At 63.4% G+C, this 55,520-nt stretch carries 49 protein-coding genes (1 of these 49 only partly in view); 24 read left to right on the forward strand and 25 right to left on the reverse strand.

Annotated features, from left to right (window positions below; all coding sequences use genetic code 11):
• Positions 1–49, reverse strand: the 5' end (the start) of a protein-coding gene (locus tag G473_RS0123075) for a TonB-dependent receptor (protein WP_029015049.1). It extends 2,213 nt beyond the left edge of the window; 49 of the gene's 2,262 nt are visible here — the first part of the coding sequence; it begins with the start codon at positions 47–49; the stop codon falls past the left edge of the window.
• Between the two features lie 248 nt (positions 50–297).
• Here G473_RS0123075 and G473_RS0123080 point away from each other — a divergent pair, with 248 nt between their 5' ends.
• Positions 298–1,899, forward strand: a complete 1,602-nt coding sequence (locus G473_RS0123080; RefSeq protein WP_029015050.1) for a tannase/feruloyl esterase family alpha/beta hydrolase — start codon at positions 298–300, stop codon at positions 1,897–1,899.
• Positions 1,900–2,037: 138 nt separating this feature from the next.
• Positions 2,038–2,454: a DUF1801 domain-containing protein gene (locus G473_RS0123085; RefSeq protein ID WP_245580292.1), complete on the forward strand. Its 417-nt coding sequence runs from the start codon at positions 2,038–2,040 to the stop codon at positions 2,452–2,454.
• A gap of 63 nt (positions 2,455–2,517) precedes the next feature.
• Here the strand turns inward: G473_RS0123085 and G473_RS0123090 are convergent, their stop codons facing one another.
• Entirely contained in the window at positions 2,518–3,339 is an 822-nt protein-coding gene (locus G473_RS0123090) for a TauD/TfdA dioxygenase family protein (protein WP_029015052.1), read from the reverse strand.
• Between the two features lie 232 nt (positions 3,340–3,571).
• On the opposite strand from G473_RS0123090, the gene G473_RS0123095 reads away from it, so the two are divergent.
• The 3 genes from G473_RS0123095 to G473_RS28515 all read left to right on the forward strand — a co-directional run bounded on the left by G473_RS0123095 (position 3,572) and on the right by G473_RS28515 (position 7,033).
• Positions 3,572–4,231 carry a GntR family transcriptional regulator gene (locus G473_RS0123095; RefSeq protein ID WP_051330631.1) on the forward strand — a complete coding sequence of 220 codons (660 nt, stop codon included), beginning with the start codon at positions 3,572–3,574 and terminating at the stop codon, positions 4,229–4,231.
• 414 nt (positions 4,232–4,645) lie between these two features.
• Positions 4,646–5,917 (forward strand): porin, encoded by a 1,272-nt coding sequence (locus G473_RS0123100; protein ID WP_029015054.1) that lies wholly within the window; start codon positions 4,646–4,648, stop codon positions 5,915–5,917.
• Between the two features lie 78 nt (positions 5,918–5,995).
• On the forward strand, positions 5,996–7,033 hold the full coding sequence (locus tag G473_RS28515) for an alpha/beta hydrolase (RefSeq protein ID WP_051330632.1): 1,038 nt from the start codon (positions 5,996–5,998) through the stop codon (positions 7,031–7,033).
• A gap of 22 nt (positions 7,034–7,055) precedes the next feature.
• Here the strand turns inward: G473_RS28515 and G473_RS0123110 are convergent, their stop codons facing one another.
• The 8 genes from G473_RS0123110 to ccoG form a co-directional block, all read right to left on the reverse strand.
• Positions 7,056–8,438: an FAD/NAD(P)-binding protein gene (locus G473_RS0123110; protein ID WP_029015055.1), complete on the reverse strand. Its 1,383-nt coding sequence runs from the start codon at positions 8,436–8,438 to the stop codon at positions 7,056–7,058.
• Positions 8,439–8,581: 143 nt separating this feature from the next.
• A complete protein-coding gene (gene cueR, locus G473_RS0123115) occupies positions 8,582–8,974 on the reverse strand; it encodes a Cu(I)-responsive transcriptional regulator (RefSeq protein WP_029015056.1) in 393 nt (130 codons plus the stop codon).
• A gap of 14 nt (positions 8,975–8,988) precedes the next feature.
• On the reverse strand, positions 8,989–11,256 hold the full coding sequence (locus G473_RS28520; protein WP_051330633.1) for a heavy metal translocating P-type ATPase: 2,268 nt from the start codon (positions 11,254–11,256) through the stop codon (positions 8,989–8,991).
• Between the two features lie 74 nt (positions 11,257–11,330).
• Positions 11,331–11,516, reverse strand: coding sequence for a hypothetical protein (locus G473_RS0123125; RefSeq protein ID WP_029015057.1), 186 nt, complete (start codon positions 11,514–11,516; stop codon positions 11,331–11,333).
• A gap of 1 nt (position 11,517) precedes the next feature.
• The gene (ccoS, locus tag G473_RS0123130; protein ID WP_029015058.1) at positions 11,518–11,709 is read right to left on the reverse strand and encodes a cbb3-type cytochrome oxidase assembly protein CcoS; all 192 of its coding nucleotides are present in this window, start codon (positions 11,707–11,709) and stop codon (positions 11,518–11,520) included.
• Positions 11,706–14,078 carry a heavy metal translocating P-type ATPase gene (locus G473_RS0123135; protein WP_029015059.1) on the reverse strand — a complete coding sequence of 791 codons (2,373 nt, stop codon included), beginning with the start codon at positions 14,076–14,078 and terminating at the stop codon, positions 11,706–11,708. The genes ccoS and G473_RS0123135 overlap by 4 nt, the downstream gene beginning before the upstream one ends.
• A complete protein-coding gene (locus G473_RS0123140; protein WP_051330634.1) occupies positions 14,075–14,551 on the reverse strand; it encodes a FixH family protein in 477 nt (158 codons plus the stop codon). Before G473_RS0123140 ends, G473_RS0123135 begins: the two co-directional genes overlap by 4 nt.
• A 6-nt stretch (positions 14,552–14,557) precedes the next feature.
• The gene (gene ccoG, locus G473_RS28525; RefSeq protein ID WP_084438573.1) at positions 14,558–16,093 is read right to left on the reverse strand and encodes a cytochrome c oxidase accessory protein CcoG; all 1,536 of its coding nucleotides are present in this window, start codon (positions 16,091–16,093) and stop codon (positions 14,558–14,560) included.
• A gap of 726 nt (positions 16,094–16,819) precedes the next feature.
• On the opposite strand from ccoG, the gene G473_RS0123155 reads away from it, so the two are divergent.
• Together G473_RS0123155 and G473_RS30545 are read left to right on the forward strand one after the other, a co-directional pair.
• The gene (locus G473_RS0123155; RefSeq protein WP_029015061.1) at positions 16,820–18,310 is read left to right on the forward strand and encodes a SulP family inorganic anion transporter; all 1,491 of its coding nucleotides are present in this window, start codon (positions 16,820–16,822) and stop codon (positions 18,308–18,310) included.
• 412 nt (positions 18,311–18,722) lie between these two features.
• Positions 18,723–19,127, forward strand: coding sequence for a hypothetical protein (locus G473_RS30545; RefSeq protein ID WP_154667544.1), 405 nt, complete (start codon positions 18,723–18,725; stop codon positions 19,125–19,127).
• A 757-nt stretch (positions 19,128–19,884) separates the two neighbouring features.
• Here the strand turns inward: G473_RS30545 and ccoP are convergent.
• The 5 genes from ccoP to G473_RS28535 form a co-directional block, all read right to left on the reverse strand.
• The gene (ccoP, locus tag G473_RS0123165; RefSeq protein WP_029015063.1) at positions 19,885–20,754 is read right to left on the reverse strand and encodes a cytochrome-c oxidase, cbb3-type subunit III; all 870 of its coding nucleotides are present in this window, start codon (positions 20,752–20,754) and stop codon (positions 19,885–19,887) included.
• Between the two features lie 12 nt (positions 20,755–20,766).
• Entirely contained in the window at positions 20,767–20,940 is a 174-nt protein-coding gene (locus G473_RS0123170) for a cbb3-type cytochrome oxidase subunit 3 (RefSeq protein ID WP_029015064.1), read from the reverse strand.
• A 10-nt stretch (positions 20,941–20,950) separates the two neighbouring features.
• Entirely contained in the window at positions 20,951–21,679 is a 729-nt protein-coding gene (ccoO, locus tag G473_RS0123175) for a cytochrome-c oxidase, cbb3-type subunit II (protein ID WP_029015065.1), read from the reverse strand.
• 14 nt (positions 21,680–21,693) lie between these two features.
• Positions 21,694–23,145: a cytochrome-c oxidase, cbb3-type subunit I gene (ccoN, locus tag G473_RS0123180; RefSeq protein WP_029015066.1), complete on the reverse strand. Its 1,452-nt coding sequence runs from the start codon at positions 23,143–23,145 to the stop codon at positions 21,694–21,696.
• A 159-nt stretch (positions 23,146–23,304) separates the two neighbouring features.
• Positions 23,305–24,081 carry a sulfite exporter TauE/SafE family protein gene (locus tag G473_RS28535; RefSeq protein ID WP_154667545.1) on the reverse strand — a complete coding sequence of 259 codons (777 nt, stop codon included), beginning with the start codon at positions 24,079–24,081 and terminating at the stop codon, positions 23,305–23,307.
• 171 nt (positions 24,082–24,252) lie between these two features.
• On the opposite strand from G473_RS28535, the gene G473_RS0123190 reads away from it, so the two are divergent.
• A complete protein-coding gene (locus tag G473_RS0123190; protein WP_245580297.1) occupies positions 24,253–24,603 on the forward strand; it encodes a BrnT family toxin in 351 nt (116 codons plus the stop codon).
• Positions 24,563–24,844, forward strand: a complete 282-nt coding sequence (locus tag G473_RS30070; protein WP_084438577.1) for a BrnA antitoxin family protein — start codon at positions 24,563–24,565, stop codon at positions 24,842–24,844. The genes G473_RS0123190 and G473_RS30070 overlap by 41 nt, the downstream gene beginning before the upstream one ends.
• Before the next feature lie 82 nt (positions 24,845–24,926).
• Here G473_RS30070 and G473_RS0123195 read toward each other — a convergent pair whose 3' ends face one another.
• Positions 24,927–26,225, reverse strand: a complete 1,299-nt coding sequence (locus G473_RS0123195; protein WP_154667546.1) for a tetratricopeptide repeat protein — start codon at positions 26,223–26,225, stop codon at positions 24,927–24,929.
• A gap of 93 nt (positions 26,226–26,318) precedes the next feature.
• A complete protein-coding gene (rhaT, locus tag G473_RS0123200) occupies positions 26,319–27,398 on the reverse strand; it encodes an L-rhamnose/proton symporter RhaT (protein ID WP_029015069.1) in 1,080 nt (359 codons plus the stop codon).
• A 523-nt stretch (positions 27,399–27,921) separates the two neighbouring features.
• Between rhaT and G473_RS0123205 the strand changes: the two genes are divergently transcribed.
• Positions 27,922–28,632 carry a hypothetical protein gene (locus tag G473_RS0123205; protein ID WP_029015070.1) on the forward strand — a complete coding sequence of 237 codons (711 nt, stop codon included), beginning with the start codon at positions 27,922–27,924 and terminating at the stop codon, positions 28,630–28,632.
• Between the two features lie 76 nt (positions 28,633–28,708).
• On the opposite strand, the gene G473_RS0123210 is transcribed toward G473_RS0123205, so the two are convergent.
• Both G473_RS0123210 and G473_RS0123215 read right to left on the reverse strand, forming a co-directional pair.
• Positions 28,709–29,308, reverse strand: a complete 600-nt coding sequence (locus G473_RS0123210; RefSeq protein ID WP_035709047.1) for an FMN-binding negative transcriptional regulator — start codon at positions 29,306–29,308, stop codon at positions 28,709–28,711.
• Positions 29,309–29,311: 3 nt separating this feature from the next.
• On the reverse strand, positions 29,312–30,271 hold the full coding sequence (locus tag G473_RS0123215; RefSeq protein ID WP_210163388.1) for an alpha/beta hydrolase: 960 nt from the start codon (positions 30,269–30,271) through the stop codon (positions 29,312–29,314).
• Between the two features lie 189 nt (positions 30,272–30,460).
• On the opposite strand from G473_RS0123215, the gene G473_RS0123220 reads away from it, so the two are divergent.
• Positions 30,461–31,219, forward strand: a complete 759-nt coding sequence (locus G473_RS0123220) for an AraC family transcriptional regulator (RefSeq protein WP_029015073.1) — start codon at positions 30,461–30,463, stop codon at positions 31,217–31,219.
• Positions 31,220–31,248: 29 nt separating this feature from the next.
• Here the strand turns inward: G473_RS0123220 and G473_RS0123225 are convergent, their stop codons facing one another.
• Positions 31,249–33,669, reverse strand: a complete 2,421-nt coding sequence (locus G473_RS0123225; RefSeq protein WP_051330636.1) for a glucan 1,4-alpha-glucosidase — start codon at positions 33,667–33,669, stop codon at positions 31,249–31,251.
• 230 nt (positions 33,670–33,899) lie between these two features.
• Between G473_RS0123225 and G473_RS0123230 the strand changes: the two genes are divergently transcribed.
• From G473_RS0123230 to G473_RS0123245, 4 genes are all read left to right on the forward strand, one after another.
• The gene (locus G473_RS0123230) at positions 33,900–35,525 is read left to right on the forward strand and encodes an alpha-amylase family glycosyl hydrolase (protein ID WP_051330637.1); all 1,626 of its coding nucleotides are present in this window, start codon (positions 33,900–33,902) and stop codon (positions 35,523–35,525) included.
• A 228-nt stretch (positions 35,526–35,753) separates the two neighbouring features.
• Positions 35,754–37,046 carry a sugar MFS transporter gene (locus G473_RS28540; RefSeq protein WP_210163389.1) on the forward strand — a complete coding sequence of 431 codons (1,293 nt, stop codon included), beginning with the start codon at positions 35,754–35,756 and terminating at the stop codon, positions 37,044–37,046.
• A gap of 131 nt (positions 37,047–37,177) precedes the next feature.
• Entirely contained in the window at positions 37,178–38,224 is a 1,047-nt protein-coding gene (locus G473_RS0123240) for a LacI family DNA-binding transcriptional regulator (protein ID WP_029015076.1), read from the forward strand.
• A gap of 47 nt (positions 38,225–38,271) precedes the next feature.
• Entirely contained in the window at positions 38,272–39,249 is a 978-nt protein-coding gene (locus G473_RS0123245; RefSeq protein ID WP_029015077.1) for a glucokinase, read from the forward strand.
• Between the two features lie 85 nt (positions 39,250–39,334).
• On the opposite strand, the gene G473_RS0123250 is transcribed toward G473_RS0123245, so the two are convergent.
• The gene (locus G473_RS0123250; RefSeq protein ID WP_029015078.1) at positions 39,335–39,754 is read right to left on the reverse strand and encodes an organic hydroperoxide resistance protein; all 420 of its coding nucleotides are present in this window, start codon (positions 39,752–39,754) and stop codon (positions 39,335–39,337) included.
• Between the two features lie 395 nt (positions 39,755–40,149).
• On the opposite strand from G473_RS0123250, the gene G473_RS28545 reads away from it, so the two are divergent.
• Together G473_RS28545 and pyk are read left to right on the forward strand one after the other, a co-directional pair.
• Positions 40,150–41,622 carry a DEAD/DEAH box helicase gene (locus tag G473_RS28545; protein ID WP_035709052.1) on the forward strand — a complete coding sequence of 491 codons (1,473 nt, stop codon included), beginning with the start codon at positions 40,150–40,152 and terminating at the stop codon, positions 41,620–41,622.
• Between the two features lie 222 nt (positions 41,623–41,844).
• A complete protein-coding gene (pyk, locus tag G473_RS0123260) occupies positions 41,845–43,257 on the forward strand; it encodes a pyruvate kinase (RefSeq protein WP_029015079.1) in 1,413 nt (470 codons plus the stop codon).
• Between the two features lie 87 nt (positions 43,258–43,344).
• Here pyk and G473_RS0123265 read toward each other — a convergent pair whose 3' ends face one another.
• Positions 43,345–45,738 carry a glycoside hydrolase family 2 TIM barrel-domain containing protein gene (locus tag G473_RS0123265; RefSeq protein ID WP_029015080.1) on the reverse strand — a complete coding sequence of 798 codons (2,394 nt, stop codon included), beginning with the start codon at positions 45,736–45,738 and terminating at the stop codon, positions 43,345–43,347.
• Positions 45,739–46,075: 337 nt separating this feature from the next.
• Between G473_RS0123265 and G473_RS29660 the strand changes: the two genes are divergently transcribed.
• A complete protein-coding gene (locus G473_RS29660) occupies positions 46,076–47,281 on the forward strand; it encodes a GGDEF domain-containing protein (RefSeq protein WP_084438578.1) in 1,206 nt (401 codons plus the stop codon).
• Positions 47,282–47,320: 39 nt separating this feature from the next.
• Here the strand turns inward: G473_RS29660 and G473_RS0123275 are convergent, their stop codons facing one another.
• From G473_RS0123275 to rhmD, 3 genes are read right to left on the reverse strand one after another with little or no spacing between them, the layout of a single operon-like run.
• Entirely contained in the window at positions 47,321–48,070 is a 750-nt protein-coding gene (locus G473_RS0123275; protein ID WP_029015081.1) for an SDR family NAD(P)-dependent oxidoreductase, read from the reverse strand.
• Complete coding sequence (locus G473_RS0123280; protein ID WP_029015082.1) at positions 48,067–48,930, reverse strand: 2,4-didehydro-3-deoxy-L-rhamnonate hydrolase; 864 nt, start codon at positions 48,928–48,930, stop codon at positions 48,067–48,069. Before G473_RS0123280 ends, G473_RS0123275 begins: the two co-directional genes overlap by 4 nt.
• An 18-nt stretch (positions 48,931–48,948) precedes the next feature.
• Positions 48,949–50,130 carry an L-rhamnonate dehydratase gene (gene rhmD / locus G473_RS0123285; protein ID WP_029015083.1) on the reverse strand — a complete coding sequence of 394 codons (1,182 nt, stop codon included), beginning with the start codon at positions 50,128–50,130 and terminating at the stop codon, positions 48,949–48,951.
• A gap of 220 nt (positions 50,131–50,350) precedes the next feature.
• On the opposite strand from rhmD, the gene lra1 reads away from it, so the two are divergent.
• The 6 genes from lra1 to G473_RS0123315 all read left to right on the forward strand — a co-directional run.
• Positions 50,351–51,115 carry an L-rhamnose 1-dehydrogenase Lra1 gene (lra1, locus tag G473_RS0123290; RefSeq protein ID WP_029015084.1) on the forward strand — a complete coding sequence of 255 codons (765 nt, stop codon included), beginning with the start codon at positions 50,351–50,353 and terminating at the stop codon, positions 51,113–51,115.
• Between the two features lie 129 nt (positions 51,116–51,244).
• A complete protein-coding gene (locus G473_RS0123295; protein ID WP_029015085.1) occupies positions 51,245–51,991 on the forward strand; it encodes a (Fe-S)-binding protein in 747 nt (248 codons plus the stop codon).
• Positions 51,988–53,409, forward strand: coding sequence for a lactate utilization protein B (locus G473_RS0123300; RefSeq protein ID WP_029015086.1), 1,422 nt, complete (start codon positions 51,988–51,990; stop codon positions 53,407–53,409). The genes G473_RS0123295 and G473_RS0123300 overlap by 4 nt, the downstream gene beginning before the upstream one ends.
• On the forward strand, positions 53,406–54,074 hold the full coding sequence (locus G473_RS0123305) for a LutC/YkgG family protein (protein ID WP_029015087.1): 669 nt from the start codon (positions 53,406–53,408) through the stop codon (positions 54,072–54,074). The genes G473_RS0123300 and G473_RS0123305 overlap by 4 nt, the downstream gene beginning before the upstream one ends.
• Positions 54,075–54,077: 3 nt before the next feature.
• Entirely contained in the window at positions 54,078–54,923 is an 846-nt protein-coding gene (kduI, locus tag G473_RS0123310) for a 5-dehydro-4-deoxy-D-glucuronate isomerase (RefSeq protein ID WP_029015088.1), read from the forward strand.
• Positions 54,924–55,158: 235 nt separating this feature from the next.
• A partial coding sequence (locus G473_RS0123315; protein WP_029015089.1) for an SDR family NAD(P)-dependent oxidoreductase occupies positions 55,159–55,520 on the forward strand: 362 nt, incomplete at its 3' end.

A 55,520-nucleotide genomic window follows, 5' to 3' on the forward strand; every position in this document is an offset into this window, starting at 1 on the left:
TCTTCAAACGGGGCCGCCGGCTGGCATTTTGCGCCAGAAATTTGCTCATACCCGAGTCTCCTTGACTGTAAGCCTCTGTTTTCCCTGGTGGTTTTATTTGTTTTGTTTGCATACTGTGTTCAGTATGCAGCATTCGCTCGCCTCGTCAATCTGTATGATGTATGACAAAGTAAGTTGCCGCAAGCACTGTTGCGCCGCGGCATCGTCGGGCAGGGGAAATGGCTGTAAAAAGCAGCCGGCACGGGTATGCCGGGGCAAGGCCCGACCGACCTTGGACAGCATGAACAGGGAAACGGAATGCAAGCCTTCACACGCAAAATCGCGCTGGCCGCCGCCCTTCTGGCGGCAGGCAGCTCAATCGGGTCGGCACAGGCACAGGTACCGGCGGCCCCCATTGCCAAGGCGGGGGGCAGTCACGCTGCCGCCACGGCCTGCCAGGACATGGCGAAGGCCGATTTCACACGCTTGGCCGACTTCCCCACCGCCATCCTGTCGGCCAGTCTGGTTCCGGCCAAGGATGGCGTGGCGGAACATTGCGCCATTACCGGCACCATCCAGCCGCAAATCCAGTTTGAAATCCGCCTGCCGATGCAGGGCTGGAACGGTCGCTATTTCCAGGTCGGCTGCGGCGGTTTCTGCGGCGTGATCAATATCCAGAACTGCGCTGACGCCCAGGCCGCCAATTTCGTCGTCGCCGCCCATAATATGGGCCATGTCGGCATGGTGACGAAGGACCCGGTCTGGGGCGCGGATCAGGACCTTCGGACTGATTTCGCGGGCCGCTCCACCCATGCCATGGCCGTGGTGGGCAAGGCGATTGCCACCCGCTTCTATGGCGCCCAGCCGGAATACGCCTATTTCCGGGGCTGTTCTACGGGCGGGCGTGAGGGATTGACGCTCGCCCAGCGCTATCCGGATGATTTCGACGGCATCATCGCCGGCGATCCCGCCTTCGCCGGTCGGCTGGGGGCCATTGCCAATAATTGGGATGCACACCATCTGCTGCGCGCCGACGGGTCGGAAGTATTCACCCGGCCGAAGCTGAAGGTGCTGGCAGACGCCGTGATGGCCGCCTGTGATGAAAAGGACGGGCTGAAGGACGGGATCATCACCGACCCGCGCGCCTGCCATTTCGACCCCACAACGCTGGCCTGCCCCGAGGGACAGGAGGGTGATGCCTGTCTGACGCCAGAACAGGTGAAGACCGCCATCGCTTTGTATGATGGCCCCCGCAACAGCCGGGGTCGGGCCTTGATGCCGGGCGCCACGCCGCTGGGCAGCGAATTATCCTGGAGCGGTGCCGGCCGCCGGGCGCTGGCCGAGGGCTACCTGCGCTATCTCGCCTTCGCGGAAAACCCGCCGGCCGACTATGATTATCGCAGCTTCGATTTCAACAAGGACATCGCGGCGGTGGAAGCCCAGGCCGCGCTTTACGATCCCGTGGCCCCCTATCAGGCACCCGACCTCTCTGGCTTTGCCGCAACGGGCGGCAAGCTGATTGTCTATCATGGCTGGGCCGATGCCGGCGTCTCCCCCTATGCGCTGCTGGACTATCACGCCCATGTCGTGGCGCGCGCCGGCGGGCCGGAAAAGGCCCAGGACTGGATGCGGGTCTTCATGGTGCCCGGCATGTTCCATTGCCGCGGCGGCGACGCGCCCAACAGTTTCGACATGTTGCCGGCCATGGTGGAATGGGTGGAACAGAACAGGGCGCCAGACAGCATCCTGGCTACCCAGCGCGAAGGGGACCGTATCGTGCGCACCCGCCCGCTCTATCCCTATCCGGCGGTAGCCACCTATAAGGGCCACGGTGATGTGAATGATGCCGCCAACTGGAAGCCGGTTTCGCCCAAACATTATCCCGACGACCGGATCGATTGGATCTGGGCACCGAAGTAAACGCCCGTTGAGGGAGGGGAGATGGAACAGCCTTCGGGTCTGTTCCATCTTGCCTTGAAGTCGACCTGGGCCGATCATCCCCTTTCCATTGCATGAAATCCGGGGGGTGACACGCCAATGGGAGATGGGAACGGGGAAATGGAATCAAAGCCGGTTAAATTACTTTCGGGCGGCAATCCGCAAATTCCGAAGGGTGATGGCGATATACCGGTGCAGCGCTATATCGCCGCCATGCCGGGTTGGAAGAGCGATCTGGGCCGACGCCTGGACATGCTTATCGTCCAGACGGTGCCAGACGTGCGCAAGGCGGTAAAATGGAACTCACCCTTCTATGGCATGGAGGGTCGGGGCTGGTTCCTGTCGTTCCATGTCCTGACACGCTATGTGAAGGTTACCTTCTTCAACGGCATAGCTCTGCATCCGCTCCCGCCCGGCGGTACGGAACGCAGCAAGGAAGCGCGCTGGATCGACATCCACGAGGATGAAACGCTGGATGAAGCGCTGATGGCAGACTGGATCCGGCAGGCAGCCGCACTGCCCGGCTGGACGCCCTGATCCCCTCCACCCGAACCCAATGGCGAAGGGGGCCGCCTTGAATATAGGCGCCCCCTTCCCGGATCATTCCGCAGCGGCCGCCACTTCAACCGGCGTATCTTCCACCTGGACGCGGAAACCGGAACGGACCTGCGGGTAATAATCCCAGATCGCCAGATGCTGGGTGCAGCGGTTGTCCCAGAAGGCAACCGAATGCGGTTCCCAGCGGAAGCGGACCTGGAAGTAATTATCCTCGCAGTGCCGATAGAGGAACTGGAGGATGGCTTCGCTCTCCGGCTTTGCCAACTCATTGATATGAGAGGTAAAGCCGCGATTGACGAAAATGACCTTGCGCCCCGTCACCGGATGGGTGCGGATCACCGGATGCACCGCCACGGGGAATGTGCCGGTCGGGTCGAAGCGGCCGAAGGCCAGTTTGCCGTCATGGGTGGCCGTCAACCCTTCCAGATAGGCCTTCATCCGGTCCGACAGCGCATCATAGGCGGCATACATGCTGGCAAACACGGTGTCCCCGCCCAGCGTCGGCAGCGTGTGCATGTAAAGGATGCTGCCCATGGGCGGCACGGTGGCGCAGGTCATGTCCGTATGCCACTCCTCCCCCGCCACATGCTTGGAATTTTCATCCGCGTGCAATTTACGCACTTCGGGATGGTCGGGCAGGCCCTTCAACGCATGAGCCTGCAGCGGCCCGAAATGACGGCCCAGCCGCTTCAATGACGCCGGGTCCAGCCGCTGGTCACGGAAGAAGATAACCTGATGGTCGGCCAGCGCCTGCTTCAGGTCGGCGACCTGCTGATCGGTCAGCGATTGGGACAGGTCGATGCCGGAAATCACCGCGCCGATTCGCGGCGTCAGGGGAGCGGCGGTGATCGTTTCATAAGCCAAGGCTATTCTCCTTGCGGGCTGGGATTTTGTCTTACATGCGGGGACCTGCGCCACACCTTGGCAAACAAGCCCGGTTTGGTGCGGCTTCCGAACAGATATTATTGCATACGGTATACAATGAAAAGCACCTTATCGCGCTGAAGCCGGGACGTTTTTCGGACAAGGGGATACGGGCGCCGATCGGGCGGTCTATAAAGGCGCAGCAAAGATCAGCAGGGTTAGTGGGGGAAGCATGGTCCGTGGCAGCCGCATCATCGGCCAGGGCACACGGTTGCGCGATCAGGTCTATCAGCAGATCCGGGAGGAGTTGCAGAACGAGCAGCTCAAGGCCGGGCAACGGCTGGTAGAGATGGATCTGGCCGCCCGCTATGGCGTATCGCGCACCCCGATCCGCGAGGCGCTGCTGCAATTATCGCGGGAGGGGCTGCTGGCCCCGCATGATCGCGGCTATATCGTGCCGCTGGATACGCAGAAAGATGTGGTCGACCGGCTGGAGGTGCGCCGCCTGCTGGATTGCCGTCTGGTCCGCCATGCCGCCACCGATGCGACGGAAGAAGAGGTGAAGGCGCTGGCCCGCATCTTCAACCGCGCCCGCACAGCGCACGAGACAGGTCGCGCCAAAAGCTTCATCGAGGCGCACAACCAGTTCCGCGCCAGCCTGCGTGCCATGTGCCGCAATGTGCTGTTGAGCCGGTGCGCGGGCATGGTGGATGACGTGTTCCAGATGATGCGCAACCAGATCCACCAGTCGCCGGAAAACCGCGCCATGACGCTGGGATGCGATGAGCGACTGCTTGCCGCAATCCAAAAGCGCGACCCGGACGCAGCGGAAGCGGCGATGGGCGAATTCCTGGATGCGCTGAACGCCTATTTCAGCGCAGGACAGGGCTGAAGCCACCCCCGGAAAACTTGCGTCTGTACGACCCGGCCTGCCCCAGGATGGCGGGCCGGGCACCGCCCCTTTTTGATGATGCGAATAAAACATGACGTTCATGTTGTAATAAAACTTAAACCCCATTGACGATGTGGGGAATTTGCGCCAACGTCGATGGTGAAGGTTGTGGAACCTTCCGCGGGCATTTGAATCGGGCTCAGCTTGACGCCGCGTCACCAAAGGCTAAAGCGACACGACGGTTCGTGGTGTCGATCAGGGAAGAAGGACACAACGTCATGGCCCATTGTCGCCAGATCGCCTAACGGCCGAACCAAACCAACCATAAGCCGGACACCCCCATTCCCACCGATCTTGGGAAAGGGAGAACCGTGTGCCGGCTGTAAAACAAATAATCTGAAGGGGTCGATAAGAATGAAGAAGGTCAACCTGACCGCCCTGCTGCTGGCAGGCGCGGCACTGACGATCACCGCCCTGCCCGCACAGGCGCAGAATGCGGATGAGGTTTCTGCCCTGCGTGCCCAGGTGCAGGAATTGCTGGCCCGGATTGAAAAGCTGGAAAAGGCCCCAGCCGCCGTGTCCGGCGCCGCCACCGGCCAAGCCACGCCGCCGGTTATCAAGGATGTGCCCCTGGTCGCAGCCGATGCCTATAAGGCACCGCAGGTGACCCAGAGCGGCAATTCCAAGGTCAAGCTGACCCTGTCCGGGCAGATCGGTCGTTCCGTCCTGTTCGTCGATGATGGCTTCGATACCGATACGCTGCACGGCGACAATGCCACCGCTTCCTCCCGCATCCGTCTGGCCGGCCAGGCCAAGCTGGATGATAACTGGACGGCCGGCACGGATATCGAGCTGGAAGCCAGCTCCGCCTCCACCCGCAATATCGGGATCGGCAATGATGGCGGCAGCAATTTCAGTATGAACGAACGCAAGATCGAATTCTGGGTGCAGCACAAGGCCATCGGCCGCCTGTGGGTGGGCCAGGGCGACACGGCAACCAATACCTCGTCCGAAAGCGATCTGTCCGGCACCGGCACCCTGCTGGGCTATAGTGATATCGGCCAGTCCTTCGGTGGCGTTGCCTTCCGCAATCGTTTGACCCGTGCCAATGGCCCGACGGTCAATAACGCCTTCAACAATTTCGACGGCCTGCACCGCGAAGACCGCGTGCGCTATGACACACCGAGCTTTGGCGGCGGCTTCCAGCTTTCCACCAGCGTCACCCAGGGCGGTGCGGCTGATGGCGCTGTCCGCTATAATGGCAAGGTCGGTGATACAGAGATCGCAGCCGCCGTCGGCTATGCCGACAATAAGAGCCGTACCGGCTTCGATACCCAGACCAACGGCTCGGTCTCGGTGAAGTTCGCCAGCGGCTTCAACGTCACGGGCGCCGCCGGTACGCGCGACCTGGGCCCCCGCAACAGCGATTTCTGGTACAGCAAGCTGGGCTACATCGCCAAGCTGACCAGCCTGGGCAACAGCGCCTTCGCGGTGGATTACTACAAGCAGGAAGATTTCGCCGTCGCCGGTGCCGACAGCAAGGCGTGGGGCCTGTCCTACGTCCAGACGGTCGATGCCTTCGCCGCCGACTTCTATCTCGGCTTCCGCAATCATGAATACAACACGCCGACGGCCGATTTCCGTGACGTGTATGGCTTCATCAGCGGGGCGCGCGTGCGCTTCTGATGATGCAGCCTATCCCGGCGGGCAACCGCCCGCCGGGACATTTTGGTTCCCGTACCCCGTCCGATCAGGAGAAAGAGCATGAATGTGACCGCACAATCGCCTGCCCCTGCCGCACGGGGAAACGGTCTGTGTCTTGTGCCACCGGCGCCCAATTTTACGGTCGCGCCGGACCTGTCGCCGGAGGTCGCCTCCGTCGTCAGCCTGATTGCTGGCAGCGCAACCGGCACCGATCTGGGCGAAGAGCGTAAAATCTTCACCCGCGTGCGCCGGGCCCTGGGACCGGCAGTGCCGGATATCGCCTCCATAAGGGAGGAAACCATTGCAACCCCGGCTGGACCGCTGGCGCTGCGGCTTTACCGCCCCTCCTTCGGGTTCCGGCCCCTGCCGGCGCTGCTGTTCTTCCATGGCGGCGGCTGGACATTGGGCGATCTGGACAGCCATGACACGCTGTGCCGCCAACTGGCCATCGCCACCGGCCATGTCATTGTCGCCGTGGATTACCGGCTGGCGCCGGAACATCCCTGGCCGGCAGCCCTGGATGATGGCTGGGCCGCGCTGCGCTGGCTGTCCGCCTATGCGCCGTTGCTCGCCATCGACCCGCTGGCCATCGGCGTTGCCGGTGATAGTGCTGGCGGCAATATCGCTGCCGTTCTGGCCCTGAAGGCCCGCAATGAAGGCGGGCCGGCCCTGAAGGCACAGGTGCTGATTTATCCATGCACCGACCTTTCCGCCAGCCTGCCGTCCCATTTCACCCGTGCCGACGGCTATCTGCTGACGCGAAAGACCTATCTGGCCTATGTCAGCAATTATCTCGCCGGGCGGAATATTGAGGGCGACTGGCAGGTATCCCCGCTCCGGGCCGACCGGTTCGACGGCTTGCCCCCAGCCGTGATCATCACTGCCGGCTTGGACCCGCTGCTGGACGAGGGGCGGGCCTATGCCGGGCGGCTGGCGGCAGCGGGCGTGCCCGTGCTGCACCGCTCCTATCCCGACATGGTGCATGGTTTCATCACCATGGGCGGCCGCCTGCCCGCCGCCAACCGGGCCATCACCGATATCGGCCGGGCGCTCGCCTCCTACGATATCTATGCGTTCAGCGATGGCGGGGGGATCTGACCCCCCGCCACTTCCTGGCTTCTCACCCCAGGTCGCGGCAGATGGCTGCTGCGACCTGACGGGCCTGGACCCGGATATCGGGAATGGCCGTCACCTCCCAGAACGCGCCGCGTGACGCAGGGCCCAGGGCATAAAAACGTCCGGCACAGCCATCCGCCGCGATCAGCCGGCCATCGCCATCCAGATCAAGGCCAAGATGCAGCGCATCGGGCCGGGCCAGCCCGGCCGCCAGCAGCGACTGGATAATGGCCGGGCCCGCCTTGGACAGATCACCACCAGGGCCGGTGCAGTTCACCACATGCTGGACCCGCATCACCGCATCCTGCGCCGTACCGCGGGGGCACCAGCGCACGGCAACAAGTTCCTGCGCGCCCACCCCCTCCACAGCGAAAGCCCGCAGCCGGCCCGATTGCAGGGAGAGTTCGCCCCGCGCCAGCATCCCATCCAGCCGGTCGGCCACCATGGGGGCCAGCCGGTGGCGATGCACATCCCACCATGGCCGCAGATGGCGGAGGAACCGCCGCCGCGCCGCTGTATCCAGTGACTGCCAGAAAGGCCGGGTGATCGGGCGCAAGGCATCAATCACGGCCCGCCAGTCGGCCCCATCCCCCGCAGCGGCCTGATACTGGCGCAGATGGGTACGGATCAGGCGCAGCGCCTGGGACAGAAGCGGCGGGATAGGCGGCAGCGGCGGCGGGGCCATAGTGGCAGGGGCCGCATGGCGACGCGGCAGCAATCCCCGACGCGACATGGCCAGCTTTGGCCCCACATGCCCGGCCGCCCTCAAGCTCAACGCAACATCCACCATGGTCAGGCCGGTGCCCAGCAGCAGAACGCTATCCTCCGGCGCGACATGGGCGAAGGCATCCGGCGCCCAGGGGTCGCCGATATAGCGCCGTGACCGCGCCAGCCCGCCATCGGGAACATGCGGTGGTTCCGGCGCGCCATTGCCGGTGGCCAGCACCAGGGCATCGACCAGCAATTCCCGCCCCACGGCCAGCCGCACACGCGGCCGCCCCTGGCCGGTGATGATGGTCACCGCCTCATCATTCACCAGCATCAGCCGCCCGGTGGCATTGTCACTCATCGCCGCGGCGCGGAGAAGACCGGCCAGATAGGTGCCATAAACGCGCCGGGGCACGAAACCGGCGGCCAGCAGGTCCGGATGCCGGTCCCGCAGCCAGTTGGCGAAATGATCCGGCTGGTCGGGAAACGCACTCATGTTTCCGGCGCGGACATTCAGCAGATGATCGGCATTGCCGGTGGAATAGGCGACGCCGACACCAAAACCTGTACGTTTCTCAATCAGGAAAATCCGGGGACCGTCCGGATCGGACAGGAGATGCAGCGCCGTCAGCGCACCGCTGGCCCCCGCCCCGATAATGGCAACCGCGGGCCGGCTCAAAACCGCACCCGGCGCAGGGGGAGAAAGAGAAGGGACATGAAGGCTCCTGTCGTCAAGGGGCGGCAGCGGGCATTTCCTACTTCTGGAATAGGATTAATGCGCGACAGGAACCACTTGTCAATGGAACAGAAAAGAGGCGCCCCTCAGGCTTCCGGGTCCAAGGCGGCCAGGATGGCGCATTCCGCCCGGTCATCCCCGTGGCAACGGGCCACCAGCCCACGCAATGTGCTGCGCATTGCCTCCAGTTCCGCGATGCGCGCGTCCAGATCGCGGATATGGGCCAGCGCCAGCGCCTTCACGTCCGCGCTGGCGCGGTCGCCATCCTGCCATAACCCCAGAAGGGCCGGCAGTTCGGCCAGGGAAAAACCCAGCCGGCGGGCCTGGCGGATGAAGCGCAGGGTCCGCACCTCTGCCGGGCCATAGGTGCGATAGCCGGCATCGGTGCGGGTCGCCGGCGGGATCAGGCCGATCTCCTCATAATGGCGGACCATTTTGGCGGAGAGGCCGGCGGCCTTGGCCGCTTCACCGATATTCATGGCGCATCCCCCGTTCAAGTCCGCGACCGGGGCCGCCAGCGGCGCAGCAACAGCGCATTGGACACGACGCTGACACTGGAAAAGGCCATGGCCGCGCCCGCCACCGCCGGGCTGAGCAGGCCCAACGCCGCCAGCGGAATACCCACCACATTATAAGCAAAGGCCCAGAACAGGTTCTGCCGGATCTTGGCCCAGGTGCGGCGGGAAATGGCGATGGCATCGGCCACCAGCAGCGGATCGCCGCGCATCAATGTGATGCCCGCCGTGTGCATGGCAACCTGGGTGCCGGTCGCCATGGCAAAACCGACATCCGCCGCCGCCAGGGCCGGCGCATCATTGATACCGTCACCCACCATGGCGACCGATGCACCCGCCCGCTTCAACTGCGCCACATGCGCGGCCTTGTCCTGCGGCAGCAGATGGGCGATGGCCTGATCCAGGCCCAGTTCCGCAGCCACCTTGTCGGCCGCACCCTGATTGTCGCCCGTCAGCATCAGGGTGCGCAGCCCCGCCGCTTTCAACGCCGCCACCGCAGCCCGCGCGGACGGCTTCACCGGATCGCCAAAGGCCAGCAGACCCAGCAGATGCGGGGAGGGCCCGGCTTCCGCCAGCCAGCTTACCGTGCGACCAGCAGCCGCTTCCGCCGCCGCGACGGAAGCCAGCGCATCCATGGCAACGCCATGGTCACGCATCAACCGGTCATTGCCCAAGAGCAGCGGGCGTCCCGCAACCGTCGCCACAAGCCCCAGCCCGGCCAGGGCCTGCTGATCGAGCGTCGGTTCCGCTGTCTGCCCTTCGTCACGCGCAGCGGTCAGCACAGCCGTCGCCAGCGGATGCTCACTGCCGGCCTGGAGACTGGCGGCCAGCCGCAGCAATTCCGCCCTGTCTTGGCCTTCCGCCGGATGCAGGGCCGCCAGGGTGGGGCGCCCTTCCGTCAGGGTGCCCGTCTTGTCAAAAATGATGGTATCAGCGCGGTGCGCCTGTTCCAGGGCAGCGGCATCCTTGATCAGGATACCCGCCTGGGCCGCCACGCCGGTCCCGGCCATCAGCGCCGTCGGCGTTGCCAGCCCCAGGGCACAGGGACAGGCAATGACCAGCACCGACACGGCATTGATCAGCGATGCCTCCATCCCCGCCCCCGCCAGCAGCCAGCCGGCAAGGGTCAAGATCGCCAGCCCCAGCACCACGGGCACGAAGATGGCGGAGACCCGGTCGGCCAGCCGCTGGATCGGCGCCTTGGCCATCTGCGCGCCTTCCACCAGCTTGATGATGCGCGACAGGGTGCTGTCCGCCCCCACCGCGCGGGTGCGCACCAGCAAGGTGCCGGCACCATTGACCGATCCGCCGGTAACCGGGTCGCCCTCCCGGCGGGTGACCGGCAGGCTTTCCCCCGTGATCATGGATTCATCAATGTCGGAGATGCCTTCCAGTACCGTGCCATCCACCGGCACCAGCGCACCGGGCAGGACAACAACCATGTCCCCCACCCGGACCTGTCCCACGGGCACATCAACATCACCGCCCGGCAGACGCAGCCGGGCGGTACGCGGGCGCAGGGCGCCCAGCGCGTCGATGGCCGCCATGGCCTGCGACAGGGCGCGCGCCTCCAGCCATCGCCCCAGCAACAGCAGAGTGATGATAACAGCCGCGGCTTCGAAATAGAGATGCGGTTCATGGCCGGCGGGGGCCGCCAGCCACAGGTAAAGTGACAGGCCCCAGGCCGCCAGCGTGCCGAGGGAAACCAGACTGTCCATGGAACCATGGCCGGCCCGTGCCGCCCGCACCGCACCGGCATGGAACTGCCAGCCCAGCCAGAACAGGACCGGGCTGGCCAGCGCCAGTTGCACCCAGCCGGGCAGCATGATGTGCAGCCCCACCAGCGGGGCCATCATGGGCAGCAGTAGCGGCAGGGTCAGTGCCGCCGCCAGCAGCACGCGCCACCCGCCCTGCCCCGCCGCCCCATGCCCGGCATGGTCGTGACCATGATGGGCGTGGGGATCGGCTGTGCCGGCATCGGCGTCGCCCGTCCCGTCCGGAACCAGGATATCGGCGCCATAACCGCTGGCGGAAACGGCATCGACCAGGGCCGGGTCAGCGGTGCCGACGGCCCGCACATGGGCGCGCTTGGTCGCCAGATTGATATCGGCACTGACCACACCCGGCACCTGCCGCAATGCCTTTTCCACCCGCCCGACGCAGCCGGCGCAGCGCACGCCGGTCAACGCCAGATCGATTTCGCGGATGGTTTCCGGCTGGTCGTGCCGGGATGCGGTTGTGCCCATGACATCACCTTGCAAACGGGGTCCGCCCCTTATCTGGGGCTTCCCCCAGGGGTAAGGTCAAGGGGCGTATCCCGTCACAGGGACGGGTTCGCCAACTCGTCCCGGTCATCCTGGGCAATCAGCCAGAAATTGACCAGCACGCCGAACAGCGAGAACAGCATGCCGCCAAGGAACATGCCATCATCGCGCGCCTGGGAGGCGAGATAGAGACCCAGCAGGGCCAGCACGATGCAGAAGGTGGCGAAAATACGCTTGCCCATGTCATTTCTCCTTAGGGACTTCATGGTTTGCAGGTTTGGCGGGCGGCAAAGGCCGCCCGTCGTCGAAAAGGATGCGGGTCGCCGATCCATCCAGATCGTCGAACTGCCCGCTCCGCACCGACCACATGAAGGCGACCAGACCGGCCAGCCCCAGCAGCAGCGCGATAGGGATGAGGAAAAGCAGTGCCGTCATGCTGTCGGCCCTTCCTTCTTGCGCGAGAGGCGCAGCGCATTGCCCAAAACCACCAGCGAAGAAGACGACATGGCAATGGCGGCGATCAGCGGCGTGGCATGGCCCAGCATGGCAATCGGCACAGCGCACAGGTTATAGAGCAACGAGAAACCCAGATTTTGCGCCACCAGCCTTTCGGCCTTGCGCGACACGTCCAGCAACTCCACCACCGGCGTCAATGCCTCACCTTGGAAGATGGCGTCTGCCGCTGTCTGGGCGACATCCACCGCACTGCTTGGCGACAGGGAGACATCAGCCGCCGCCAGTGCCGCCGCATCATTCAGCCCATCGCCCACCATCAGCACATGCCGACCTTCCGCCCGCATGGCGGCAAGGGCAGCGGCCTTGCCGGCCGGATCGACGCCACCGCGCCAATCCTGGATGCCCATCCGGTCGGCCATGGCCGACACCACCTCCGTCCGGTCACCGGATAACAGGGCGATGGCATAGCCGCGCTGGCGCAGGGCCGCCAGCACCGTCACCGCATCCGCCCGGGGCGCATCATCGAAGCGGAACAGCAGCGGCGGGCGGCCCGGCCGGGCCAGCCACAATTCCGGCCCTTCCGCCACAGCGGCGGGTGCCGGCACGGGGCCGACAAAGCCGCGACGTCCCAGCCGGACCAGTCCTTCCGGCCCATCCCATTCCAGCCCCGCACCGGGTATTTCCCGCACCCCTTCCGCCACCGGCCCAGGGCCGGCTGCCCGGGCCAGGGCACGGGACAGGGGGTGGCGGCTGGCCCGCGCCAGACTGGCCGCCAGGACCAGATCAGCCGGGGCACAGGTGGCATCGGGACGCAGTTCCGGCCTTCCCAGGGTCAATGTGCCTGTCTTGTCAAAAACGATCGTATCGACCTTGGCCAGCCGTTCCAGCGCCGTGGGGGATTTCAGCAGCACGCCACCGCGCAGCAGCCGGCCCGATGCCACCACCTGCACCGCCGGTACAGCCAGCGCCAGCGCACAGGGGCAGGTGATGATCAGCACCGACACGGCGATGAACAAAGCCTGTTGCCATTCAAGGCCAGCCAGAAAAACCCAGGTCAGGAACGTGCCCAAGGCAGCCAGATGCACCACGGGCGTATAGTTGCGCGCCACCCGGTCGGCCAGGGCGACGAAGCGGGCACGGCCTTGTTCGGATGCTTCCATCAGGCGGACGATTTCCGCCAGCAGCGTATCCTCGCCCCGCGCCGTCACGGTCAGGCGCAAAGGCGCGCTGAGATTGACCATGCCGGCGAAAACCCGGTCGCCCACCGTTGCCGGCTGCGGATTGCTTTCCCCCGTCACCACGGCGGTGTCGATATCGGATGTGCCCTGGCTGACCACACCGTCAATGCCGATCCGCTCCCCCGCCGCAACCAGCACCTGGGCGCCCACCGCAACCTGGGCCGGCGGCATGGGCGCGGCATGGCCATCCTCGCCCAGCACCATCACCGGGGTGCGGCCCAGCGCCAGCAAATGTTCTGCTGCCGACCGCGCCCGGCCCCGCGCACGCGCATCCAGGAACCGGCCGATCAGCAGGAAAAACAGCAGCATGACCGCGCCATCGAAATAGGCGTGCTGGCCATGGCGCATCGTCTCCCACAGGCTGACCACCGTGGCCAGCGTGACGCCGAGGGAGATCGGCACATCCATATTGGTGCGCCCGGCCCGCAGCGCCGTGATGGCGGAACGGAAGAAGGGGCGCCCGGCATAGGCCACGGTCGGAATGGCGATCAGGGCCGACAGCCAATGCATCAGGGTGCGCGTCGCCTCCCCCATGCTGCCAGCATGGCCGGACCAGACGGAGACGGAAAGCAGCATGATATTCATGGCAGAAAAGCCGGCCAGCGCCATGCAGCGCACCAGTTCCCGCTCAGACCGGGCCTGGGGCGCATCCGCCCCTTCTGCCCCCGGCACAGCGGGACGGTAACCCAGACGGCGCAGGATGGCCGCGAACTGGTTGGCCCGGTCCGCATCACCATGCCAGCGCAGCGACAGCCGGCGGGTGGTCAGGTTGACGCGCGCATCCAGCACATCGCCTTCCCGGCGCAGCGCGCTCTCGATCAGCCAGACGCAGGCGCCGCAGGTCAACCCATCGACCACCAGCCGCATCTGGCAATCCCCGCCCGGCAGCGCCTGGGTGGCGTTGGCCAGATCCAGGATTGCGGAATCCTCCGCCGTGGTCGCTGGCGGGGCTGCCGCCTCGCGCCGTGCATAATAGGCGTCCAGGCCCATTTCATGGATCAGGGCATGGGCGCCGGCACAACCGGTGCAGCAGAACTCCTCACCGTCAGCGGCGGGCAGGCCGCAATGGCGGCAGGTGGCCGGTGCCGCCTGGGCGGGAACAGTGGTCATGGGACGAAAACCCTTTCCACCAGCAGATATTGCGCATCACCCTGGGCCAGCCGGGCCCGTACATCCCATTGGCCGGGCAGCGGCAGATCAGCCAGCGAGGCCACATAGCGGCCGTCACCGGCGGGCATGAAGGACAGGGTCACTGCCTGCGCCCCGCCAACGGGCCGTTCCAGCTCCCCTTCCAGCATCAGCCCGTCCAGCGGCTGATCATCGCGGCCAATCACCCGCACCTCCAGCCCGCGGTCACGCACGACCGTTTTCACCTGCCAGCCCAGCGCATCCTGGCGATGCTGCTGGGCCAGCACCTGATTGTAATTCACCCCCCGCTCATACGGCTTGGGCACGGCCAGGCCGGAGAAGGAGCTGAGTGCGTAGCTGACCATCACCGCGTTGACCGCGACGACAACCGCCATGGCACCAACGAAGACCCAGGGAATCCAGGCGCTTTTGCGGGGAGTTTCCATCATGGTCATGATCTGTCACCGGTTGCTGGAATGGGGGCCGACGAAGACGGCGTGGTAATTGTCGCCTTCCCCGCGCGCGGGATTGGTCAGGATGAAGTCGAACTCGGTATTCTCCTCCCGCACGGTGCCGCGCGGCAGGGTGACGAAGACACGGTATGTGGCCACCTTGTCGGGTTTGGCCGGCAGGATCACCTTTTCCCCATCACGGGCCTGGCCGATATCCTGCACCGTCAGCAGCGCGCCCGCCGGCAGACCTTGCAGCGCCAGGGTGAAATCCACCGCTTCCCGCCGCTTGTTCAGCACCTTCAGCGTATAGCCGTTTCGGATGTCGCCATCGGACAGGGTGACAAACAGAGGCGCACGGTCGCGCAGCACATTGACGGATACTGTGGTGCGCATCGCCAGACCGGCCAGCATGATGCCACCGACCAGGACCAGCAGGGTGGCATAGATCACCACGCGCGGCCGCACGATCTTCCATTTCGCCACCGTGCCCTTTGCACGCGCCTGCTGGCGGGTTTCAGTATCAAAGGTGATCAGGTTACGGGGGCGGCCCACCTTGTCCATGATCTCGTTGCAGCTATCAATACACAGGCCGCAGCCGATACATTCAAGCTGGATACCATCGCGGATATCGATGCCGGTGGGGCAGACCGCGATGCACTGGCCGCAATCAATGCAGTCACCCCGGCCTTCCCAGCTTGTCCCAGCCTTATGGGGCCCGCGCTTTTCCCCGCGCCAGCTCTCATAGGTCACCACCATGGACTGGTCATCCAGCATGGCGGCCTGGAAACGCGGCCACGGGCACATATAGGTGCAGACCTGTTCGCGCGCCCAACCGGCCAGCAGATATGTCGTGCCCGTGAACAGGCCGACGAAGAAATACTGCTTCAGCGTGGCATTGCCGGTGAAGAAATCGACCACGAAGGTCGGCGCGTCATTGAAATAAAGCGCCCAGGCACCGCCCGTCGCCACCGCAATGGCCAGCCATACGGTATGCTTGGCCAGCTTGCGCCAGATCTTGTTCAACGACCAGGGAGATTTGTCCAACCGGATGCGAGCGCCGCGATCCCCTTCGATCCAGCGTTCCACCAGCATGAAAAGGTCGGTCCATACTGTCTGCGGACAGGCATAGCCGCACCAGAGCCGGCCAAACAGCGACGTGACCAGAAACAGGGCCAACGCGCCCAGCACCAGCAGGCCGGTGATGAAATAGACTTCCTGCGGCCATATCTCGATATTGAACAGATAGGCGCGGGGCGCGCCCATATCGACCAGCAAAGCCTGATTGGGGGCATCCGGTCCCCGATCCCAGCGCAGCCAGGGCGCCAGATAATAGACCGTCAGACAAAAGATCAGCACGGCCCATTTGATATTGCGGTAACGGCCCTTCACCGCCTTGGGATAGACTTTCACATGGTCGGCATAGAGCGAGTTGCTATTGCCGGGAGGAGCACCGCCACCGGCCTTGCCTTTGGCTGCGCGCGCATGGGCCGCCTGCGCCGCATCAGCGGCGGCCGCCTTTTCCAGCAATGTCGATTGGCCGTTCATGGGGGTCTCGGGGGTTCGGGCGACAAAATAGTTCGGGCGGCAAATCCACCCTGTGGCCCAACCTTATGCCTGCCGCCTTCTCCCCGCTTTGCGATAGATCAAATCCCGCCGGGGCAATCATGTTCTGTCCAACATGTCGCGGCTTGGCCGGACAATACCATCATATGCTTCTTGCGGGCTGCGCTGGTCCGCCTCGCGCTGCCAACATTGTGAAGGAACCACATGCCCTCAGTCTCGTTTCCCAACGGACACAAGACAAGGAGGACATTATGCGCGGTATTCTTCTCTGGGCCATCGGTATTCCGATCCCCGTCATCATTCTGCTTTACCTGTTCGTATTTTAAGCGGTTTACCGCCCCGTCACCTCCCGCCGCCGAATGCCGGGTTGTGACGGGGTGAACCACTGACGCATCGCGCCCCCAACAATCCTGCATTTGCCGCACTGCAAAAACCCAGGTTAGAAGAAACCCGATACTGGCGCGGTCCCACGCGCTGGCCCTTCAAGCCTGTGCGGGCACCAATGTAACGATCCCACGCAAAACGCCATCCTTGACCCCTGCCCCGGCCTGTCCGGTGGCTGGCGATGGCGCGTGGTTGATCCTTGGCCCGTTTACACGGGCTGCATAATACCGATCCCCCGCATCGACGCCTGCCGAGCCTTCGCGTGATTAACCCACGCCCCAAGGGCCGGGCTGCTTTTCAATTCCCCCGCGTTTGGAGTTTTCCTTGTCCTCCTTTTCCCCTGCCCGCTTGAAGGCGGAATGGTTCGGCAATATCCGGGGCGATGTGCTGTCCGGCCTGGTTGTGGCGCTGGCGCTGATCCCGGAAGCCATCGCCTTTTCCATCATCGCCGGTGTCGATCCCAAGGTCGGGCTCTACGCTTCCTTTTCCATCGCCGTCATCATCGCTATTACCGGTGGCCGACCGGGCATGATCTCCGCCGCGACGGCGGCCACGGCTGTGCTGATGGGCACGCTGGTGAAGGAACATGGGCTGCAATATCTGCTGGCCGCCACTGTGCTGGCCGGCATCCTGCAGATCGGCGCCGGGTTTTTGAAACTGGCCTCGGTCATGCGCTTTGTCTCCCGGTCGGTCATGACCGGCTTCGTCAATGCCCTGGCGATCCTGATCTTCATGGCGCAATTACCGGAACTGACCAATGTCGGCTGGCTGACCTATGCCATGGTCGCGGGCGGGCTCGGCATCATCTATCTGTTCCCACGCCTGACGAAGGCAATCCCCTCGCCGCTGGTCTGCATCATCGTACTGACGGCGCTGACCCTTTCCCTGGGGTGGGAGGTGCGGACCGTGGGCGACATGGGCGCCCTGCCCGATGCGCTGCCCATGCTGCTGTTCCCCGATGTGCCGCTGACCTGGGAAACCTTCATGATCGTGCTGCCCTATTCCGCCGGCGTCGCGGCGGTCGGTCTGCTGGAAAGCCTGATGACCGCTTCCATCGTTGATGAGATGACAGACACGGGCAGCGACAAGCACCGCGAATGTGTGGGCCAGGGCATCGCCAATATCGCAACCGGCTTCATCGGCGGCATGGCGGGCTGCGCCATGATCGGCCAGTCGGTGATCAATGTGAAATCCGGCGGGCGGGGGCGGCTTTCCACCTTCTGCGCCGGTATCTTCCTGTTGATCCTGGTGGTCGGCCTGGGCGATCTGGTGGCACGCATCCCGATGCCGGCCTTGGTCGCCATCATGATCATGGTGTCGGTCGGCACCTTCAACTGGCGCTCCCTGAAAAATCTGGTCACCCATCCCCGGTCGTCCAGCCTGGTGATGGTGGCAACGGTGGCCGGCGTGGTCTTCACCCATAATCTGGCCATCGGCGTACTGATCGGGGTGCTGCTGTCCGGCATCTTCTTTGCCCGCAAGGTGGCGAAAATTTTCCGCGTCACCAGCGACCTGTCGGCGGATGGAACCCACCGCACGTACCGGGTGGAAGGGCAAATCTTCTTCGCCTCGGCAGAGGATTTCGTGGCCGCCTTCGACGTGAAGGAAGGCTTGCCGCGCGTGACGATTGACGTCACCCAGGCCCATATCTGGGATATTTCCAGTGTGGCCGCCTTGGACCGGGTGATCCTGAAATTCCGCCAGACCGGCACCATGGTGGATGTGATCGGCATGAACGAGGCCAGCGCCACCATCGTGGACAAGCTGGCCATCCATGACAAGCCGGGTGCCGCCACCCAGCCTGCCGGGCACTGATAGCAGCCAAAGAAAAAGCCCGTCGGACCATGCGCCGGCGGGCCTTTTAGTTTTCAGGACAGAGAGGGTCCAGGGGAACACGCCCTCCCCTGCGGGCATTCCTACGCGGGGCCAAGCCCCGGAAGATAAGAGAGACAAGCCCGAACCGATCATCGTCCGGTCTCAATGTCTTGAGAATAGGCGCGCGGATGAATTGGCGCTTTGCGCTAGATCAAGAAAAAGAAAATTTCTGATAAGGTCCAGACTTAAACAGGTCCAGCATGCCACGATGGTTGCAATTGCGAGAGTGGCTATGAGCTTTCTGACGTTTTTGTCGTATCTGGTGGCGACGCGGCGGAAGATCTTGAGGCGGCAGCCGCTTTCGGTGACACGAATTTAGGCTATTACTATATCTCGTTATGGAGTTAAAATAGTGGAAAACCGTCACATAATGGCAGAAAAGCCAGTTTCTACTCTTCTATCTCTTTGGTGCGGTTCACTGGCCCTACCGAGAATTTGGGCAACGGTGTTTGGAATGGCTCCGGCCATGGAAGGGTATAGTATTATGGTGTTATGGATTTTTTTGGTTTTTATATCAACCATTTCAGGTACATTCACACTGCACTTGATAGCAAGAAGAATAATTTATGCAGATATAAATATCTATATCGTATTTTGCGTTGCAATAGATGTAATTATTTTACTTTTGGTTTCCATTTTTTGGGATTCAATTTCTTCACTCGCAATAATTATAGCTATGGCGCTTTTTTCTGTTACATCATGCGCGGTTTTTATAATTTTATTTCTTATTTTCTCTCCTGAAAAAAACAAATACTAAGAGGTTGTTTGAGAATCAGGGATGAGCTTCTAACGGAGTAGATTGCCGCCCAGAGCGACGGGCCCCTCCCTATAGAAAGTTATCCATGGGATTGGCTCTTTATTAAAAGTGGAGACCTCTGATTGTTGTGGTCAAGAAAATGGCATAATTGGCATTTTTCAGAGGGAGACAAACAGGAATTTCCTGAGAAGCAATTTTTCTTTGATTTTTTATGTATACGGTAGGATTAATAATTATCAATTAGCCCACTCAAAAAAACTCCTAGGAGACAATAAGTAAAAAAGAAACCATCAAAAATATTCGTATTTTTCTTAATTTTCTGTTTTTCATATCTATCTCTTCTGGGTTTATAATTTTTTTATTGTCCTTTTCGCCAGAAATGGAACCCCAACGAAGTTCATACTTATCCTATTTAGGGGGAGTAATTAGCTCCACAGCCCTCTTGATTGAAAGATTTTTTTCCTTTTTATTGAAAAAAATGGAATAGGCCATATCAACCCAACCTGCACGGGAGATAACCAGGCCGCCACTTTTGAGCATGATCGTGCCAGCCAGATTGTGAAGCGATCCGCGGCGAAGGAGCGCTATACCGCCCCACCTCGCAAGGCCATCTGGTGCAGAACCATCAGACGGACGCCCAGAACCGGATCGCGCGGTAATATAAACCGTCCAGAAAATCCTCAAATTATACATATCAACAAAAAGGGCGGCCCGGTGGGACCGCCCTTTGTACTGCGCTTTCAGAAGAGAACGCTGCTTACTGACCGCCGCCGAGGGCATGAACGTAGGTCGCCAGCACCTTGACCGTGGCCGGGTCCAGACGTTCGATCCAGGCCGGCATGTTGCCGCGACGGGCATAGGTGATGGTCTCGATCACCGTCTTGCGGTCGCCGCCATAGAGCCAGATCGCATCCGACAGGCGGGGTGCGCCCATCTCGTGCATCCCCTCGCCCTTTTCACCATGGCAGGCGGCGCAATTCTCGGCATAGATCACGCCACCGCGTTCCAGCACAGCGGCATCAGCCTGGGTGCCGGACAGGGACAGGACATAATCGGCCACGTCGGCGATCTGTTCCTTGGTCAGCATCCCGTCAGCGCCGAAGCGCGGCATGTCCGAGATGCGGCTGTTTTCGTTATTATTGCGGATACCATAGGTGATGGTCTGCAGGATCTGCTCCGGCTCGCCACCCCAGATCCAGTCATCATCGGCCAGGGTGGGGAAGCCCACGGCCCCCGCACCACCGGCGCCATGGCAACCAGCGCAGTTATCGGCAAAGGCCACGCGGCCCGCCGCCTGGACATAGCCCATCAGGGCCGGGTCCTTGCGGATATCCGCGATGGACATTTCCACGATCTTGGCCCGCGTGTCGGCCTGGCCGGCCTTCTGCGCCGCCAGCGTTTCTGCCAATTCGCCGCGCCGGGTCCAGCCGCTGGTGCCACCGAAATGGCTGCTCAGCGTCGGCCAGGAGGGAAGCAGGACCGTGTAGATCACGCCCCAGACAATGCAGGCATAGAAGGTGTAGAGCCACCATTTCGGCAGCGGTGTGTTCAGTTCCTTGATGCCGTCCCACTCATGGCCGGTCGTATCCGTGCCCGTGGCGGCGTCCTTTTCGATCTTGGTCGGCATGATGGATCACCTTTAACGGCGGGGCTGGCGGGGCAAGGGCCCCGGCGCATCATCCAGGGGAATGCGGCTCTGCTGTTCAAACCGGGACCGTGCGCCGGGCCGGAAGGCCCAGACGCAGATACCGACGAAAAGCAGCATGAACCAGACCAGCCAAAGCTGTTTCAGAAGGGGGAGGAGTTGTTCCATGACATCCCCCTTACTGCTTCAGGTCGTCAGGACTGATGCGCGTGAAGTCAACCAGCGTGCCCAGCATCTGGAGATAGGCCACCAGGGCATCCATCTCCGTCACTTCGGCCGGTTTGCCGTCGAAATCACCGACATGGGCCTTGGGATAGCGGGCCAGCAGCGCCTCGGTATCCTCGTCCGGCAGGGCGCCGGCCTGGAGACGCACATCACGCACGGCCTCGGCCACCATTTCGTCCGTGTAAGGCACGCCGGCGATGCGCAGGGCCTTCAGATGGTCAGCCATGTCGTCGAAGGACAGCGGCCGGTTCAGGAAGGCATAGGCCGGCATGATCGATTCCGGCACCAGCGCCTGCGGATGGTTCAGGTGGGCCACATGCCAGTCGTTGGAATATTTGCCACCCACCCGCGCCAGGTCCGGACCGGTGCGCTTGGAACCCCACTGGAACGGATGGTCATACATGCTTTCCGCCGCCAGGGAGTAATGACCGTACCGCTCCACCTCATCCTTGAAGGTGCGGATCTGCTGGCTATGGCAGTTATAGCAGCCTTCGCGGATATAGATGTTGCGACCGGCCAGCTCCAGCGGGGTGTAGGGGCGCATCCCCTCCACCCGCTCGATCGTGGTTTCGATCGTGAACAGCGGCACGATCTGCACCAGACCACCGATCGACACGGTGATCAGCGACAGCACCGCCAGCAGCAGGACGTTCTTTTCGATAATGGCGTGAGAGAACTTCATGATAGGCCCCCTCCTTATTCGGCGGCCACGGAAGCAACGGCCGCTTGCGGCTCGATGCTTTCTGCGCTGCGGATGGTGCGGAACAGGTTGTAGGCCATGAACAGCGCACCGGTCAGGAACAGCAGGCCGCCCGTGCCACGGATGACATAGTAGGGGTGCATGGCTGCGACCGTTTCCACGAACGAGTATTGCAGGAAGCCGTACTCGTCATAGGCGCGCCACATCAGACCCTGCATGATGCCGCTGACCCACATGGCGGTGATGTAAAGGACGATGCCCAGCGTCGCGGTCCAGAAGTGCCATTCGACCAGAGCCTTGGAATACAGACCCTTTTTCCGCCACAGCACCGGGACGATGTAATACATCATGCCGAAGCAGATGAAGGCGACCCAGCCCAGCGCACCGGAATGCACATGGCCGATGGTCCAGTCGGTATAGTGCGACAGGCCGTTGACCGCCTTGACCGACATGACCGGCCCTTCAAAGGTGCTCATGCCATAGAAGCCGACGGCGGTGACGGAGAAGCGCAGACCCGGATCGGTGCGCAGCTTATCCCAGGCACCCGACAGGGTCATGATGCCGTTGATCATGCCGCCCCAGCTCGGCATCCACAGCACGACCGACATCACCATGCCCAGCGTCTGCGTCCAGTCCGGCAGGGCCGTATAGTGCAGATGGTGCGGGCCCGCCCAGATATAGAGGAAGATCAGCGCCCAGAAGTGAACGATGGACAGGCGGTAGCTGTAGACCGGACGTTCAGCAGCCTTGGGGATGAAGTAGTACATCATGCCCAGGAAGCCGGCGGTCAGGAAGAAGCCCACCGCATTGTGGCCATACCACCACTGGATCATCGCGTCCTGCACGCCGGCCCAGGCAATATAGCTCTTGGTGCCGGTGAAGCTGACCGGAATGGTCACATTATTCACGATATGCAGCATGGCAATCGTGATGATGAAGGCCAGATAGAACCAGTTGGCCACATAGATATGCGGCTCCCGGCGCTTGAACAGCGTACCGGCAAAGGCGATCAGATAGGCCACCCAGACGATGGTCAGCCACAGATCGACATACCATTCCGGCTCAGCATATTCCTTGCCCTGGGTGATGCCCAGCAGATAGCCGGTCGCGGCCATCACGATGAACAGCTGGTAGCCCAGGAACACGAACCAGCCGAGATAACGGCCGCCGAACAGCGGGGCCCGGCAGGTGCGCTGCACAACATAAAGCGAAGAGCCGATCAGCGCGCTGCCCCCGAACGCGAAGATGGCGGCCGATGTGTGCAACGGCCGCAGACGGCCGAACGTGGTCCATTCCAGCCCCATATTCAGGGCGGGAAAAGCCAATTGGAATGCGATGAGTACACCAACGGCGAATGCCGCAATGCCCCAGAACATGGCAGCGACGATAAAGGCGCGGACCACATCCTCGTAATAGGTTTCCGTGGTCACGGGCCTTGCGGCGACCATCCCCTGCGCCCCGATGGCGCTTGCTACAGCCATGACGACCCCCGGTGTCGACAAGTGATTGATTCGGGTGCGGACAGGACATTGTCCGCAATGCTGCCTTCATGCACCTGGATGGGGTAACGCGCATTGACATGTATCAACGCACATTCCCCCGTTTCCTCAGCCGCCCCACAGATGGGCGGCCATCCGGGCAACCATGAAAGCGTTGAAAAACATCAGCGGTGGCATCAGCAGGCGGGCCAGACGCCGCCATTGCTGCGATGCGGTCTGGCCGATAATGCCAATCAGCCAGAGGGCCGGCAGGGTGCCCGCCCCGAAGCCGGCCATCATGGCGATTCCTGCCACCGGATCGCCGATTCCCATGGCCGAAGCCAGGGCCGCATAAAGCAGCCCGCATGGCAGGAAACCCAGCGCCATGCCCAGCGCCAGACCATTGATCCCGGTCGGTTGCGCGAAAAGCGGGCGCAAGGGGGCCGCCAATGCCGCCCCCAGTCTGGCGCCCACACCGCCGGCGCGGCCCTCACCGCCCCCGCCGGTCAACCGGCGCAGCAGCGGCCAAAATTCCCCCAGACCCATCAGGCCCTGGCGCAGGAACAGCAATGTTGCCAGCCCCAAAGCCAGAATCAGCAGCCAGTGGAAACCCGTGGCCCGCACGGCGGTGCCGCCGGTTGCCGCCGCCATCCCGCCGAGAAAGGCATAGGTGGTGATCCGGCCCAGATGATAGGGCAGCAGCATGGCCCCACGCAGGCGGGCCAGCATCACGGGCGGCCCGCCCATGGCCAGTGCCCCGCCATCTGGCACGTTGGGGGCCACGGCCCCCCGCGCGCTGACCTGGGCCAGCACGAAAGGGCCGCACATGCCGGCACAATGCGACATCCCCCCCAGCAGACCGGTGGTGAACATCGCCGTCGCCAACGGCCAGATCGTCGCATCCATGGATAAAATCACCCCGACAATCGGCACGGGCCCGCCGCAGGAAGCGGCAAACCGACCAATCAATGCCTTATCGCATGGGAACCGGACGGGCTGCTTTGACAGGGATCAATTCGTCGGGCACATCATTTTTAAAAGCGGGATGCGGGGGGAGGGGTATGGTGACGGGTTCTCGTGCATGCCGCCACCCATTGTTTTTGTATCTACAAAAACACATTGACCGGGACCGTTATTGTAGATACAAAAATACGTGTGAACATAACCTTCGATCCCACCAAGCGTGATCGCACCCTGGCCGAACGGGGCTTGGACTTTGCCGATGCTGCGCAAGTCTTTGCCGGCCTGACCTTCACCATGAAGGATGACCGGTTCGATTACCGTGAGGAGAGGTTCATCTCAGCCGGCATGCTGGCGGATCGAATGGTCGTGATTGTGTGGACACCGACCGAGGACGGACGGCGCATTATCAGCATGAGGAAGGCCAATGAACGCGAACAGCAGCGGTTCCGGGCGGCCCTGGGTTGACTCCGACGACGCTCCCGAACTGACCGATGAATTTTTTGAACAGGCGGAGGTCGCTACTGCCGGCACCGTCACCCGTCCCGCTGCCGCCACGATGAAGCGTACCGGCCGGCCTAAATCGGCATCTCCAAAGGTCGCGCTTAACTTGCGCCTAGACCCTGACGTCGTTGAACATTTCCGTGCCACCGGTCCCGGCTGGCAAAGCCGGATCAATGAAACGTTACGGAAAGTGGCGGGGCTTTAACAAGCCGCATTGTCCCGCCCCCGCCCTTGACCAGATCATCGTACCGGCAAAGCGTCGTGCAGCCGGCGAATATGCGGGGGCGTCACTTCTTCCCAGCATAAAGCAATGACCAGAGACCGCCCAGCCGTGCCTCGTCGCTGTCGGCGGGCAGGGTTGCCAGGGTCTGCTGTGCCGGCTTGGCCTGTCTGGCCCCATATTGCGCCATGGCAAGGCGCAGCCGCACGGGGTTGGGCTGACGCAATTTCCCCCGTAAGGCCTGCTGCATCAGAGCGATGCCCTTATCGGCCTGCCCCTGCGTCACCCGCGCCATGCCGATCTTGGCCAGGCTTTCCGCGTCCTTGTCGGCAATGGCCTGGCGTTCACGCTCATCCAAAGCGGCAAGTTGTGCGGCGCGCTGTTCCTGGGCATAGGCGCGCATCCGTTCCTGGCGGGGGGCTTTCGGCCCGGTGCCCAGGATACCGCCAGCCCAGCCCTTTTCCAGGATGGACAGGGCCTCTCCCGGCAGGTCGCTGACCAGGGCAAGCTGGGCCATTTCCGTGTAGGAATCAGGGTTCTCATAGGCGTCAGCCGCCAGCTTCAGGCGCGCCCAATCCAGGTCCAGCCGGTCGGGCACCTTCTGGGTCCGTTCCATCGTATCGAACAGGCGCTGCCAGTTGGCGCGGCTGGGATCGGTCAGCAATTGCTGGCGCAGGGTGCGGATATAGCCGGCACTGTCACCGGAGGCGAATTCCGATGCCGCCAGGAATTGCAGCAGATCGGGCGATGGGGTCTTGCCGGCCTTGCGCTGTTCGGTCACCAGCGCCTGGGCGATCCGCGCCGCTTCCACCGGCTTTTTGGCGCGGTAATAGGCTTCCGCCACCATCTGGCGAAAGGCATCGCTGCGCCGGCCGGCGGCAATCGCCTTTTCGCCAAACTGAATGGATTTCTCATAATCCCCGGCCCGATACCAGAGTTGGGACAGGGTTTCCAGCACGCCCCCTTGGTCCGCGTCACTCAGCGGCACCAGCTTGGCCGCCGCCTCGAACGCATTTGCCGCCAGATCGAAACGGCCCTGCGCCTTGTAGATCGCGGCGCGCATCTGCTCGATGGCCCATTTTTCCTGCGCCGTCACCTTCGGCGCGGCGGACGCACGCTCCACCTCTTTCAACGCATTGGCATATTGCTTTTTCTCCAATGCTGTCCGGGCGGCCTGCAAGGGCTGCCCCACCGCTGGACTGACCGCGATTTCAGCCGCCGCCGGCACGGCCAGGGCAAAGGGCGCGGCAAGGGACGCCAGCAAGGCGGCGGGCAGGAAAAGGCGCTTGAAGGCCTGGAAGGGGGCGTGGCGCATCGCCGTCTCCGATAAGGCGGACAGGTCGGGACTGGCGGCAGGGACTGCCACCTCCTTCTGGTTTGCGTGCTTTGGGACAGGGTTTCAAGGGGTTGGAGGGCAAAAATATGCAAGCCCCCCAACACCCCTTACATCCGGCCAGGATCAGTGGGCGGCCACATTACCGGCCAGGGCATTGCCCAGGCCGATGATGATGGTGGAGCCGACCAGGGTGGCGATACCGGCCCAGACACGGCGCCGTGTGCCCGCGCTGGCGCCCGCCCATTCCTTCAGCGCGAAGCCCCACAGGGTGGAGAACAGGATGATGGAGGCCATGTGCAGCGTCCAGGAGGAGAAGCCATAGGCCCCCATCTGGCTTTCGCCCATCGTGTAGAAGAAGAACTGGAAGTACCAGAGCGTCCCACCCAGCGCCGCCAGCAGATAATTATACAGCAGCGGCGGGCGCTCCCCCTTGGCGGCGGGACCGGGACGACCGATGAATTCACCGGCGCTGCCATTGCGGATGATGAGATAGCCGCACCAGATCAGGTTTGTCGTCAGGCCACCCAGCAGCACGACGCACAGGACCGGCAGCCCCTGCCAGAGCGGGCTGGTGCCAGCGGCCAGGGTCAGGTCGCGAATGGGCTGGCCCGCCGCCAGACCGAAGGCGAAGCAACTGGACATCACGCCGCAGAACAGCGCGACCATCAGCCCCTTTTTCAGGTCGAATTCCGCGATGCTGGTATCAGCACCGCCGCCGATCATCTCCGCTTCCTTGGCGCTGCCGGCCCGGGCGACCAGCACGATGCCGACCACCGCCACCGCGATCCCGGCCAGGGTGGTGCCGCCGCTGACCGTCATGGCCAGATCAATCAGCGTGCCGTTGAAGATGGGCGGCCCCAGCGTGCCGACCACGGTGGTCAGGCCCAGCGCCACCGCCATGCCCAGCGACAGGCCCAGATAGCGCATGGTCAGCCCGAAGGTCAGCCCGCCCGTACCCCAAAGCAGACCCCAGAACCAGCACCAGAACAAGGTGTCAGACGGGGTTGCCGCCAGCACGGCCAGCAGATCATTGGTCTGCAGCCCGGCGCCGATCCAGGGCGCAATGGCCCAGGAGAAGATGCCGCCGGCCAGCCAGAAAATTTCCCACGACCAGCGCCGGATACCCTTATAGGGCACGTAGAAGCTGGCCGAGGCCAGCCCCCCCAGCCAATGGAGGAACAGGCCAAGCAAGGGATTGGGCATTCGGGATTTCCTTCCTGAAGGGCGCTTCGTTCTTAAAGGATCAGGATCTGTCGCCCCATCAGGGAACCGAGCACATCATTATCCCATATTATGGTTGCGCATTCTATTTAATGGAAATATTCCCGTCAATCGCCGGTTTCCGGCGCATAGCCCCCGTTCCGGCGGGCAGATCACAGCCCCTCTACGCATGACGGGAAAACCTTTTATGATACACGCCTGATTTGCCGCCATCGGGATCGGGGAGAGACTATCAATGTCGGGAAAGCAAAACGCCTTTTCCCCCCGCCATGCGCCCCCACCAGTATCTTGGCCGGGCAAAAGCGGTTCACCCGCCCAGGCCAAACACGCATCCCCAGGCCAGGGCCAGAGGCCGGGATTGGCCCCGCCGCCGGTCCACTGGCCCGGCGGGCGCGCCCCTGGCGCCCCCGTCCCGGTACAATGCAAACCCGCCGTCCGAGCGACCGCGACCGCCCCCATGGCATTGGCTCCGCCGCCACCACCCATACGCTTTCACGCAACCTGCATGGCGGCGACAACGGGTGTCGCCCAGCCTGCGCGGAAAAGGAAAGACCCGCCCAAAAAAGCACCGAAGAAGCGGAAGTCACTTTTCGGCCGGCCCGATACGGATGAGGATGACAGTGATGCGGACGATGAAGATTCATCGGACGAAGATCATCCCGACCCGTCGCTCAAACGCCGTAAAACCCGACCGGCGACCATGAACAGCGCGTTAAAAGAACGGGTGATCCGGGGCACCGCCCATCAGAAACGCAGCAACCTCAATAAACGTCGTTATCGCAATGTCTGGACATGTCCCGTCTGTCGCCGGCCGCTGGCTTATGAAGACAATGGCGGCGCGTTCCACATGACCAAATATTCATACATCAGTAAAAAGAACCGGCATCACAAGACGCAGGTGGCAACAGAGCCCGATCACCATCCACCTTGGAAAGTCCGGGCGGCCAAACTTGAAAAACGCGGGGCCACGCGCGACGAAATCCGCGAGGATTATCTGGACGAAAGCCAGTTACGGGCGCTGTGCCGCATCTGTAACGGCTCCCACCGCTACGAGGGCAAAAAAATCAAAGATTACGATTCCGACGATAGTACCGGCGATCCCGGCACGCCGGATGATGAGCCGGAGAATAAAGGACGCTGGAGCTTCTTCCACGATCGCCCTGGGGGAGGCGGTGGCGCCGCCATGGGGGGGGCCGGTGCCGTCCGGGTCAGATAGTCAGACAGACCAGCGAAGGCCTGTCTGACACCATACATGGGACACAGGGGGGCACGGGCACAGGATGGAGAGCGGCTCAGATATCGCGATTGCGCCGCATCCAGCCTGCCAGCTCATCATCAGGGCCCAGCGCGTCCAGGATGTTGGCGAAAATCTCCGGCCTTTCATCCTGGCCCAGCTTGAACCGGGCATCGAGGCGGGTCACCTTTGCCTCGAATGCCACAATATATTGCACCAGCTTCTCGTAACGCGGCCCCATCTCCGCCACCTTCCAGGGCTGGTGATGGTTTTGTTCAACCGCATTCACCAGCCGTTCCAGGGCATGATCGTTCAGATCAGGCCGCAGTTGGATCTCCGCCTCGATCGTGATGACGGCATAGTTCCAGGTGGGGCCCCAGGTCCGCTCTCCTGCCCAGTTGGGGGAGATATAGGATTGTGGACCCTGGAACAGGATCAGGGCGCGGGGATCGGCTTCCAGCGCGGCAACCAGGGGATTGGTCCTGGCCATATGGCCCAAAAGCGTCACCACCCGGCCTTGCCCATCCACATCCGCCAGCAGCGGCAAAGGGGACGCGGCGGCCGGGGTCGCGCCGCGCGCCGTCACCCAGGCCAGGGGATATTGGCGGATCAGGTCGGCAATCTGCGCATCTTCGCGCGGACGGAACAGGTCGGACATGGCTTAATTTCCCCGCAATTGCTGCGACAGCCAGGCCGCCGATTCCGTGAAGGCCTGATCGGCCAGGGAAGAAATGGATACCGCTTCCAGGAAGCTGTGGCTGGCACCGGCATAGACCCGCTCCACCACCGGCACGCCGGCATCCCGCAGGCGGGCCGCCATCTGGCGGTTTTCATCCAGCAGGATGTCACATTCAGCAATGGCCAGGAAGGCGGGCGGCATGCCGGTCAGGTCGGCCCGCAGGGGCACCGCCAGCGGGTTTTCATATTCTGCCGGCTCCGACAGATATGCGGCCCAGAATTCCACCATCTCCGCGCTGTTCAGCATATAGCCGGGATCGCCATAACGTTCATGGCTGGGGGTGACGCGATGGTCAAAAGCCCCATAATTCAGCAGCATGGCCTGCGTCACCGGCAGGCCGCGCTGACGCAGGCGCAGATTGGTGGCAACCGACATGTTGCCGCCCACACTGTCACCGGCCACGGCGATGCGGCTGCCATCCAGCCCCAGATCGGCAGCATGGGCGCGCAGCCAGGTGATGACATCGACGGTCTCGTCCAGGGCGCGGGGGAATTTCGCTTCCGGGGAGCGGGTATAATCTACCCCCACCACGGCAACATTGGCCCGACCGGCATATTCACGCATCAACCGGTCATGGGTATCCAGGCTGAACAGCACCCAGCCGCCGCCATGGATATAGACCAGGATGGGCAGGCCCGGTTCCAGGCTGGGACGATGGATGCGGATGCGCACATCCAGATCACCCACGCGCATTTCCTCTGTCCGGGCCATCACGGGGCCGCCCTTGGTCCAGGGGGCACGGACAATCTCCGCGATGCGACGGCTATCCTCCACCCCATGGTCAGGGCCACGCGGGTGGCTGGCATAGCCACTATTGATCGCGAGGTGAAACCGCTGGATATCGGGATCAAGGTCGGCGGCAGGGGTTACGTCAATGGTCACCGGTGGCGCTCGCAGCTTATATTTATGTGCAGGGCAAAGCCTACTTGGCTGCCGGGCGGGCGGGCTTGCCGCGACGGGTCATTCTCTGACGCAAATGGGCCGAAGCCAGCCAGGGCGCTTGACCCGGTCCCGCGCACGGGCCTTCAATCACTTTAACCGGGCCAACGTTTGACAAGGGACCGACAGGCGATGAAGCGCAGCACCGATTATCCCCTGGAACAGCGCCCCGTCGTGGCCCTGCAGGATGAATATCCGCCCGGCTTTGTCGATCCCACCCACAGCCACCAGCGCACGCAATTGCTCTACGCCTCGTCCGGCGTCATGTCGGTGGTGACAGAAGGCACCTCCTTTGTGCTGCCGCCGCAGCGGGCGCTCTGGCTGCCGGCCGGAACAGCGCACGAGGTTTCCTGCCGCGGGCCGGTATCACTGCGTACGCTCTATATCGACCCCGCGATCGACAAATATCCCGGCCAGTGCCGGGTGATCGAGGTGTCGGAGTTCCTGCGCGCCCTGATCCTGGAAGTGGTGAAATTCGGCGCCGATTATGATCTGGACGGGCGGGAGGGGCGGATTGTCCGCCTGCTGCTGGACGAGATCGAGCGGATGCCCAACGCCCCCTATCAGGCCCGGATGCCGATGGATGAAAGGCTGGTGCGGGTCTGCCGCGCCATCATCGCGGACCCCGCCGACGGGCGCGATCTGGATGATCTGGCCAAGCTGGCAGGGATGAGCCGGCGCACCTTCACCCGCCTGTTCAAGCAGGAAACCGGCATGGGTGTCGCGGTCTGGCGCCAGCAGGTGCGGTTGATGGAAGCCTTGTCGCTGCTCTCCTCCGGCCGGCCCGTGACGATGGTGGCCTATGATGTGGGCTATGACAGCCCCAGCGCCTTCACCGCCATGTTCCACCGCACCTTCGGCGTCCCGCCCAGCCAGTATCAGGTGCGGTAGGCTGCCCCCCTGCCGCACCTGAACCGATATTACTTCCCGCCAGCGTAGCGCGCCGCCACCGGGCCATAGAGATCCCAGACCCGGCGGTCATGCAGGGACCGAAGCAGCTTCACATATTCCGCATGGCTCCAGGCCAGGGGCGTGGCGGAATTGGTGCCTTCACCCGGTTTGTAGTTATGCGCCGTGGCGGCCCCCACCCCGTCCCAGACCTGTTCCGGGATCATCAGCCCTTCATTGGCGAACAGTTCCATCCCGCGCACATAGGTGCCCCGGATGGCGTCGATATCCGCCGGCTGGGCGCCGCCCGGCTTCAGGGCCGCGGCGGCAAGCGCGTAATGGCCACGCTCCCCGGTGAAGATCGGCCAGACCCGGCCACGCTGGCCGGCTCCCATGCCGCCTTCCAGTTCCCCCACCCCGTAATTGGCGCCGTTGCGCACATCCTCGCCATAGCCGTCATTGCCATAGCGACGCCAGCCCGGATAGGTGCCCGGCTGCCCTTCAAAGGTGAAGAGATACTTCACCCGCACATTGTCCGGCAGGCCGGTATCATCCAGTTCCGGCAGACTGTCCAGAATGGACGGGGCATCCGCCCGGCGCACGCCATAGCGCACCAGTTCCAGGAAGCCCGCATCCAGATAAATATCCTCGGTCAGGGCTTCCTTGCCATTGCGCGCCGTCAGCGGGCCCTTGTCATCGGGATTGTCGTTCTGGGTGATGCGCAGGAAATAGCGGCCATTGCCGCCGCGCTCCGTATAGGGGCCGGTGGTGGTGAACATGGTCTTCTCGATGGACGCATTCACCCGGTCCGCCGTCTGGCGATAACGGGCGGCGGCGTCCGCGTCCCCTATCTGCTGCGCGATTTCCGCCGCCGCGATCAGGCCCGCCACCACTGCCGCCGTGCTGGAGGGGGAATAGCCGCCCTGTTCCTCCCACCGTTCCTGCTGGGTGGCCGGCGGGGTGACGGTATCTTCCGTATTCCAGTCAATGCCGGGCTTGCCACCTGTGACCAGGAAATCCGCCGCCGGCTTCAACATCCCGCTCCAGGCCGCCTTCAGCGCCGCATCATCCAGGATGCCGGCCTGCCACAATTTCCAGCCCAGCATCACGGGCATGGCGGTCTGGTCCAACTGCACCGCCACCCATTCGCGCGTGCCGTCAACATGGGTCTTTTGCAGGAACCAGCCGCTCGCCCCCTTGTTGCCCGGTGTGTCAGGGCGGACCTGGATCATTTTCAGATAATTGAAGGCAGCCAGCGGCGTCTGCGTGTCGCCCAGCGCCAGCAAAGCCATGGCGCATTGGTAAAAATCGCGCGGCCAGACGGCCTTATAGCCGGTGGTCAATTCATCCGCCGTCACCGTATCGCCCCAGGGGGAGGAGAGGGAGGCGATCAACGCGCCGGCATGGGTCTTGTCCTCCTGCGCCTTCAGCACCAGGGCGCTGACATTGGCCAGCCGGCCGCCATCCCCCGCCATTTTCTGCAAATCCGACAAGGGCGCCAGGGTGGCAAGGTAATCTTCCCAGCCGATGGCATCGCCCTGGCCGTTATAAGCGGCAAGGACCGCGCTATAGCCCCGGCGCAGCGTAGCATCCGCGGCGGCACTGGCCGCGGCCCGGTTGGGACCGAAGCCGATGACGATATCCTGCACCCGCTCGGTCCCCGCCTTCACGGGTGCCAGTTCCCCCGCCAGGGCCACATTACCGGGGGTCTTGCCGCTGTCGGCATAAGCAGTGAAGCGGCCATCGCGACGCAACTGGGTCAGCGCGTCAGACGCGCCGACAAAACCCACGCCCGCCTGGGCAAAGCCGGACGCCGACCGGATGGCCAGCGCCGTGTCCCCTTCCCACGCATTCAGCGTGCCGCCAGCCGTATCCACCCGGTCACCGCCACCCGTGCCGCGCATCTGCGGGTCAGCCAGCAGGATGGGGGTGATATCGGCGGTCAGCGCCCGGAAAATATGGCGGATGAACAGCACATCGCGGTCGGGATCGGTGAAGATATGCTTCTCGATCTCATACCGGCCCTGGCGGTCGCGGTTGACGATGCGATAGGCGAGCGACAACGGACGGCCTTCCGCGTCCTTGTGCAGATAGTCGATATGGCTGTCCATGTCGGCGGCTTCCAGATGCAGGAAATCCGCGCCTTTCACCGCCACCTGCACTTCCCGCAACTGCGCCTCATGGATCAGCCCATGCATCGTTTCCGTGACGATGCCCTTGGCCAGGGAGAACCAGACCCGCGACACAGGGCCGGTCGCGGCCCCATCGCCATAATGCCCATCCACATACGCCTCATAAGAGGTGCCGATGCCCGTCTTGCCGGCAAAAGACCAGGTGCCATGGGCACCAGGCGCGCCGGGGGCCGAAGCGGCGCCAGCCGCCACAGCGGACAACAGGGCAGCGGAGCCGGCGAGAGCGGTCAGCAGACGCGCGGCAATGCGGGTGGGTTTCATTCGTTTCTTCCCAGCTTTTCATGTTGTTGGCTCCGGCCATAATCCAGATCAAGCCGGGGCCGGCGTCTTGAATACGTATGTGCTGCAATGCACTGTTTGGTCGAATACGTATGCGCCCTGTGGAGCCCGAAAGCGCCCCCTCCTATCATCGGCCTCGACCTTGGAGGAACCCGGACGGAGCCACCGCCGGGAGGGGCAACCGCCCGACAGAAAGCGGATTTCAGATCATCATGCAGGACCAAGCAGCCGGCATCCGTCCCAGCGGACCCGACCATCCCTGGTGGCGCGGCGGCACCATCTATCATGTCTATCTGCGCAGCTTCGCCGACAGCAATGGCGACGGTATCGGTGATCTCCCGGGCTTGATCGCCCGGCTGGATTACATTGCCGGGCTGGGTGTGGACTCGGTCTGGATATCGCCGTTCTTCAAGTCACCTATGGATGATTTCGGTTACGATATATCTGATCATTGCGATATCGATCCGATTTTTGGGACCATGGCGGACTGGGATCGGCTGGTAGAGGCGGCCCACGCCCGGGGGCTGAAGCTGATCATTGATCAGGTCTATTCCCACACCTCCGCCCAGCATGAATGGTTCCAGCAGAGCCGGCAGAGCCGGGATAATCCGCATGCCGACTGGTATGTCTGGCACGATGCCAAGCCCGATGGCAGCCCGCCCAACAACTGGCAATCCATCTTCGGCGGCCCTGCCTGGACCTGGGATGCCCGCCGGCGGCAATATTACATGCATAATTTCCTGTCATCCCAGCCGGACCTGAACCTGCATCACCCTGCCGTGCAGGAGGCGATCAAGCAGGTGGCCCGTTTCTGGCTGGAACGGGGGGCTGACGGGCTGCGCCTGGATGCAGCCAATTTCTACACCCATGACCGGGCCCTGACCGACAATCCGGTGAATACAGACAAGGTTGCTCCCCGTCGCCCAGTGGAGTTCCAGCGGCCGCTGCACAACATCTCCCAGCCCGAGACCTTGAGCTTTATTGAGGAGTTGCGCCACCTGGTGGACAGCTATCCCGATCGCTTCACCGTAGCGGAGCTGGGTGAGGCACCTTTCAGCATGGTGGCGGATTATACCCAGCCCGGTAAACGTTGTCATTCCGCCTATAATTTTGCCTTCCTGTACCAGAATAAGCTGGATGCCGCCCTGCCCGCCCAGGTGATCGAGGACTGGATGCAGGCGGCCGGCGGGGCCTGGCCCTCCTGGACCTTCTCCAACCATGATGCCCCGCGGGCATTGTCCCGCTTTGCCGACGGGCCGGAGACGCCGGCCCGGGCAAAGATGCTCAATGCCCTGCTGCTGTGCCTGCCCGGCACGCTGTTTCTCTATTACGGGGAGGAGCTGGGCCTGCCCCAGGCCCATATCGGGTTTGAAGATCTGGTCGACCCCGAGGCCATCGCCAACTGGCCCCACACGCTGGGCCGGGACGGCGCGCGCACGCCGATGCCCTGGCAGTCGGACGCCCCCCATGGCGGCTTCACCCAGGGTCGCCCCTGGCTGCCGGTTGACCCCCGCCATCTCGCCCTGGCCGTGGATAAGCAGCAGGGGGCGGAAGACAGCACCCTGGCAGTCACCCGCGCCCTGCTGGCGATACGGCAGCAGGAGCCGGCATTACGCTGGGGGGATGTTGCCTTTCGCGACCTGGGGCCTTCGCTGGTCGCGCTGGAACGCAGCCATGGCAATCGCCGCTTGCTCTGCCTCTTCAATCTCGTGGAAGCGGAAACGGCTTTCACCTTGCCGGACGGGACGCGGTGGCAGGCCTTGTTCACAGGCAATGGCGCCAGCCTGGGTGCCGCCACCCTGCCCCCTTTCGGCTTCCTGCTGGCGGAAGAAACCTGAGCGCCGGCGGGGGCGGGGCGCAGAAAAGCGCCTGGAAAGGTTCTATCCTCTGCCAGACAAAAAGTTATGGAATTACATAAACATCAGGCGCTATACGCTTAGCTTGTTACAATATGCATCTGCAAAAAATGGCCCTGGCTGAAAAAAACTTGTCGACAGCGTTGTCACGCTTTGTCACATGATCAGCCCAGCCAAGCCTGCATAACAAGCTTTCATAGGGAGGTCGCCTTGGCACAGTCCGCTCCGGCACCCGCAACGGGTGGGTCCGATCAGTTTCCCGTATCGGCCAGTATGCTGCCCCTGACCATCATGCTGTTCTTCATGGTCGGGTTCGTCACCGTTCTGGTCGACCCGCTGGTGGCCAAGTTCAGGGCGGCTTTCAGTCTCAGCTATGCCGAGGCGATGCTGACCCAGTTCTGCTATTTCCTGGCCTATTTCATGATCTCCCTGCCTGCCAGTCGCGTGCTGGACAAGCTGGGCTATCTGCGGGGCACGGTTCTGGGCTTCGTCACCGTGGGTGTCGGCATTCTGCTGTTCATCCCGGCGATTGAGGTGGCGACCTACTGGGTGTTCCTGGCGGCGCTTTTCATCATCGCAACCGGCATCACCATGATCCAGGTGGTGATGAACCCGCTGGCCTCCGGCCTTGGTCCGGCAGCCACAGCGCCCCAGCGCCTGACCCTGGCGCAGGCCTTCAATTCTGTCGCCACGACGGTGGGACCGCTGCTGGCCGGCTATTTCATCTTCGATGCGGTGACGGAAGCCGGCGCAGGCAGCGATGCCGGCTCCCTGCGGGTGCTGGAAACGCCGTGTCTGGTGCTGGCCTGCGTCATGTTCGCCATCGCCGCCCTGTTCTGGGTACTGCGGCGTAACGAACGGCGGGAGCGCCGGGAAAGCGCCCATTGGCACATGCCTTCCCTGCGGGAAAATCCGCGGCTGGCCTTCGGCGCGCTCTGCATCTTCACCTATGTCGGCGCTGAAGTGGCGATCGGCAGCCTGATGATCAACTACCTGGGCCTGGAAAGCACGCTGGGCCTGGATGAGAAGACGGCGACCCATTATCTGGCCTATTACTGGGGTGCGGCCATGGTCGGCCGGTTCATCGGCTCTGCGGTGATGAGCAAGGTGCAGCCTGCGCGCGTCCTGGCCTTCTGCGCCTTGATGTCGGGCGTGCTGGCCGCCGTGTCAGCCGTGACCACGGGTCCGATCTCTGCCTATACGGCCCTGCTGATCGGCCTGTTCAACTCCGTCATGTTCCCGTCGATCTTCTCCTTGTCGGTGAAGGACATGAACGACCAGACCCCGGCCGCCTCCGGCCTGCTCTGTCTGGCGATCGTCGGTGGTGCCATTGTCCCCGTCGTGACGGGCAAGATGGCTGATCTTACCAACCTCCACGTGTCCATGATCATCCCGGTCCTGTGCTACGTGACGATTGTCGCCTTCGCCCTCCTGTGCGCCCGCGGCGCCCTGGAAAATGGCGTGGGTCGTCGTACCGCCGCCCGTCTGGCCGGCGCTGACTGATCCAGTGCGGCCCCGGCCGGGTCCTTCGGGGATAAATTATGCCCCCGACAGGCTCTCCGACCGGGGTCGGGACTGGACCGGAAGCGTCGCAACGACGATAAAGCTGGGGTTGTCCCCGGCCGGAGAGAGAGATGGCGCCGCCCCACCCGCGCAAACCGACCATCAGTGATGTCGCCGCGCTTGCGGAAGTGTCGATCAAGACCGTGTCGCGGGTGATGAATAAAGAGCCCAATGTCCGCGATGTGGTGAAAAGCAAGGTGCAGCGCGCCATGACGGAACTGGGCTATCAGCCCAGCCTGTCGGCCCGCAGCCTGGCGGGGGAGCGGTCTTTCCTGATCGGCCATTTCTATGGCGACACGGGCGGCCAATACACCCACGATATCCAGCTTGGCATGCTGAACCGCTGCCGCGATGCAGGCTATCACCTGATGATCGAGGAAGTCGTCTATGACGCCCCCGATGTGGGGGAGCGGGCGGCGGCACTGGTCAATCAGGTGCGGATGGCCGGCGTGGTGCTGACCCCGCCGGTCACCGACAATCCGTTGATACTGGATGTGCTGCAACGGGCGGGCGTGCCCTATGTCCGCGTGGCGCCCGACCAGAATATCGACACCTCTCCCATCATCCGGATCGACGAATGGCAGGCCACCCGCGACCTGACCGACCATCTGATCCGGCTGGGGCATCGCCGCATCGGCTTCCTGAAGGGCAAGCAGGCCCACGCCGCCACGCGCCTGCGCTATGGCGGCTTCTGCGAGGCCTTGGCCGAACATGGGCTGGCACCCGCACCGGAACTGGTCGAATATGGTGAATTCTCCTATGCCACCGGCCTGACCTGTGCCCGGCGGCTGCTGATCCGGCCGGACCGGCCGACCGCCATCCTGGCGTCCAACGACGAGATGGCGGCCGGTGCCCTGGCAGCGGCGCATGAATTGGGCATCCCTGTGCCGCAGCAGCTTTCCATCGTCGGGTTCGACGACACGCCCATCGCCTCCATGGTCTGGCCGCCGCTGACCACGGTGCGCCAGCCCGTCATCGCCATGGCGGAAGCCGCCGCCGATATCCTGCTGGAACTGATCCGGCGCAAGGATTCCGGCCAGTGGGACCATCCGGTGCCCCACCGCCAACTGGATCATGTGCTGGTGGAGCGTGCCTCCACCGGCCCGGCGCCGTTCTAACCCTATCCGATAGCCATTTTCAGCCCCCTTCCCACGGAACGCAGATCATGACCGACGGCAACGCCCCCTTCCTGATCGCCGACATTGGCGGCACCAATGCCCGCTTCGCCCTGGTGGGGGAGACAGGCCCGGCCTATGCCGAGCAGGTGCTGCGCTGTGCCGATTATCCGACCCTGACCGATGCCGCCCGCTTCTACCTTCTGGGCCAGAAACTGCCCGTGCAGCCCAAGGTGGGCGCCATTGCCATCGCGTCGCCCATCCTGGGGGACAAGGTGCGGATGACCAATCTGGCCTGGGAATTCTCGATCGAAGGGGTTCGCCAGGATCTGGGCCTGGATCATCTGGACGTCATCAATGATTTTACCGCCGTGGCCCTGGGCATCCCGGAACTGACGCCGACCGACTATATCCAGGTCGGCGAGGGGGAGCCCGTGGCCAACACGCCCATCGGTGTAATCGGCCCCGGCAGCGGGCTGGGTGTCTCCGCCCTGGTCCCGGCGGGGGAAGCCCACTGGACGGCGCTGGCGACGGAAGGGGGCCATGTCACCATGGCGCCGATCACCGACCGGGAAAGCGCTGTGCTGGCCCAGTTGCGCAAACAGTTTGAGCATGTATCGGCAGAGCGGGTCGTCTGCGGCCCCGGCCTGTGCAACCTGTATGACACGCTGGCCTTCCTGGAAGGGATCGAGCCAGAGAAACTGACCGCCGCCGATATCAGCGACCGGGCCGTCGCCGGGCGCGATGCCACCTGTGTGGAGGCGCTGGACATGTTCTGCGCCATGCTGGGATCGGTTGCGGGTAACCTCGCCCTGTCCATTGGCGCGCGCGGCGGCATCTTCATCGCCGGTGGCATCGTGCCGCGCTTCATGGGCTGGTTCGGCCATAGCCGCTTCCGCAAGCGGTTTGTGGAAAAGGGCCGCATGCGCGCCTTCCTGGGGCCGATCCCCACCTATGTTGTTACCCACCCCTATCCGGCCTTCCTGGGGCTGGCCGCCAAGGTGCGTCAGGCCGCCCGCCATCATTGATGGCAGGCTGAAACGGAAAGGACCGGGGCGGGCCCATCATGGCCAGCACCGGTCCCTTTATCCCTGCACCAACGCGGTAAAGGCGTCAGGCGATACGGGTTTCAACCGTGATATTGCCCTTGGTGGCGTGGCTGTACGGACAGACCCTGTGGGCGCGGGCCACCAGATCCTGTGCCACCGCCGCATCGACGCCGGGCAGCGTGACCGTCAGGGTCACAGCAAGACCAAAACCCTCGCCATCATCGCGCGGCCCGATACCGACGGAAGTGGCTACTTCCACCCCGGCCGGCACGGCGATCTTGTCGCGATTGCCGACGAATTTCAGCGCGCCGATGAAACAGGCGGAGTAACCGGCAGCGAAAAGCTGCTCCGGATTGGTGGCGCCACCGGCACCGCCCAGTGCCTTCGGCGTGGCCAGCGCCACATCCAGCAACCCATCATCGCTCGTAGCACGGCCATCACGGCCACCGGTTGCCTTGGCATTAGCGGTATAGGCGATCTTCATTTTATTGCTCCTTGGCTGCTGGGTGGGCGTCACCGCCCGTGTCCCCCGTTGTTCATGAGAGATATATCGCACACGAATTAATCGCCCGCAATCTTTTAAATCGCACACGATAATATCGTAAGCCATGCGATATTATCGCTTGTCAGGGAACGTTTCAGCCGCCAACGCGGCCCACGCAGGCCAGAGCAGCCATCAGGATGCTTGTATTGCGACCGCGAAGACGCCTAGATCGCAGATGGGGGGCTTGGCAGTCCGGCGGGAACCGGACCCGATGTTGAAAAGCGCCCCACGCCCGGACCCGCATATCGCGCCGGGCAAAGCCTGTCCCCCGCAGGCCGCCCGCCGCCAATCGCGGTGCGGGCCATCGCGCGAAATGCTGTTTCAGGTTCTGGTTAATGGAAGATTTTTCGAATTTCGGGCTGATCGCCCCCCTGGCGGCCGGCTTGCAGACCGCTGGTTACATAAAGCCGACGCCGATTCAGGCCGCCGCCCTGCCGGCCGCCCTGGAAGGCCGGGACGTGCTGGGCCTGGCCCAGACCGGCACCGGCAAGACCGCCGCCTTCACCCTGCCCCTGCTGCAGGCCCTGGCGCGCCAGGATCGCCGCGCCCGGCCGAAGGCGCCGCGCGCGCTGGTCGTGCTGCCAACGCGTGAACTGGCGCTGCAGGTTGGCACCGTGTGCGAACTGCTGGGCATCCAGTTGCCCTATAAGGTGGCCGTGATCCATGGGGGCGTATCGCTGAACCCGCAGATCCGCATGCTGGCCGAAGGGCTTGATATCCTGGTGGCAACGCCGGGCCGGCTGCTGGACCTGATGAACCAGGGCCATTGCCGGCTGGATGCGGTGGAAGTTTTCGTCGCTGACGAAGCCGACCGCATGCTGGATATGGGCTTCCTGCCGGCGGTGAAAAAGATTGTGGCGGCCCTGCCCAAGCAGCGCCAGACCCTGTTCTTCTCCGCCACCATGCCCACGGAAGTCTCGCATCTGGCAACCGGCCTGCTGCGGGACCATGTGCGGGTAGAGGTCACGCCGCCCTCCACCACGGTGGAACGGATCGAACAATCCGTCATCATGCTGGAGCCGACGCAGAAGGCCCCCACCCTGGTGGCGCTGTTGCGCGATCCGGCGGTGGAAGGGGCCATCATCTTCACCCGCACCAAGCATGGCGCCAACCGTCTGGCCGCCCAACTTGTCGGCGCTGGCATCGGGGCCGATGCCTACCACGCCAACAAATCGCAGAATGCACGGGAACGGGCGCTGAACGCCTTCCGCGACGGGAATACCCGCGCGCTGGTCGCCACTGACATTGCCGCCCGCGGCATCGATGTCGAAGGCGTGACCCATGTCTTCAATTATGATCTGCCGGAAGTGGCGGAAGCCTATGTCCACCGGATTGGCCGTACCGGCCGCGCCGGTCGGGCGGGGCGCGCCGTCTCCCTGGTCACAGCCGCCGACCGGCCGCTGCTGAAGGCGATTGAGAAGCTGACCCGCCAGACCATCCCGCTGGATCTGATGGGGCCGGCTGCGCCCCAGGCCATGCCGGCCATCAAGCCGGCCCGACCGCCGCAGCAACAGCAGTCCCGGCGGCCCAAGCCTGCCGGCGGTATGGGTGCGCAAGGCAAGCCCCCGGCCCGCCGGCCGGGTCCGCGCCCGGCTTCTGCGACAGGGGCGCCGGGCGCTGCCAATGGGGGCGGCAATGCCGGTTCCCCGCAGGCAAACACCGCCGGCCGCCATGCAGGCACCGGGGCTGGCAGCGGCGCGGGCGACCAGAACGGCCGCCGCAATGGCCCGCCCGGCGGCCACCCCGCCAATCGCCGTCGCCGGGGTGGCAGGCCGCAAGGCGGGCACGCCCCCGCTGCAAAGGGCTAAGCCCGAAGGCAAAGGGTGCTGGGGTAACAGAATAAACCCCAGCACCTTAGCAACCGCAGCATACGGTAAGGTGCCCACGATAGCCGGCGACCGAATCGTGTAACTTTACTACATTTTTAATCCTCCTACGCAGAAGGGGGGCAGCCATCGGCGCGATTTGATGGTACAGATGGCTAAAGGCCTACCAAGCCATCAAATCGCGAAGAAGGAAGCGCCAAGCCCATGCGTCGTCACCGCCACGCCAAGATCGTCGCCACCGTCGGCCCGGCCAGCAACACGCCGGAAAAGCTGCGCGAACTGTTCCTGGCCGGGGCCGATGTGTTCCGGTTGAATTTCAGCCATGGCACGCATGAAGACCATGCCAAGGTCCATGCCGCCATCCGTGCGCTGGAACAGGAAATGGGCCGTCCCATCGGCATTCTGCAGGATTTGCAGGGCCCGAAGATCCGCATCGGCACCCTGGTGGATGGCAAGGAAGAACTGGTGAAGGGGGAGCGGGTTCGCTTCGTCCTGGGCAAGGAGCCCGGCGCCAAGCAGAATATCCCCCTGCCGCATCCGGAAATCTTCGCCGCCATCATGCCCGGTCAGGATCTGCTGATCGATGATGGCCGCGTGCGCGTGAAGGTGAAGGGTGTCACCGACACCACGATTGATGGCGAGGTGATCGTTCCCGGCACCATCTCCAACCGCAAGGGCGTGAACCTGCCGGGCACGGCACTGGACATGTCGCCCCTGACGGAGAAGGACCGCGCCGACCTGGCATTCGGCCTGTCGCTGGGGATGGACTGGATCGCGCTGTCCTTCGTGCAGCGCCCGTCGGACGTGATTGAGGCCAAGAGCATCATCGGCGATCGCGCCGGGCTGGTTGCCAAGATCGAGAAGCCGCAGGCATTGGAAAAGATCGATGATATCGTCCGCTTGTCTGACGCCATCATGGTGGCGCGCGGCGACATGGGCGTGGAAATCCCGCCGGAGGATGTGCCCGGTCGCCAGAAGGAACTGGTGCGCGCGTGCCGTCTGGCCGCCAAGCCGGTGATCGTGGCCACCCAGATGCTGGACAGCATGGTTGCCACCCCCACCCCGACCCGCGCGGAAGCGTCTGACGTGGCGACCGCGGTTTATGACGGGGCTGATGCCGTGATGCTTTCGGCCGAAAGTGCTTCCGGCCAGTACCCCGTGGAATCCGTGTCGATGATGAGCCGCATCATCGCGTCCACCGAACGCCACAGCGCCTATCGCCCCATCATCACCGCGCTGGAACCGGAAGTGGACACCACCCCGTCGCATGCGGTTGCCGCCGTCGGTGCCGATCTGGCCCAGACCATCGGTGCCGCGGCCATCTTCGCTTTCACCTCCAGCGGCAATACGGTGGCCCGTATCGCCCGCAAGCGGCCGGACGTGCCGGTGCTGGCCGCCACGCCCAATCCGGATGTGGCCCGCCGGCTCTGCCTGTTCTGGGGCGCGCACCCGATCCAGTCCGGCGATGTCGGCACGTATGAGGAAATGGTGGTGCGTGCCAAGGAACTGGCCGCTTCCAACGAATTTGCCCAGACCGGCCAGCGCATCGTGGTCGTTGCCGGCATCCCCTTCGGTCAGGCCGGCAGCACCAACAATCTGCGCGTCGCGAAACTTTGAGAGAGGGGGCGGGCCGCGTCGCCCGCCCCTTTCCTACCGCCTCGGAAAAGCCCCGCTAACCGGGGCTTTTCTTTTGGCTGCGGCAGATCACTCCACAGCCTTGATCGTTGCCGTGGCGCTTTTCACGCCGGGGGCCGTCACCTTCACCTTGATGCTGCCTTTGGTCTCGCTGGCACGGACCATCAGCAGGGCGCGGCCTTCCCGTGCCTTGCGCGTTGGCTCCTGGAACATGGTGTGATCGCCGGACGGCGCACCATTATCAAAGCCGGCCATCACGCCCGCGCCGGTCACCTCCGCCGTCAAGGGCAAGGCGGCATCGGGGACCAGCGTGCCGTTCTTGTCCACCACCTCAACCCGGATGAAGCCGATATTGTCAAAGCCGGGGGCGAGGCTCTGCTGCTCCGCCACCAGCCGCAGCGCGGCGGGCTTGCCGGCGGTGCGCAACTCCTCCTCCGCAACCTTGGCGGCGCCGTTGAAGGCGACGGCCTTCACCGTGCCGGGCACGAAATCCACCTCGAACAGGACCGGGCTGTCATCTTCATTGCGGGGCTTCACCCCTTGGGAGCGGCCATTGACGAACAGTTCCACCCGCTCGGCATTGGTATAGATTTCCACCTTCTCCTTATGCGGCTCCCGGTTGGCGGGCGACCAGTCGGCCAGCGCGGTCGGTCCCTTGGGGGCCGGCAGGGCAACTGCCGTCGGGGTGGGCATCTCGCTATTGTCGAACTGTTCAGCCACGCGGCGGGCAATATGGACGACCGGCTTTTCCGACCACCAGGCCGCCCGCTCCTTGGCCAGCGGCTTCAGCGCATCGGTGCGGTCAACCAGACCGGACGGGTTGGAGATGGCGGGCCAGCCGGTGCGGTCCGCCTCACCCAGATAATCCACGCCTGTCCACAAGAACATGCCGGCATAGGCCGGGTTGTCGCGCACCACCAGCCAGGAGCCCCGGTTCTTGGAATTCTCCGTGCCAATGATCTTGCGGCTGGGCTTGTCGGCATGGGCCGCCGCCAGTTCCTTTTCCCGGTAATTCTGCCCGACCACATCCAGCATGTCGGCCAGCCCGTTCTGATAATCGCCCGTCGTGTTGGGGCGGAACAGGGCCATGGTCACAGGGCGGGTCGGGTCTTCTGCATGGAAGACGCCCATCAACCGTTCCAGGATCGATTTGGCGACGATCGGATAAGGCGTATCGTGGATCTCATTGCCCACGCTCCAGATCACGACGGAGGGGTGGTTGCGGTCGCGGCGAACGAATTCACGCGCGTCGAGCGCACTCCAGTCCGTGAAATAGAGGTGATAATCATAGGGGTTCTTGGCCACCGTCCACATGTCGAACGCCTCGTTCATCACAATGATGCCGAGCCGGTCGCAGAGGTCCAGAACCTCCGGTGAGAAAGGATGGTGGGCCGTGCGGATGGCGTTCACGCCCAGGGCCTGCATCCCCTTCAACCGCCGCTCCCAGAAGGAGAGCGGCACCGCCATGCCAAAGGCACCGCCATCGGCATGCAGGGCCACGCCCTTCAACTTGATATTGCGGCCATTCAGCCAGAAGCCGGTGGCGGCGTCGAACCGCGCCTCCCGGATGCCGAAGCGGACCTCATCATTATCCAGCAGCGCGCCATCATCGGCCACCACCTTGATCCGCGCGGTATAGAGCGCGGGATCGTTGATATCCCAGCGCCGTGCCTGCGCCAGATCCAGGCTCGCGGTCAGGGGCACGGCGCGGCCGGGCGGCAGCACGGTTTCCGCCCCTTGCAGGGTGCCGGCGGGCTTGCCGTCCGGGCCGATCAGTTCCACCTCCAGCCGGGCGCGACGCTCAGCCTTGGTGCGGTTCATGATGCTGCTTTCCACCGCCACCGTGGCGCCCTGCGCCGTAAGGTGCGGCGTCGTCACCCGACTGCCCCAGGTATCGACATAGATGTCGCCGGTGGTGATCAGCCGGACATGGCGATAAATGCCGGACCCGGCATACCAGCGCGATGCGGGCTGGCGCTCCGTATCCGCACGGACGGCGATGACATTGCGCCCCGCCTCCCCCGCCCCATACCGCAGATGGTCGGTCAATTCGTAGCGGAAGCTGGAATAGCCGTTGGGCCGGTGGCCGATATGCTGGCCATTCACCCAGACGCCGCTATGGGCCATCACGCCATCAAATTCGATGAAATAGCGCCGGCCAGCCTGGGCCTGTTCCAGCGTGAAATCCTTGCGATACCAGGCAACGCCCGTGGGCAGGAAGCCGCCGGCCCCACCAGCGGGCGCATATTGGTCGAACGGGCCCGCAATGGACCAGTCATGCGGCACATCCACCCGCGTCCAGCCGGAATCATCGGCTGTCAGCGCTTCCGCCCCGGCAATATCTCCCTTGGTGAAACGCCAATCCGCGTTGAAGGAAGATATCTCCCGTTGCGCCCAGGCCGGGGCGGTGATCATGCCCATGGATAGAATCGTAGCGGCCAGCAGCTTCGATAAGGTACGCATTATCCCCCCGGATTTCTCATATTATGAAATTATTTCCCATCATACGTCAAAAGCGGGTTTTCATAAATATGATAAATCCGGAGCGCCGGTAAAAATGACCAGATCAGCTTTGGTTGTAGTTTGTTAAATATTACAATTTTGGGAACAGGCCCCATAGGGTAGTGCTGAATGGCGTTAAATGATTAACCCGTTAAAAGCGCCCGTTATCTCTGATCACCTGAAAAAGAAAGATTTTTAGTAAATTTGTCGCTACAATGAGCATGTGATTGATGCTTATCCCCGTATGTGTCGCTTTGTAATCATTCCCTGTGAGCGCCTTGCTTTGTGAGCGTCTTGGATGTCGCCAGCTCTCGATCTCCCCACCATGTTCGCGACGAACGCGCTGGTCAGCGCCATTGGCGGGGTTATTCTTTTGCTGGTGCAGCGCGGGCAGACCAATCTGCCGGGGGTCGGGCTCTGGGCTGCCGGCCGGTTCATCCTTACGGCGGCCTGTTTTTCCTATTTCATCGGGCTGGAAGCGAACCGCAGTGGCATCATCCTGGGGATGGTTCTGGTCGTAACCAGCGTCCTGGTCGATTATTTCGCCTATGCCCGCTATATGGGCCGACGATCGCGGGCCCGGTGGCCCCTGGCGATGGCCACCCTTCTGGGCATCCTGGCCATTTTCATCCTGGCGCTCCCCAGGCCCAATCCGGGCCCGACCCTGGCCGTCTTCATAGCCGTCAATGCTGCGCTCAACCTCGCCACGGGGCGGTTTCTACTGCTTTACCGGCCCCCCGACCTGCATGGTCCGGCCACGGCCATTGCCAGCCTGCATCTGGTATGGGGCGTGTTGACCCTGGCGCGCTTGGTCTTTCTGATCAGCAATGATTTTGATGTCGGGGCCATGGCCAGCACTAATACGGCCAGCATGTTCTTTGCCAGCTTCCATGCCACCTGTCAGACGGTGGGGCTGCTCTGGCTGGTTGTGGCGCGGCTGCAGATCAATCTGCGCCAGAAGGCCGATACCGACCCGCTGACCGGGCTGCTGAACCGCCGTGCCCTGCAAACGGCGTTTGAAAGCCTGGAGGCGCGGCTGCGGGCGGATGGCGGCGGCTTTGCCGTCATCATTTTCGATCTGGACCATTTCAAGCGGCTGAATGACGAATATGGCCATGCCGCCGGCGATGCCATGCTGGTGGCGGTGGCCAGCACCACACGTTCCAGCACGCGCCCCGGCGATGTACAAGCCCGGCTGGGGGGCGAGGAATTTTGCATTGTCCTGCCCGCTGCCGGCCTGGGTGAGGCCCTGGATATCGCCGAGCGTCTGCGGCTGGCGATTGCCGGCCTCCGTTTGCCGGACCTCCCCGTCCAGATCACCGCCAGTTTTGGCGTTGCCAGCAGCGGCGCCCATGGCCAGGACGGCAACGGCCTGATCCGCGCCGCCGACGATGCGCTCTACTGCGCCAAAAGAAACGGCCGCAACCATGTTCAGGTTGCGGCCGATATCTCTTTAATCCAGCGGCCGGAAGGGCCGCCATCCTTGATCCTGACCGGCAAATAGCCCTGCCGCCGTCACCGGCAGCAGGGCTATTTACACGCATCAGTAGGTGGTGCGGCCACCGGAAATGTCGAAGGTCGACGCGGTGGTGAAGCTGCATTCGGTGCTGGCCATCCAGCAGATCATGGATGCGACCTCATGCACCTCGCCCAGGCGACCCGCCGGGATCTTGGACAGCATATAGTCGATCTGGCTCTGCGGCAGCTGCTCCAGGATCGGGCTCTTGAAGGTGGCCGGCGTCAGCGCATTCACGCGGATGCCGGTCTTCGCCAGTTCCTTGCCCAGCGACTTGGTCAGGCCGATCACGCCCGCCTTGGAGGCCGAATAGGCCGAGGCGTTCGGATTGCCTTCCTTGCCCGCCACCGACGACACGTTGACGATGCGGCCATAATCGTTCTTCAGCATGAAGGGCACGACAGCGCGGCAGCAATAGAACAGGCCGTTCAGGTTGATGTCGATGACCCGGCGCCAGCTATCCAGCGGGAATTCATGCACCGGCACCGTGGCGCCGGTGATACCGGCGCTGGCGACCAGAACATCCACCCGGCCCATCTTCGCAAAGCTCTCCGCCGCAGCCGCTTCAACGGCGGCAGCATCGGAGACATCCAGCTTGATGGTGTGAACGGCGCCCGTGGCTTCCTTGGCGGCAGCCAGCGCATCGTCGTTCATGTCCCACAACGTGACCTGGGCACCTTCCGCCGTCAGGCGGGCCGCCACATCGCGGCCAACGCCCGAGGCGCCGCCGGTGATGATGGCCGCCTGGCCGGCAAAACGTCCTGCATAGACACTCATGCCACACCCCCGGCCTGCCAGGCGATGACGTCCTGGCGCTGCTCACCCAGCTTCTCGATGCCCAGCTTGATGACGTCACCGGCCTTCAGATATTTCGGCTCCGGCTTCTGGCCCAGGCCGACGCCCGGCGGGGTGCCGGTGGTGATCAGGTCGCCCGGCTCCAGCGTGATGAATTTGGAGATATAGGCAACAAGCTGCTGGCAGGTGAAGATCATCGTCTTGCTGTTGCCGTTCTGGTAGCGGTGGCCGTTCACTTCCAGCCACATGCCCAGGTTCTGCGGGTCACCCACCTCGTCAGAGGTGACAACCCAGGGGCCGACCGGACCGAACGTGTCGCAGCCCTTGCCCTTATCCCAGGTGCCACCACGCTCGACCTGGAATTCACGCTCCGACACGTCATTGATCAGGACATAACCGGCCACATGGTCCAGGGCGTCGGCCTCTTCCACATAGCGGGCGGTCTTGCCGATGACGATGCCCAGTTCCACTTCCCAGTCGGTCTTGACCGAATCCTTGGGGATCATGACCGGATCATTGGGGCCGTTCAGGCAGGAAATCGCCTTGGTGAACAGCACCGGCTCCGACGGGATCGGCAGGTTGGATTCAGCGGCATGGTCGGCAAAGTTCAGGCCGACGGCGATGAACTTGCGCACGCCATTGATCGGCACGCCATAACGCGGGTTACCGCTCACAGCGGGAAGCGAAGCCGGGTCGATCTTGGCAATCGCGGCCAGACCTTCCGGGGTCAGCGTGTCCGGGGTGATATCGTTGATGTGGCCGGACAGGTCGCGGATGGTGCCCGTGGCATCCATCAGGCCGGGCTTCTCCTGCCCCTTCGGGCCATAACGAAGCAGCTTCATGGGATTATAGCCTTATGCTCAAGAACGGGGATAGGGGCGGTGCAGCTTGATCTCGCGATTAAGCTCGACACCAAAGCCCGGCTTGTCGGACAGCTTCAGCTTGCCATTGACCGGCACCGGTTCGCCCAGCAACTGCGGATGGAACATCGGCACCACCTCGTCCGCCTTCGGCGCCATCATCAGGAATTCGGCGAACGGGCTGTTATGGCGGGTGATGACGAAATGGTAGGAATAGACTGACGATCCGTGCGGGATCACCATGATGCCCCGGCTGTCCGCCAGATTGGCGATCTTCACCAGTTCGGTCATGCCACCGCACCAGCCCACATCCGGCTGGATAATGTCGCAGCAATCCATCTCCATCAGCATGCGGAAGCCCCAGCGGGTGGCTTCATGCTCGCCGGTGGTGACCAGCATGCCGGTCGGCGCGTTCTTCTTCAACGCGGCATAGCCCCAGTAATCGTCGGGCGACAGCGCCTCTTCGATCCATTTCAGGCCATATTCATGGGCCTTGTGCGCCAGCTTGGTGGCGTAGTTCAGGTCCAGCGCCATCCAGCAATCGAACATCAGCCAGAAATCCTCGCCCACGCGCTCCCGCATGGTGGCGAGTTCCTCGATATTCTTGCGCAGGCCTTCCTCACCCTCGGCCGGGCCGTGATGCAGGGGCATCTTGCCGCCGATGAAGCCCATCTGCTTGGCAAGGTCCGGCCGGGCGCCGGTGGCATAGAAGGTCAGCTCGTCACGGACGGCCCCGCCCAGCATGTGATAGACCGGCTCGCCGCGCAGCTTGCCCAACAGGTCCCACAAGGCCAGATCGACACCGCTCATCGCGTTCACGACCAGACCCTTGCGGCCGTAATATTGGGAGCCGAAATACATCTGGTCCCAGATCTTCTCCACCTCGACGGGGGAGCGGCCTTCCAGGAAGCGGGCGAAATGCTTCTCCACGATATAGGCGGCCGGCTCGCCGCCCGTCGTCACCGCGAAGCCCACCGTGCCGTCGCTGGCCTCGATCTCCACCACCAGCGTGCCCAGCACATTGATGCCAAAGCTCTGCCGGCTCTGCCGATATTCCGGATAGCGGCTCATCGGGGTGGCAATATGATCGTCGATCCAGTGGCCGTCGCCCTGGTCGTGATAGTCGGCGCCACCGCCCCGAACAACATAGGCGCGGACTTGGCGAATGGTGGGGAAGCCCATGATGGTCCCTATCTCCCAAATGGCAGGCAGGCAAGGTGCCCCCAACGCCTGCATTCTTCTTTATGAGACTCCGTTCTATAAAATGGGACAAACCCTGTCAATGGGGTGCAAAGCCTTGTCACCCTTTGGTTGGGACATGGATGCCCACCCGCAAGACACTTGCTCCGCGTACTGATTTATGAGATGTCGTTCCGTAATATGAGAATTCTGGAGGAACTCCATGCGTTTGCTCGAAGGTAAGACCGTCCTCATCACCGGCGCTTCCCGTGGGATCGGCGCTGCGGTCGCGGTGGAATGCGCCCGTCACGGCGCGAACGTCGCTATTAACTATGCCAGCAGCCCGGCAGCAGCGGAAGCCGTGGTGGCGGAGATCGAGAAGCTGGGCCAGCGCGGTATCGCCGTGGCTGGTGACGTGTCCGATCCGGCGGCGTCGAAGGAATTCGTCAAGGCCGCCGTGGATGCCTTCGGCTCCGTGGATGTCTTTGTCTCCAACGCTGGTATCTGCCCGTTCCATTCCTTCCTGGATATGCCGGTCGAGGTGGTGGATCGCACCATCAAGGTGAACCTGAACGGTGCCTATTATATGACGCAGGCAGCGGCCAACCGCATGAAGGATCAGGGCAAGGGCGGGGCGATCATCGCCATTTCCTCCATCTCGGCCCTGGTCGGCGGTGGCATGCAGACCCATTACACGCCGACCAAGGCCGGTGTGCATTCGCTGATGCAGTCGTGCGCCATCGCGCTTGGCCCCTATGGCATCCGCTGCAATTCCCTGCTGCCGGGCACCATCCTGACCGACATCAATAAGGAAGACCTGGCCGATACGGCCAAGCGCACCTACATGGAAGGCCGTATCCCGCTGGGCCGCCTGGGCCAGCCGGAGGATATGGGCGGCCCGGTCGTGTTCCTGGCATCTGATCTGGCCCGCTATGTCACGGGTGCGGCGCTGCTGGTCGATGGCGGTGCCTTCGTCAACCTGCAGTAACAGGTTGATCTGAACAGCCGGGCCTCGCTGCCCGGCTCGCATCATTCCACCTCATCCCCCGGGCTCATCCCCTGGCCGGGCTGGGGTGGAGATGCTGTCCGTTACCCCCCTCTCGGACCTTATATTCCCATGCGCGTGTCGCTTTTCATCACCTGCATCAATGACAGCCTTTATCCCCATACCGGTCAGGCGGTGGTACGGGTGCTGGAACGGCTGGGGCATGAGGTGGTTTTCCCCGAGGGGCAAAGCTGCTGCGGCCAGATGCACCATAATTCCGGCTACGCGCCGGAAGCGGTGGCGATGGTCCGCCAGTTCGTGGAAATTTTCCGCGAAGCGGAAGTGGTGGTCGTCCCTTCCACCTCCTGCACGGCCATGATCCGCACCCAATATCCGCATCTGGCCCGCCATGTGGCCAAGGATGCGGCCCTGCTGGAAGCGGTGGAGGCCCTGGTGCCCCGCGTGTGGGAATTTTCCGAATTCCTGACCCGGAAGCTGGGCCTGACCGATGTGGGCGCCTATTACCCGCACCGGGTCACCTATCACAGTTCCTGCAATTCCCTGCGGTCCCTGGGGCTGGGTGACGGGCCGCTGACCCTGCTGCGCCATGTGCGCGGGCTGGATCTGGTGGAACTGCCCAACAATACCGAATGCTGCGGCTTTGGCGGCACCTTCGCTGTGAAAAACGCGGAAACCTCCACCGCCATGCTGACCGACAAGATGCGCCACATCCTGTCCACCAATGCCGAGATCTGCACCGCCGGCGATAATAGCTGCCTGATGCATATTGGCGGCGGCCTGTCGCGCCAGCGCACCGGCGTGCGCACCGTGCATCTGGCGCAAATCCTGGCGTCGACCGCTGAGGCACCGCTGGCATGAGCAACGCGACCTTCACCAGCCGGGCAGCGAAAAGCCTGCGCAACAGCCAGCTTCGCCGCAATATCAACAAGGCCACCACCACCATCCGGGGCAAGACGGCCCGCGTGACGGCGGAATTGCCGGATTGGGAAGCCTTGCGCCTTGCCGGCCGGGAGATCAAGCGCAGCACCCTGGCAGAACTGGACAAGCACCTGATCGCGCTGGAGGAAAGCGTGACCAGGGCCGGCGGCACCGTCCATTGGGCCCGCGATGCGGCAGAAGCGCGGGAAATCGTGGTGCGCCTGACAAAGGCGCATAACACGGATCAGGTCATCAAGATCAAGTCCATGACCACGGATGAGATCGAGTTGAACCCCGCCCTGGAAGGTGCCGGCATCCGGCCCTATGAGACCGATCTGGCCGACATGATTGTGCAGATGGGGCGGGAGAAGCCCTCCCACCTGCTGGTGCCGGCCATCCATAAGAACCGGGTGGAAATCCGCGATCTGTTCCGCGACCAGATGGGCAGCCATGGCGAGGGCCTGTCCGACCGGCCGACCGATCTGACCAAGGCTGCCCGCGCCTATCTGCGCGACAAGTTCCTGGAAACCAGGGTCGCCATTTCCGGTGCCAATTTCGCCGTAGCCGAGACCGGTTCCGTCGTGGTGGTGGAATCGGAAGGCAATGGCCGCATGTGCCTGACCCTGCCCGATGTGCTGATCTCCATCATGGGGATCGAGAAGGTGCTGCCGCGCTGGCAGGATCTGGAAGTTTTCCTGCAATTGCTGCCCCGCGCCGCCACGGGCGAGCGGATGAACCCCTATACTTCCATCTGGACCGGCACCGTGCCGGGCGATGGCCCGCGTGAATTCCATCTGGTGCTGCTGGATAATGGCCGGTCCAAGATCCTGGCGGACGAAGTATCGCGGGAAACCCTGCACTGCATCCGCTGTTCGCGCTGCCTGAATGTCTGCCCCGTCTATGAACGCGCCGGCGGCCATGCCTATGACAGCATGTATCAGGGGCCCATCGGCGCCATCGTCACCCCGCAATTGAAGGGGCTGGAAGAGGCAGGTTCCCTGCCCTATGCCAGCAGCCTGTGCGGCGCCTGCCACGAGGTCTGCCCCGTCAAGATCAACATCCCGCAGATCCTGGTGCATCTGCGCGGCAAGGTCGTGGAATCGAAGCGGGAAACGGCCCTGGGCAAGCTGTCGGGCGAGAATATGGCCATGCAGGTCGCGTCCCGCCTGTTCAACAACCAGCAGGCTTTGGAATGGAGCCTGTGGGCCGGCCGTCTGGGGCAGAAGCTGCTGACCCGCGACGGGGTGATGCCCTGGCTGCCGCCGCCTTTGTCGGGCTGGACCCTGTCGCGTGATTTCCCCGCCCTGCCGGAACAGAGCTTCCGTGATTGGTGGAAGCAGCGGGAGAATGGCAAATGAGCAGCCGCGACATCATGCTGGCCACCATCCGCCATGCCATCAGCCGCCCGGCACCCGATGGCCTGCCGGCGGTGCCGCCACCGGGTGACCTGCCGGCCTATCGCCGCCGGCTGGATGCGACGGGACCTGAGATCGTGGACCGCTTCCTGGAGCGGCTGCGCGACTACAATGTCCATGTCGAAGTGCTGGACAGCGAGGCTGCCGTGATTGCCGCCGCCACGGCGCGGCTGGCGGCCCTGGGCCTTGACCGGCTGGTCATTCCCGCCGACCTGCCGGCTGCCTGGCGCCCGGCGGGCGTGACGCTGGTGGAAGATCAGGCGCTGGACCATCAGACGCTGAACGCAATCCCCGGCGCCCTGACCGGGGCGGCCCTTGCCATTGCGGAAACCGGCAGCATCGTGTTGGATGGGGGCCGCCATCAGGGCCGCCGCGCGCTGACGCTGCTGCCCGATTACCATTTGTGCGTCGTCTTTGCCGGCCAGCTTGTCGGGCTGGTGCCGGAGGCGATGGACCAGTTGGGCCGCCATCCGGCACGGCCCATCACCTTTTTCTCCGGGCCGTCGGCGACGGCGGATATCGAACTTGACCGCGTGGTCGGCGTTCATGGTCCCCGGACCCTGGACGTGCTGTTCGTCACCGGCCCTACCCAACCAAGGGAGTTTTAAGACATGTTCGCGAAGACCTACCAGGCGACGCATCCGGTGATGATGCAGGGTGCCAGCAATGACGATCTGCGCGACCGCTATCTGATGCAGGGCCTGTTTGCGGTGGATCAGGTGGTGCTGAATTACAGCCATAATGAGCGTTTTGTGGTGGGCGGTGCGGTGCCGGTGCAGGGCACGCTGGCCCTGCCGCTGCAGTCGGTTCCCCCCTCTGCCGCCGGCCAGCCGTTCCTGGAACGGCGGGAACTGGGCATCATCAATATCGGCGCCGCCGGCACAGTGACGGTGGATGGCGTGGCCTATGATCTGGCCAACAAGGATGGGCTTTATGTCGGCATGGGCGTAAAGGAAGTCACCTTCGCCTCGGCCGATGCCGCCAACCCGGCGAAGTTCTATCTGGTCTCCACCCCAGCCCATGCCAGCTTCCCGACCAAGAAGATCGGCATCAAGGACGCCGTGGCGCTGGAGCGTGGCGCGCTGGAAACCAGCAATGAGCGCACGATCTATCAGTATATCGTGCCGGCGACCTGCCAGTCGGCGCAGCTTCTGCTGGGCCTGACCATGCTGAAGCCGGGCAGCGTCTGGAACACGATGCCGCCGCACCTGCATGACCGCCGCTCAGAAGTCTATCTGTACTGCGACCTGTCGACCGAAAACCGCGTCTTCCATTTCATGGGGGAACCGGAAGCCGCCCGCCATATCGTGGTCGCCGATGGCGAGGCCGTGATGTCGCCGCCCTGGTCCATCCATATGGGCTCCGGCACGTCGAACTATTCGTTCATCTGGGCCATGGGCGGGGAAAACCTCGACTATACCGACATGAACGTCATCGACATCTGCCAGCTGCGCTGAGGCCGGTGGGGGCCGGGGGGCACCACGCCCAATGGCTTCAGTGCCTGGGGTTTGTCAGGGTTTGGTTGAATTATCTTCCACCGTCACCCCGGCGCAGGCCGGGGTCCAGTTTCGTAGAGCAACGCGCTTGTGACCCTGGACCCCGGCCTGCGCCGGGGTGACGGGGAAGTAGCACAAATCCCCCCATTCCCCCCCACTTCACACCCGCCCTTCACTCCCCCCAAGGAGCATCCCGATGAGCAATCCGTTCAGCCTTGATGGCAAGGTGGCGCTGGTGACCGGCGCCAATACCGGTATCGGTCAGGGCATTGCGCTGGCGCTGGCCCAGGCCGGGGCGGCCATTGTCGCCGTTGGCCGGTCCACGCCCAGCGACACGCAGCAGGCGGTGGAAGCGGCCGGCGCCAAGTTCCATTTCGTCCATGCCGACCTGGGCACCGGCGCGCCGGTGGCCGAGGTGGTGGAAAAGGCCGTGGCCGCTTTTGGCCGGCTGGACATCCTGGTGAACAACGCTGGCACCATCCGCCGTGCCGATGCGCTGGATTTCACGGAAGCCGACTGGGATCTGGTGCTGGACGTCAATCTGAAGACGCCCTTCTT

The organism is Niveispirillum irakense DSM 11586 (assembly GCF_000429645.1).
Lineage (GTDB): Bacteria > Pseudomonadota > Alphaproteobacteria > Azospirillales > Azospirillaceae > Niveispirillum > Niveispirillum irakense.

Bases quoted from the DNA above. Each gene is read 5' to 3' on its own strand.
- G473_RS0123080 (WP_029015050.1), top strand. From the start codon at position 298: ATGCAAGCCTTCACACGCAAAATCGCGCTGGCCGCCGCCCTTCTGGCG.
- G473_RS0123085 (WP_245580292.1), top strand. From the start codon at position 2,038: ATGGAATCAAAGCCGGTTAAATTACTTTCGGGCGGCAATCCGCAAATT.
- G473_RS0123095 (WP_051330631.1), top strand. From the start codon at position 3,572: ATGGTCCGTGGCAGCCGCATCATCGGCCAGGGCACACGGTTGCGCGAT.
- G473_RS0123100 (WP_029015054.1), top strand. From the start codon at position 4,646: ATGAAGAAGGTCAACCTGACCGCCCTGCTGCTGGCAGGCGCGGCACTG.
- G473_RS28515 (WP_051330632.1), top strand. From the start codon at position 5,996: ATGAATGTGACCGCACAATCGCCTGCCCCTGCCGCACGGGGAAACGGT.
- cueR (WP_029015056.1), bottom strand. From the start codon at position 8,974: ATGAATATCGGTGAAGCGGCCAAGGCCGCCGGCCTCTCCGCCAAAATG.
- G473_RS28520 (WP_051330633.1), bottom strand. From the start codon at position 11,256: ATGGGCACAACCGCATCCCGGCACGACCAGCCGGAAACCATCCGCGAA.
- G473_RS0123125 (WP_029015057.1), bottom strand. From the start codon at position 11,516: ATGGGCAAGCGTATTTTCGCCACCTTCTGCATCGTGCTGGCCCTGCTG.
- ccoS (WP_029015058.1), bottom strand. From the start codon at position 11,709: ATGACGGCACTGCTTTTCCTCATCCCTATCGCGCTGCTGCTGGGGCTG.
- G473_RS0123135 (WP_029015059.1), bottom strand. From the start codon at position 14,078: ATGACCACTGTTCCCGCCCAGGCGGCACCGGCCACCTGCCGCCATTGC.
- G473_RS0123140 (WP_051330634.1), bottom strand. From the start codon at position 14,551: ATGACCATGATGGAAACTCCCCGCAAAAGCGCCTGGATTCCCTGGGTC.
- ccoG (WP_084438573.1), bottom strand. From the start codon at position 16,093: ATGAACGGCCAATCGACATTGCTGGAAAAGGCGGCCGCCGCTGATGCG.
- ccoP (WP_029015063.1), bottom strand. From the start codon at position 20,754: ATGCCGACCAAGATCGAAAAGGACGCCGCCACGGGCACGGATACGACC.
- G473_RS0123170 (WP_029015064.1), bottom strand. From the start codon at position 20,940: ATGGAACAACTCCTCCCCCTTCTGAAACAGCTTTGGCTGGTCTGGTTC.
- ccoO (WP_029015065.1), bottom strand. From the start codon at position 21,679: ATGAAGTTCTCTCACGCCATTATCGAAAAGAACGTCCTGCTGCTGGCG.
- ccoN (WP_029015066.1), bottom strand. From the start codon at position 23,145: ATGGTCGCCGCAAGGCCCGTGACCACGGAAACCTATTACGAGGATGTG.
- G473_RS28535 (WP_154667545.1), bottom strand. From the start codon at position 24,081: ATGGATGCGACGATCTGGCCGTTGGCGACGGCGATGTTCACCACCGGT.
- G473_RS30070 (WP_084438577.1), top strand. From the start codon at position 24,563: ATGAACGCGAACAGCAGCGGTTCCGGGCGGCCCTGGGTTGACTCCGAC.
- rhaT (WP_029015069.1), bottom strand. From the start codon at position 27,398: ATGCCCAATCCCTTGCTTGGCCTGTTCCTCCATTGGCTGGGGGGGCTG.
- G473_RS0123205 (WP_029015070.1), top strand. From the start codon at position 27,922: ATGGCGGCGACAACGGGTGTCGCCCAGCCTGCGCGGAAAAGGAAAGAC.
- G473_RS0123210 (WP_035709047.1), bottom strand. From the start codon at position 29,308: ATGTCCGACCTGTTCCGTCCGCGCGAAGATGCGCAGATTGCCGACCTG.
- G473_RS0123220 (WP_029015073.1), top strand. From the start codon at position 30,461: ATGAAGCGCAGCACCGATTATCCCCTGGAACAGCGCCCCGTCGTGGCC.
- G473_RS0123225 (WP_051330636.1), bottom strand. From the start codon at position 33,669: ATGAAACCCACCCGCATTGCCGCGCGTCTGCTGACCGCTCTCGCCGGC.
- G473_RS0123230 (WP_051330637.1), top strand. From the start codon at position 33,900: ATGCAGGACCAAGCAGCCGGCATCCGTCCCAGCGGACCCGACCATCCC.
- G473_RS0123240 (WP_029015076.1), top strand. From the start codon at position 37,178: ATGGCGCCGCCCCACCCGCGCAAACCGACCATCAGTGATGTCGCCGCG.
- G473_RS0123245 (WP_029015077.1), top strand. From the start codon at position 38,272: ATGACCGACGGCAACGCCCCCTTCCTGATCGCCGACATTGGCGGCACC.
- G473_RS0123250 (WP_029015078.1), bottom strand. From the start codon at position 39,754: ATGAAGATCGCCTATACCGCTAATGCCAAGGCAACCGGTGGCCGTGAT.
- G473_RS28545 (WP_035709052.1), top strand. From the start codon at position 40,150: ATGGAAGATTTTTCGAATTTCGGGCTGATCGCCCCCCTGGCGGCCGGC.
- pyk (WP_029015079.1), top strand. From the start codon at position 41,845: ATGCGTCGTCACCGCCACGCCAAGATCGTCGCCACCGTCGGCCCGGCC.
- G473_RS0123265 (WP_029015080.1), bottom strand. From the start codon at position 45,738: ATGCGTACCTTATCGAAGCTGCTGGCCGCTACGATTCTATCCATGGGC.
- G473_RS29660 (WP_084438578.1), top strand. From the start codon at position 46,076: ATGTCGCCAGCTCTCGATCTCCCCACCATGTTCGCGACGAACGCGCTG.
- G473_RS0123275 (WP_029015081.1), bottom strand. From the start codon at position 48,070: ATGAGTGTCTATGCAGGACGTTTTGCCGGCCAGGCGGCCATCATCACC.
- G473_RS0123280 (WP_029015082.1), bottom strand. From the start codon at position 48,930: ATGAAGCTGCTTCGTTATGGCCCGAAGGGGCAGGAGAAGCCCGGCCTG.
- rhmD (WP_029015083.1), bottom strand. From the start codon at position 50,130: ATGGGCTTCCCCACCATTCGCCAAGTCCGCGCCTATGTTGTTCGGGGC.
- lra1 (WP_029015084.1), top strand. From the start codon at position 50,351: ATGCGTTTGCTCGAAGGTAAGACCGTCCTCATCACCGGCGCTTCCCGT.
- G473_RS0123295 (WP_029015085.1), top strand. From the start codon at position 51,245: ATGCGCGTGTCGCTTTTCATCACCTGCATCAATGACAGCCTTTATCCC.
- G473_RS0123300 (WP_029015086.1), top strand. From the start codon at position 51,988: ATGAGCAACGCGACCTTCACCAGCCGGGCAGCGAAAAGCCTGCGCAAC.
- G473_RS0123305 (WP_029015087.1), top strand. From the start codon at position 53,406: ATGAGCAGCCGCGACATCATGCTGGCCACCATCCGCCATGCCATCAGC.
- kduI (WP_029015088.1), top strand. From the start codon at position 54,078: ATGTTCGCGAAGACCTACCAGGCGACGCATCCGGTGATGATGCAGGGT.